This is a genomic window from Vibrio sp. V30_P3S12P165, from assembly GCF_009904905.1.
GTDB classification, from domain to species: Bacteria; Pseudomonadota; Gammaproteobacteria; order Enterobacterales; family Vibrionaceae; genus Vibrio; species Vibrio fujianensis.
In genome coordinates this window covers 1-57,671 of the sequence record NZ_WXWH01000004.1, presented here as the reverse complement: position 1 = coordinate 57,671, position 57,671 = coordinate 1, and the positions used below count along the sequence as shown (strand labels likewise).

49 protein-coding genes, 2 pseudogenes and 1 riboswitch (1 of these 52 running past the window's edge) are annotated in these 57,671 nt (G+C 43.1%); of the genes and pseudogenes, 20 read left to right on the top strand and 31 right to left on the bottom strand.

Translation table 11 applies throughout. The features are described from left to right. Positions 1-347 carry the 5' portion of a putative PEP-binding protein gene (locus CAG57_RS00650; protein WP_161433806.1) on the bottom strand. It extends 541 nt beyond the left edge of the window, so 347 of the gene's 888 nt are visible here — the first part of the coding sequence; its start codon is at positions 345-347; its stop codon lies beyond the left edge, outside the window. A gap of 207 nt (positions 348-554) precedes the next feature. On the opposite strand from CAG57_RS00650, the gene CAG57_RS00645 reads away from it, so the two are divergent. Beyond that, positions 555-1,619, top strand: a complete 1,065-nt coding sequence (locus CAG57_RS00645; protein ID WP_161427430.1) for a 3-deoxy-7-phosphoheptulonate synthase — start codon at positions 555-557, stop codon at positions 1,617-1,619. A gap of 11 nt (positions 1,620-1,630) precedes the next feature. Next, positions 1,631-2,113 (top strand): YajQ family cyclic di-GMP-binding protein, encoded by a 483-nt coding sequence (locus tag CAG57_RS00640; protein WP_099611210.1) that lies wholly within the window; start codon positions 1,631-1,633, stop codon positions 2,111-2,113. 63 nt (positions 2,114-2,176) lie between these two features. Here the strand turns inward: CAG57_RS00640 and CAG57_RS00635 are convergent, their stop codons facing one another. Together CAG57_RS00635 and CAG57_RS16005 are read right to left on the bottom strand one after the other, a co-directional pair. Then, the gene (locus CAG57_RS00635; RefSeq protein WP_099611209.1) at positions 2,177-2,905 is read right to left on the bottom strand and encodes a chromosome partitioning protein ParA; all 729 of its coding nucleotides are present in this window, start codon (positions 2,903-2,905) and stop codon (positions 2,177-2,179) included. A gap of 19 nt (positions 2,906-2,924) precedes the next feature. After that, positions 2,925-3,083, bottom strand: a complete 159-nt coding sequence (locus CAG57_RS16005) for a hypothetical protein (RefSeq protein ID WP_099611208.1) — start codon at positions 3,081-3,083, stop codon at positions 2,925-2,927. A 515-nt stretch (positions 3,084-3,598) separates the two neighbouring features. Continuing rightward, a riboswitch (glycine riboswitch) is annotated at positions 3,599-3,706 on the top strand. Positions 3,707-3,802: 96 nt separating this feature from the next. On the opposite strand from CAG57_RS16005, the gene CAG57_RS00630 reads away from it, so the two are divergent. Then, positions 3,803-5,176 carry an alanine/glycine:cation symporter family protein gene (locus CAG57_RS00630; RefSeq protein WP_161427431.1) on the top strand — a complete coding sequence of 458 codons (1,374 nt, stop codon included), beginning with the start codon at positions 3,803-3,805 and terminating at the stop codon, positions 5,174-5,176. Positions 5,177-5,215: 39 nt separating this feature from the next. On the opposite strand, the gene CAG57_RS00625 is transcribed toward CAG57_RS00630, so the two are convergent. The 3 genes and pseudogenes from CAG57_RS00625 to CAG57_RS16255 all read right to left on the bottom strand — a co-directional run. Beyond that, on the bottom strand, positions 5,216-5,851 hold the full coding sequence (locus CAG57_RS00625) for a LysE family translocator (protein WP_099611207.1): 636 nt from the start codon (positions 5,849-5,851) through the stop codon (positions 5,216-5,218). 205 nt (positions 5,852-6,056) lie between these two features. Continuing rightward, positions 6,057-6,410 (bottom strand): annotated as a pseudogene (locus CAG57_RS16260) (methyl-accepting chemotaxis protein); the annotation flags it as partial. A gap of 186 nt (positions 6,411-6,596) precedes the next feature. Beyond that, a pseudogene (locus CAG57_RS16255) lies at positions 6,597-7,280 on the bottom strand (PAS domain-containing protein); the annotation flags it as partial. A 663-nt stretch (positions 7,281-7,943) separates the two neighbouring features. Here CAG57_RS16255 and CAG57_RS00615 point away from each other — a divergent pair. Further along, entirely contained in the window at positions 7,944-8,633 is a 690-nt protein-coding gene (locus CAG57_RS00615) for a DedA family protein (RefSeq protein ID WP_161428029.1), read from the top strand. Positions 8,634-8,863: 230 nt separating this feature from the next. On the opposite strand, the gene CAG57_RS00610 is transcribed toward CAG57_RS00615, so the two are convergent. From CAG57_RS00610 to CAG57_RS00585, 6 genes are all read right to left on the bottom strand, one after another. Continuing rightward, the gene (locus CAG57_RS00610; protein WP_161428030.1) at positions 8,864-10,741 is read right to left on the bottom strand and encodes a propionyl-CoA synthetase; all 1,878 of its coding nucleotides are present in this window, start codon (positions 10,739-10,741) and stop codon (positions 8,864-8,866) included. An 11-nt stretch (positions 10,742-10,752) separates the two neighbouring features. Continuing rightward, entirely contained in the window at positions 10,753-11,949 is a 1,197-nt protein-coding gene (prpF, locus tag CAG57_RS00605; RefSeq protein ID WP_161428031.1) for a 2-methylaconitate cis-trans isomerase PrpF, read from the bottom strand. A gap of 11 nt (positions 11,950-11,960) precedes the next feature. Beyond that, the gene (gene acnD, locus CAG57_RS00600; RefSeq protein ID WP_161428037.1) at positions 11,961-14,543 is read right to left on the bottom strand and encodes a Fe/S-dependent 2-methylisocitrate dehydratase AcnD; all 2,583 of its coding nucleotides are present in this window, start codon (positions 14,541-14,543) and stop codon (positions 11,961-11,963) included. A 59-nt stretch (positions 14,544-14,602) separates the two neighbouring features. Beyond that, complete coding sequence (prpC, locus tag CAG57_RS00595) at positions 14,603-15,733, bottom strand: bifunctional 2-methylcitrate synthase/citrate synthase (RefSeq protein WP_161428032.1); 1,131 nt, start codon at positions 15,731-15,733, stop codon at positions 14,603-14,605. Positions 15,734-15,873: 140 nt separating this feature from the next. After that, positions 15,874-16,773: a methylisocitrate lyase gene (gene prpB / locus CAG57_RS00590; protein WP_161428033.1), complete on the bottom strand. Its 900-nt coding sequence runs from the start codon at positions 16,771-16,773 to the stop codon at positions 15,874-15,876. Positions 16,774-16,789: 16 nt separating this feature from the next. Then, positions 16,790-17,479 carry a GntR family transcriptional regulator gene (locus CAG57_RS00585; protein ID WP_161428034.1) on the bottom strand — a complete coding sequence of 230 codons (690 nt, stop codon included), beginning with the start codon at positions 17,477-17,479 and terminating at the stop codon, positions 16,790-16,792. Between the two features lie 396 nt (positions 17,480-17,875). On the opposite strand from CAG57_RS00585, the gene CAG57_RS00580 reads away from it, so the two are divergent. Next, a complete protein-coding gene (locus tag CAG57_RS00580) occupies positions 17,876-18,343 on the top strand; it encodes a NifB/NifX family molybdenum-iron cluster-binding protein (RefSeq protein WP_099611201.1) in 468 nt (155 codons plus the stop codon). Between the two features lie 14 nt (positions 18,344-18,357). Then, positions 18,358-18,570, top strand: coding sequence for a (Na+)-NQR maturation NqrM (nqrM, locus tag CAG57_RS00575; protein ID WP_099611200.1), 213 nt, complete (start codon positions 18,358-18,360; stop codon positions 18,568-18,570). A 51-nt stretch (positions 18,571-18,621) separates the two neighbouring features. Here nqrM and CAG57_RS00570 read toward each other — a convergent pair whose 3' ends face one another. The 3 genes from CAG57_RS00570 to CAG57_RS00560 are packed head-to-tail and all read right to left on the bottom strand — an operon-like array spanning position 18,622 to position 21,865. Further along, complete coding sequence (locus CAG57_RS00570; RefSeq protein WP_161428035.1) at positions 18,622-19,098, bottom strand: response regulator; 477 nt, start codon at positions 19,096-19,098, stop codon at positions 18,622-18,624. Continuing rightward, a complete protein-coding gene (locus CAG57_RS00565) occupies positions 19,085-20,419 on the bottom strand; it encodes an ATP-binding protein (protein ID WP_161428036.1) in 1,335 nt (444 codons plus the stop codon). Before CAG57_RS00565 ends, CAG57_RS00570 begins: the two co-directional genes overlap by 14 nt. Before the next feature lie 24 nt (positions 20,420-20,443). After that, positions 20,444-21,865: an SLC13 family permease gene (locus tag CAG57_RS00560; protein ID WP_099611199.1), complete on the bottom strand. Its 1,422-nt coding sequence runs from the start codon at positions 21,863-21,865 to the stop codon at positions 20,444-20,446. 452 nt (positions 21,866-22,317) lie between these two features. Between CAG57_RS00560 and CAG57_RS00555 the strand changes: the two genes are divergently transcribed. From CAG57_RS00555 to CAG57_RS00545, 3 genes are all read left to right on the top strand, one after another. Further along, the gene (locus CAG57_RS00555; protein WP_161427170.1) at positions 22,318-23,949 is read left to right on the top strand and encodes a methyl-accepting chemotaxis protein; all 1,632 of its coding nucleotides are present in this window, start codon (positions 22,318-22,320) and stop codon (positions 23,947-23,949) included. A gap of 167 nt (positions 23,950-24,116) precedes the next feature. Next, positions 24,117-25,340, top strand: a complete 1,224-nt coding sequence (gene alr, locus CAG57_RS00550) for an alanine racemase (protein ID WP_161427171.1) — start codon at positions 24,117-24,119, stop codon at positions 25,338-25,340. Between the two features lie 437 nt (positions 25,341-25,777). Further along, entirely contained in the window at positions 25,778-26,644 is an 867-nt protein-coding gene (locus CAG57_RS00545; protein ID WP_161427814.1) for an EamA family transporter, read from the top strand. A gap of 97 nt (positions 26,645-26,741) precedes the next feature. On the opposite strand, the gene CAG57_RS00540 is transcribed toward CAG57_RS00545, so the two are convergent. From CAG57_RS00540 to CAG57_RS00510, 7 genes are all read right to left on the bottom strand, one after another. Then, on the bottom strand, positions 26,742-27,215 hold the full coding sequence (locus CAG57_RS00540; protein WP_161427813.1) for a DUF2947 domain-containing protein: 474 nt from the start codon (positions 27,213-27,215) through the stop codon (positions 26,742-26,744). 54 nt (positions 27,216-27,269) lie between these two features. Then, entirely contained in the window at positions 27,270-27,851 is a 582-nt protein-coding gene (rimJ, locus tag CAG57_RS00535) for a ribosomal protein S5-alanine N-acetyltransferase (RefSeq protein WP_099611195.1), read from the bottom strand. Further along, on the bottom strand, positions 27,851-29,395 hold the full coding sequence (tyrR, locus tag CAG57_RS00530; protein WP_161427812.1) for a transcriptional regulator TyrR: 1,545 nt from the start codon (positions 29,393-29,395) through the stop codon (positions 27,851-27,853). Before tyrR ends, rimJ begins: the two co-directional genes overlap by 1 nt. A 307-nt stretch (positions 29,396-29,702) precedes the next feature. Then, positions 29,703-30,725, bottom strand: coding sequence for a YcjF family protein (locus CAG57_RS00525; protein WP_161427811.1), 1,023 nt, complete (start codon positions 30,723-30,725; stop codon positions 29,703-29,705). Further along, entirely contained in the window at positions 30,722-32,101 is a 1,380-nt protein-coding gene (locus CAG57_RS00520) for a YcjX family protein (RefSeq protein ID WP_161427810.1), read from the bottom strand. Before CAG57_RS00520 ends, CAG57_RS00525 begins: the two co-directional genes overlap by 4 nt. Positions 32,102-32,315: 214 nt before the next feature. Then, the gene (locus CAG57_RS00515; RefSeq protein WP_099611191.1) at positions 32,316-32,501 is read right to left on the bottom strand and encodes a hypothetical protein; all 186 of its coding nucleotides are present in this window, start codon (positions 32,499-32,501) and stop codon (positions 32,316-32,318) included. A gap of 135 nt (positions 32,502-32,636) precedes the next feature. Then, complete coding sequence (locus tag CAG57_RS00510; RefSeq protein WP_161427809.1) at positions 32,637-34,154, bottom strand: fumarate hydratase; 1,518 nt, start codon at positions 34,152-34,154, stop codon at positions 32,637-32,639. A 237-nt stretch (positions 34,155-34,391) separates the two neighbouring features. On the opposite strand from CAG57_RS00510, the gene pabB reads away from it, so the two are divergent. The 4 genes from pabB to CAG57_RS00490 all read left to right on the top strand — a co-directional run bounded on the left by pabB (position 34,392) and on the right by CAG57_RS00490 (position 39,545). Beyond that, the gene (pabB, locus tag CAG57_RS00505) at positions 34,392-35,783 is read left to right on the top strand and encodes an aminodeoxychorismate synthase component 1 (RefSeq protein ID WP_161427808.1); all 1,392 of its coding nucleotides are present in this window, start codon (positions 34,392-34,394) and stop codon (positions 35,781-35,783) included. 23 nt (positions 35,784-35,806) lie between these two features. Further along, positions 35,807-36,418, top strand: coding sequence for a CoA pyrophosphatase (locus tag CAG57_RS00500; protein ID WP_161427807.1), 612 nt, complete (start codon positions 35,807-35,809; stop codon positions 36,416-36,418). A gap of 295 nt (positions 36,419-36,713) precedes the next feature. After that, a complete protein-coding gene (locus CAG57_RS00495) occupies positions 36,714-37,967 on the top strand; it encodes an aromatic amino acid transport family protein (RefSeq protein WP_161428510.1) in 1,254 nt (417 codons plus the stop codon). Between the two features lie 216 nt (positions 37,968-38,183). After that, a complete protein-coding gene (locus tag CAG57_RS00490) occupies positions 38,184-39,545 on the top strand; it encodes an L-serine ammonia-lyase (protein WP_099611189.1) in 1,362 nt (453 codons plus the stop codon). Positions 39,546-39,608: 63 nt separating this feature from the next. On the opposite strand, the gene queD is transcribed toward CAG57_RS00490, so the two are convergent. Next, a complete protein-coding gene (queD, locus tag CAG57_RS00485; protein ID WP_099611188.1) occupies positions 39,609-39,968 on the bottom strand; it encodes a 6-carboxytetrahydropterin synthase QueD in 360 nt (119 codons plus the stop codon). Positions 39,969-40,175: 207 nt separating this feature from the next. Between queD and CAG57_RS00480 the strand changes: the two genes are divergently transcribed. The 5 genes from CAG57_RS00480 to CAG57_RS00460 all read left to right on the top strand — a co-directional run bounded on the left by CAG57_RS00480 (position 40,176) and on the right by CAG57_RS00460 (position 47,528). Beyond that, positions 40,176-41,783 carry a methyl-accepting chemotaxis protein gene (locus tag CAG57_RS00480; protein WP_099611187.1) on the top strand — a complete coding sequence of 536 codons (1,608 nt, stop codon included), beginning with the start codon at positions 40,176-40,178 and terminating at the stop codon, positions 41,781-41,783. Between the two features lie 163 nt (positions 41,784-41,946). Continuing rightward, positions 41,947-43,347, top strand: a complete 1,401-nt coding sequence (asnS, locus tag CAG57_RS00475; RefSeq protein WP_099611186.1) for an asparagine--tRNA ligase — start codon at positions 41,947-41,949, stop codon at positions 43,345-43,347. A gap of 140 nt (positions 43,348-43,487) precedes the next feature. Then, on the top strand, positions 43,488-44,678 hold the full coding sequence (locus CAG57_RS00470) for an amino acid aminotransferase (protein WP_202597847.1): 1,191 nt from the start codon (positions 43,488-43,490) through the stop codon (positions 44,676-44,678). A gap of 235 nt (positions 44,679-44,913) precedes the next feature. After that, positions 44,914-46,803 (top strand): DUF294 nucleotidyltransferase-like domain-containing protein, encoded by a 1,890-nt coding sequence (locus CAG57_RS00465; RefSeq protein ID WP_161427455.1) that lies wholly within the window; start codon positions 44,914-44,916, stop codon positions 46,801-46,803. An 8-nt stretch (positions 46,804-46,811) separates the two neighbouring features. Beyond that, entirely contained in the window at positions 46,812-47,528 is a 717-nt protein-coding gene (locus CAG57_RS00460) for a 3'-5' exonuclease (RefSeq protein WP_099611183.1), read from the top strand. A 42-nt stretch (positions 47,529-47,570) separates the two neighbouring features. Here the strand turns inward: CAG57_RS00460 and CAG57_RS00455 are convergent, their stop codons facing one another. Continuing rightward, positions 47,571-49,454, bottom strand: coding sequence for a methyl-accepting chemotaxis protein (locus CAG57_RS00455; protein WP_161427456.1), 1,884 nt, complete (start codon positions 49,452-49,454; stop codon positions 47,571-47,573). A gap of 252 nt (positions 49,455-49,706) precedes the next feature. Further along, complete coding sequence (locus tag CAG57_RS00450; RefSeq protein WP_099611182.1) at positions 49,707-51,281, bottom strand: BCCT family transporter; 1,575 nt, start codon at positions 51,279-51,281, stop codon at positions 49,707-49,709. Positions 51,282-51,669: 388 nt separating this feature from the next. Here CAG57_RS00450 and CAG57_RS00445 point away from each other — a divergent pair, with 388 nt between their 5' ends. Then, complete coding sequence (locus CAG57_RS00445) at positions 51,670-52,146, top strand: MarR family winged helix-turn-helix transcriptional regulator (protein WP_099611181.1); 477 nt, start codon at positions 51,670-51,672, stop codon at positions 52,144-52,146. A gap of 82 nt (positions 52,147-52,228) precedes the next feature. Here CAG57_RS00445 and CAG57_RS00440 read toward each other — a convergent pair whose 3' ends face one another. Continuing rightward, positions 52,229-52,618 carry a MarR family transcriptional regulator gene (locus CAG57_RS00440; protein ID WP_099611180.1) on the bottom strand — a complete coding sequence of 130 codons (390 nt, stop codon included), beginning with the start codon at positions 52,616-52,618 and terminating at the stop codon, positions 52,229-52,231. Positions 52,619-52,830: 212 nt separating this feature from the next. On the opposite strand from CAG57_RS00440, the gene CAG57_RS00435 reads away from it, so the two are divergent. Beyond that, complete coding sequence (locus tag CAG57_RS00435) at positions 52,831-53,496, top strand: DUF2982 domain-containing protein (RefSeq protein WP_099611179.1); 666 nt, start codon at positions 52,831-52,833, stop codon at positions 53,494-53,496. A 7-nt stretch (positions 53,497-53,503) separates the two neighbouring features. Here the strand turns inward: CAG57_RS00435 and CAG57_RS00430 are convergent, their stop codons facing one another. The 5 genes from CAG57_RS00430 to CAG57_RS00410 all read right to left on the bottom strand — a co-directional run bounded on the left by CAG57_RS00430 (position 53,504) and on the right by CAG57_RS00410 (position 57,615). Then, entirely contained in the window at positions 53,504-54,160 is a 657-nt protein-coding gene (locus CAG57_RS00430) for an MBL fold metallo-hydrolase (protein WP_099611178.1), read from the bottom strand. 68 nt (positions 54,161-54,228) lie between these two features. Further along, positions 54,229-54,780 (bottom strand): YcbK family protein, encoded by a 552-nt coding sequence (locus tag CAG57_RS00425; protein ID WP_161427569.1) that lies wholly within the window; start codon positions 54,778-54,780, stop codon positions 54,229-54,231. A gap of 158 nt (positions 54,781-54,938) precedes the next feature. Then, the gene (locus tag CAG57_RS00420; protein WP_161427568.1) at positions 54,939-56,486 is read right to left on the bottom strand and encodes a L,D-transpeptidase family protein; all 1,548 of its coding nucleotides are present in this window, start codon (positions 56,484-56,486) and stop codon (positions 54,939-54,941) included. 121 nt (positions 56,487-56,607) lie between these two features. Beyond that, positions 56,608-57,204, bottom strand: a complete 597-nt coding sequence (locus CAG57_RS00415) for a GTP cyclohydrolase II (protein ID WP_099611176.1) — start codon at positions 57,202-57,204, stop codon at positions 56,608-56,610. A 231-nt stretch (positions 57,205-57,435) separates the two neighbouring features. Beyond that, on the bottom strand, positions 57,436-57,615 hold the full coding sequence (locus tag CAG57_RS00410; RefSeq protein ID WP_099611175.1) for a hypothetical protein: 180 nt from the start codon (positions 57,613-57,615) through the stop codon (positions 57,436-57,438). Positions 57,616-57,671: the final 56 nt, after the last annotated feature.

The window sequence follows — 57,671 nt, the reverse complement described above, 5'->3', positions numbered from 1 at the left end:
CGTTCGCCACCAATTAATGTTTTAAATTGTGCACTGTCTACTCCACTAAAACAGATGCGGATCACTTTATGGAACGGACGAATTCCCTCTTCAATCCGGCTAACTAAGGTTGCCACAAAATGCGCTTCGATGGTTTTTCCATCTAATAATGCCGACAACGAGTTTTTTTCTAATTCAGTGACTGAAGCATCCTCAAAAGACACTGCCGGATGATAAAAAACACTATCAGCAATAAGCTCAGAAAGAGAAACAAACAAATCATCACTCGCGGTTTGGGGCGAGGTTTGAGGTAATGTATTTCCTTGTGCCAATTTTGGCACGATCGCTAGTGGTTGCTGTAAACTCATGGTAGCTCCGTTCATCCTTAAATTGATAGACTTGAAAATACCGATATACAGCAAGAAAAACAAGTAAATAAATTAAATAATTATGCATATTAAATGAATAATTAAACGAAAAGTAAATTGTATCACGCCCTTTTGTGTTAAGTGGTTTATTCTGACCGGTAAATTCGTTATCTTTAGCGCTTCGCAATAAAAAGAACAGGCAATCTTATGCCACTGAAAACTGATGAATTACGCACCCAAGCCTTGGGTCCTATGCCCACACCGGCTGAGCTCAGTCAGGCTCACCCTATCACCGATGATATCGCAGATCGTATCGCTCGCTCACGGCAACAAATAGAGCAAATTCTTACTGGCAAAGATGATCGATTACTGGTGATTATTGGCCCTTGTTCCGTTCATGATACTCAGGCCGCTCTCGACTACGCTTTTCGCTTAAGCCAAATTCAAAAAAAATATGATAATGAGCTATTCATTGTCATGCGTACCTATTTTGAAAAACCACGTACGGTCGTCGGCTGGAAAGGCTTGATCACTGACCCCAATCTCGATGGCTCTTATGCCTTGGAAGATGGTTTGAACAAAGCTCGACAATTACTGTTAGAGATCAATAAACTTGGTTTAGCTACAGCCACCGAGTTTCTCGATATGATTACTGGGCAATATATTGCCGATCTTATCAGTTGGGGAGCCATTGGAGCACGTACAACGGAGTCACAAATTCATCGAGAAATGGCATCCGCGCTATCTTGCCCAGTCGGGTTTAAAAATGGTACGAATGGCAACATAAAAATCGCTATTGATGCAATTCGAGCCTCTCAAGCCTCTCATTATTTCTATTCACCTGATAAAAATGGGCGAATGACCGTCTATCGTACGAGTGGTAATCCATTTGGTCACATCATTTTACGAGGTGGCGAAACCGGACCAAACTTTGATCAAGCATCAGTAGCGCATGCGTGTGCACAATTGGCTCAATTTGAGTTACCACAACGCCTAGTGGTCGATTTTAGCCATGCAAATTGCCAAAAGCAGCACCGTAAACAGTTGGAGGTTGCAGAAGTCATTTGCCAACAACTGGAATCAGGCAGTACCAAGATTGCTGGCATCATGGCCGAAAGCTTTATTGTCGAAGGCAATCAATCGATGAGTGACTTAAATAATCTCACTTATGGGCAATCGATTACCGACCCTTGTTTAAGTTGGGAAGACACGAACCTCATGATCGCCCGATTAGCAAAAGCGGTAAAAATAAAACGAACTTGTAACGAATAAGGAAACAAACCATGCCTTCTTTTGATATCGTTTCAGAAGTTGATAACGTCGAATTGCGTCATGCGGTCGATAACTCTAATCGAGAACTGGCCACTCGCTTTGATTTTCGTAATGTAGAAGCAAGCTTTGAACTTAAAGAGCAAACCGTAAAATTAGTCGCGGAAGGTGAATTTCAACTGAACCAAATGATGGATATTTTGCGCAATAATTTAGCCAAACGAGGCGTTGATGTTCGCTCGATGGAGTTGAAAGATTCAGTCCACTCCGGCAAAAAATGGTATAAAGAGGTGATATTAAAGCAAGGTATTGAAACATTACTGGCAAAAAAAGTGGTCAAAATGATCAAAGATGCCAAATTGAAAGTTCAAGCTGCTATTCAAGGCGATAAAATTCGAGTCACAGGCAAAAAACGAGATGATTTACAATCAGTGATCGCTTTGCTTCGAGACTCTGAACTAGAACAACCTTTTCAATACAATAACTTTCGTGACTAATTGCGTCAGGTCACCGATGTACAGATAAAGAATCCAGCCTTATTTATTCGGCTGGATTCTTTATTACAAGCCCAAATCTTCCGATAAAGACTTAATTTGCTCTAAATCCATTTGATGGACTCGAAGCATCTGCGCTATCTGGCTAAGTCTCGAGTTTGCATCATCTTGCTTATCGCAAGCATCCGATTTAGCATCCCAAGACTGTCCTTGTAGATAAATATCGCACTCTTTTTTAAGTTCCTTTGCAGTTTTAGCTAATTGCTCTTGTTCTTGCTGTAACTGCACGATCGCCTGTTTGACTTTCAATTCTTTTTGAAACAGTTCACGCGAACGTTCAAACAGAACGGCTTGCATATCCGCTTGCCGATTTAAACGAGAATTTTGCGCATCTGCACTCTGCAATGCATCTTTTTGCTTATCTAACTGCTGCTCTAATGAAAGGTTGATTTTTTCCAATTCCACCAGTTGTTTCTCAACCTGCTGAAGTTTGGTTTGATACTCTTTTTGCTGAGCCTCTAATTGTGATTGCAATTTCGCTTGCCATTGTTGTGCTAACTGCTCTGAATTTTGAGCTGTGACAACATTATGCTGCTGCATTTCATCTTTCCATTGCTGAAATTGCACTTGTAAGTTTGAGTAGTTCACTTCCCATTTCGTAGCAGTTAAGCTCGAGCCAATCAGTCCTCCCAAGGCAAGGCCTAAAATTGCGGCAATCGTAATGTATAAATAACTGCGCTTATCACGCTCTTCGATGATAACGACATCATGTTCATCTTGATTTTTTTGATTCACATAAACTCCCAACGATACATCAGCGGATCAATTCAGTGACAACCAGTGAGACGGTATAGAGAGCAAAAGCACTAAGTAAGACTATCACTATCCACTTTTGGAATTTGGCATTCGTTCCATAACGAATAAGTAAAAACGCTAACACAATCAATACTCCAATTGCGATTAGTCTACCCATAACTCACTCCCTCGTTTCTTGTTTACCTAACTTATTTAAGCTTAGGCATAAATACTCCGTTCGACTTAAAGCAGGTCGGTATTATTGGTTTTTATCACAACACCACGCTGCTTATGACTGCTTCATGCACACTCTCTGGCAGGCACTTTACGTTAATTCGTTTTACCCTTGCTATTTTATACCACTGATTACGTCTAAATAGTCAGAGAAAAGTTGATTATCTGTATTCAGGATCAAGAAGTTACCCTTCTCTGCCCGATAAATTGTTCAATTTACACACCAAACGTTTATCTGACCAATCAATTACCTGTTACTTTATATTTGTAGATGACATCACAATTTTTTTTCGTTAATATCGCGAAGCAAATTATCACCATATCAGATAATTGTTCCGTTGAAGACTGCAGGAGAGAGGTTGTTAACCTATATGTAACATATAGGCCAAGCAAACCCGCCGAAGAAGTAAATCTTTCAGGTGCTTTATTCTTCTTAGAAGAATTGCGAGGACTGTAGTTGGAGGAACCTCTGGAGAGAACCGTTGAATCGGTCGCCGAAGGAGCAAGTTCTGCTGGTTCACACCATTGCAGAGTGAAACTCTCAGGCAAAAGGACAGAGGAGTGAAAGGTCATTTTTCAAACAAGCCGCTATGGCTTGCTTTTTGAGCGTTATGCTTTATTCCTTTCCTCTTCTCCTTAGATATTACTTATTAAGGGGAATACATGAGTAACCTACAATCACTGCTACAAACCATTGATCACTTTATCTGGGGGCCACCCCTTCTCATTTTACTCGTTGGCACAGGCATCTATTTTACTTTTCGGCTAGGCCTTCTTCAGTTTCGTCGTTTGCCTTCAGCTATAAAAATGGTGTTCAGTAAAGAACCCGGTGATAAGCAGGGTGACGTCTCTAGTTTTGCGGCGTTATGTACGGCGCTTTCGGCAACCATAGGTACAGGTAATATTGTCGGTGTGGCTACCGCTATTAAACTCGGCGGGCCCGGGGCTTTATTTTGGATGTGGCTAGCTGCTTTATTTGGTATGGCAACCAAATATGCGGAATGCTTACTTGCGGTTAAATATCGTAAGGTCGATGACAAAGGCCAAATGGTTGGCGGGCCCATGTACTACTTGCGAGATGGTGTAGGTTCCAAAACACTCGCCGTTTTGTTTGCCGTATTTGCGCTCGGGGTTGCTTGCTTTGGCATTGGTACTTTTCCACAAGTCAACGCGATTCTCGATGCAAGCGAGATCTCTTTGGGAATTCCTCGTGAAATATCCGCCATTGTACTGACTATCCTAGTCACTTTTGTCACCATTGGCGGTATTCAATCGATCGCCAAAGTCGCTGGAAAAGTCGTTCCTGTGATGGCGCTTTTTTATATTGTGGCTTGTCTTAGTGTGATCATTAGTCATGCCGATCAACTCATTAGCGCTTTGCAATTAGTACTAGTGTCCGCCTTTACTCCAACCGCAGCAAGTGGTGGATTCTTAGGCGCAAGCATCATGCTTGCTATTCAATCTGGAATTGCTCGCGGGGTATTCTCTAACGAATCAGGGCTTGGTAGCGCTCCCATGGCCGCAGCTGCTGCCAAAACAGACTCTTGTGTTAGGCAGGGGCTCATTTCTATGACGGGAACCTTTTTCGATACCATCATTATTTGTACCATGACCGGCCTTGCTTTAATTTTAACCGGAGCATGGCAAAGCGACTTAGCCGGAGCTGCGATGACAACTAATGCGTTTGCTACTGGCCTTCAAGCACAAACCTTAGGGCCGCTATTAGTCTCTATTGGGTTAATCTTTTTTGCTTTTACCACTATTTTAGGTTGGAACTACTATGGCGAACGCTGTGTCGTATTTCTGTGGGGAACCAAAGCCATTTTGCCTTATAAGGTTATTTTTATTGCTTTGATCGCGTCAGGTGCTTTTTTACATTTAGACTTAATTTGGATTATCGCTGATATTGTCAATGGACTAATGGCGATTCCTAACCTAATTGGTTTGATCGCTCTACGCCAAGTTGTGCTCCAAGAAACCAAGCTTTATTTTGATGCTCAAATTCCGGCTATTAAACGAGTCAAGGCCAAAGCATAACGCTCAAAACCGCAGAGTAATCTGCGGTTTTTCAAATATCTATACGGATTCATCAGTGATTAGCTTAAGACCTAACCCCATTAACACCACTCCAGTGGTGCCTTCCATCCAGCGCATAAAAGTCCTATTTTTTAATAAATTTTTCGCTGAACTCAATGCCCCGGCCAACCCACATTGCCAACTCATTGCGATCATAAAGTGAATTCCAGCCATAAATAAAGATTGCAATAAAGGGGAGTGTTCTGGATTAATAAATTGTGGAAGAAAAGCAAGGTAAAATACGGCTGTTTTAGGGTTTAATACATTAGACAAAAAACCCTCCCGTAGTGAACGGTTAATATTTAATTGGGTATGAGATAAACGGCTCACTTTTATCCCTTGTCCTGCAGTAGATAACGAACGTAAACTCACAAAACCTAACCAGATCAAATAACCCGCGCCCACCATTTTCATGATATGAAACAGTTCAGAGGATTGGGTTAAAATGGCTGAAATGCCAATGGCTGAGAAAGTTGCATGAACAAATAACCCAACACAAATACCGAGGCTTGTTACACAACCATCAGCCATTCCTGCACGAGAAGTATTACGGATCACTAAAGCGGTATCTAGCCCTGGGGTTAATGTGAGGATAGTAATAGCAATAAGAAAAGCTTCAAAATTTTGAATATACATCATGGCTCACCAAATAGTTTGGATGGGGCGAGCAAGCTCCTCACTCTGAAAAGAGCAAACACATTGACGTCCCTATCAATCATCTTTTCTTCTGTTGCACATAACAAAATTCAGTCGTCTCAAAATCAGTTTGCGCGGCTGAATAGTTACAAGCACAGAAAGGTTATTTCAAGTTTATATAATCATAACTTGCTGTAACAAGCTATTAGAGTTTTTGACTAAATTGACTGATCGCACCCACAACTTTTTGTGCGCCATGTTGTACATCCTCCATCAATTGGCCTGCTTGAGTCGATAATGCCAAAGTATCACCCGCTTGTGCTTGACAAGCGACTATCAGTTCCACCGCTTTGGTTGTTTTCTGTAAGTTCTCTGCTACAACCGTCACGATTTCTTCCGTTGTACTGTTTGTTCTGGAGGCGAGTTGTCTGACTTCATCAGCCACCACCGCAAAACCACGCCCTTGTTCACCGGCTCTTGCGGCTTCAATCGCAGCATTAAGCGCCAACAAATTAGTTTGATCAGCAATCCCACTGATACTTTCAACCAGCTTACTTATTTCTTGAGAATGCTGATTAAGGGATTCAATATCGGCAGTCGCCTGCTTCATTTGCTTAACGAGATTATCCATTTTATCAATAATAGCGGTGACAACTTGTTGCCCCTCTAAGGTTTGTTGGCCGGTTTCTTCAGACACGGTATAGGCAATTTTTGCCGCTTCTGAAACCGCTAATTCTTGATTGACTTGATCCGTGATAACCGTGGCAAACTTCACGACTTTATATAGCTCACCGACATCGTTATGAATAGGATTGTAAGACGCTTCCAACCACACGACCTGACCGTAACTATCAACTCGTTTAAAACGCTCAGAAACATATTGCCCGCTGGCTAATTTTTTCCAAAAAGCGGAGTACGCTGAGGAGTTCGCTTCTTGTGCGTCACAAAAAATACGGTGATGTTTTCCCGCAATCTGCTCATTACTGCGGTATCCCATTGCACGGAGAAAGTTATCATTAGCACGAATGATATGTCCGTCCAAGGTAAATTCAATCACCGCCATTGAACGATTAAGTGCGTTCAACATATCTTCCTGTGCGCGAGATGTGGTAATGGTACGGGTAAGTTCTGTCGCCAAAACAATAAAATGTAACAACTGCCCTTGCGTATTAAGAATCGGCTGCAAAATAATGCGTAGCCAAGCTTCTTGTTCGTTTGGCTTTTCTATTTGAAATGCCCCATTCCAATGTTTTTTCTGTTCGAGGGCGACCTTCAAGTTGTTGAAGTGTGATGTATGTCTAGCCTTCCGAGGGACTAAATCAATAAGATTTATTCCTTCAATCGTCGAAAACACAATACCGAGTTCTTGTTCAAAATTTTCATTAACCGATATAATTTTACCTTGCGGGTTAAGCGTAATTCTCAGCATATCCCCATCAAGACTCTCTCGAACCTGTTCTAATGAATAGAGCTGATCCTTTAATTGCTGATTTTCTTTTTGGCATGATTTATTCAAAAACATACAGTCCCAACACATTCGATCCATTTAGAATGAATATTAGCATAAAATGATTGAATCACTATTGGTTATCAATGGTATCGATTAATTACTTTACAGCACAGGAAGGAGACCGCATACTTGCCGCGATATAACGTTCCTGATAATAACAAGTATGATTCAGCCACTTATTTTTACTGTATTGATATTGAGTACTTTATGTTCACTCGATATCACGATAACGCCGACGTCTATCGGTGCTGAGACGAAAATTCGTACCACTGTTTCACCCAAAACCGTTCATTCTTCCTATCACTCAATGGTGATAAACTCCAGGCTCGAGCCACCTCATGCCACATGGGCCCAGTCGATATTTGATGATGATGTTACGATATTAAATCCAATAGCATCTGACTCAACGACGCTTATTCATCTGCTCATTACATTGGCTTATTTTTCAATACTCATCATTGGAACGCCACTATTTATCCGTAAATCTCTTCAGTTTTTAAACCTTTACTCTCGTTTTGCTCACACATAACCACTCAATCAACACCCTGAAAAATTTAATATTTACTGATTGAGGAACACAATATGAGTGCGTTATTGTCGATATTTTCTGCCTTATGGCATCAGGATCTGTTGGCGTTACAACAGGCCGATCTTTCTTTGCTTTACCTGTGTTTAGGACTACTAATTTTTGTCGAAAGTGCGTTTATTCCCGCCGCCGCTCTACCTTGTGATAGCGTGATGATTCTTTGTGGCAGCCTCGCCGCGTTAGGAATATTAAATCTCTATATGGTTATTGGTGTTCTTGTGCTGGCAGGTTGGTTGGGAAGTATCGCTGCTTTTTATCAAGGCTATCATCTTAAAGAATCGCGCATAGTCTCTGTTTGGCTCGAGAAAGTATCTGATAAGCAATGGCAAACCACCGATCGTCTTATCCAAAAATATGGTTTATTGGCGATGTTCTTTGCACGCTTTATTCCGGTGGTTCGTTCTTTATTACCGATGGTTATGGGATTGAGAAATACGATTCTTCCTACGCGTTTTTTACTCACTTCTCCATCAAGCGCATTGATATGGATCCTATGTCTGATTTTCTCGGGCTATGGTATTTCACTATTACCTGAGCATCTATCTAAAATCGTCAATCAGCTGTTAATGCTAGCTCCGCTGGCAACGCTATTTATTGCGCTATCAAGTATCGCGCTTGGGGGTTGGATACGGCGGCGAGCCAATCATAAACATAAAATAGCCAAGATAAAACGGGTTAAAGAGTAGGCACTGTAAACGCGTTTTAATCGCAGCGAGAGGTTTGTAGCCTAGTGATTCTAAACAAAACACAGCTCAACAAAGAGTAAAACGCTGCTAGCCGCCCCCTTCGAGCAGCGTTTGTGGCTCTTTTCTACGGCGTTATCGGCTTCTCAAGTAGAGCCACTACATTTCAACCTTTGCCTTATATAAAGAAACCACAAACGGCTGCAAAAATCAGCTCGAAAGATCAACATCCCCTAATGATGAAGTATTTTTTCTAGTTCACTCAAACTGGTGGGATCATCAATGGTGGATGGAACGGTGTAACTTTCTCCATCAGCAATTTGCCGAATAATACGCCGTAAAATTTTACCGGAACGGGTTTTCGGTAAACGTTCCACCACTAAGGCATGTTTAAAGCAAGCCACTGCACCAATTTGACGACGAACCTGACGGATTAGCTCTTCCTCTAAGGTCGGCGCATCAATTTTAACACCATCTTTTAGCACAACGAAACCGAGTGGAAGCTGACCTTTTAATTCGTCATGCACTCCCACGACAGCACATTCCGCAATGGCGGGATGTGCGCCGAGAATTTCTTCCATTTCCCCGGTGGAAAGACGGTGCCCCGCTACATTAATCACGTCGTCAATGCGTCCCATAATAAACAGGTAACCGTCTTCATCCAGATATCCCCCATCACCTGAAACATAATAACCGGGAAATTGAGCTAAATAGCCGGATTCAAACCTATCATGATTTCGCCAAATCGTGGTTAAACAGCTTGGAGGCAGTGGACGCTTGAGGGCGACAAAACCTTGTTGATTAGCTGGCAATGACTCACCCAATTCATTCAGTATTTCTACCTGATATCCGGGAATCGCTTTCGTCGCAGATCCCGCTTTTACTGGTATGAATTCAAGCCCTAAGGTATTCCCCGCAATCGCCCAGCCCGTTTCCGTCTGCCACCAGTGATCAATCACAGGTTTATCGGTATGGCTTTCAACCCATTCAAGAGTAGGAGGATCTAATCGCTCGCCAGCCATAAAAATCGTACTTAGCTGTGATAAATCGTATTGCTTAAGCAGTTCGCCATTTGGATCTTCTTTTTTGATCGCCCGAAAAGCGGTTGGCGCAGAGAATAAGGTGTCAACTTTGTATTCTTGGCACACGCGCCAGAATGCGCCTGGGTCTGGTGTTCGTACCGGTTTCCCTTCATACAGAATCGTCGTGCACCCGTGAATAAGTGGTGCATAAATAATGTAAGAATGCCCAACCACCCATCCCACATCAGAGGCCGCCCAAAAGACCCCCTCTTGAGGTTGACGATAAATCGTATGCATCGAATATTTTAAAGCAACGGCATGTCCGCCATTATCCCGCACAACACCTTTCGGTTTTCCAGTCGTTCCCGAAGTATACAGAATGTAAAGCGGGTCGGTAGCCAACACCGGCACACACGCGCTAGGAATGGCATGTTGTAGCAAACTGCTCCAATCAACATCTCGCGCATGGTTAAGATCAGCAAGGCACTCTGGCCGTTGATAAACCACGACTTTTTCAGGTTTCCAGCGACTATCCATAATGGCTTTATCCACCATAGGCTTATAGGAAATCACTTTATTGACTTCGATGCCACAAGAAGCAGTGATGATCACTTTCGGTTCGGCATCTTCAATTCGAACGGCAAGCTCATTCGGCGCAAAACCGCCAAAAACGACAGAGTGGATAGCCCCTAGCCGAGCACAAGCCAACATAGCCATGGCGGCTTGAGGAATCATCGGCATATAGATGATCACTCGATCTCCTTTGGTTACTCCTTGATCGGCTAACATGCCAGCCACACGCGCGACACTGTCACGTAATGCATTATAGCTATAACGCTGCTTTTTCCCGGTAACGGGCGAGTCATAAATTAATGCCGTGTGATCACCACGCCCTTGCTGACAATGATAATCTAATGCAAGCCAACACGTATTCATCACCCCATCCGAAAACCAACGCTCAATCCCGTTGTCATCTATTGATAAGATTGTTTTCGGAAATTTGAACCAATCAATCTGCTGAGCTTGAGCTTTCCAGAACGTTTCCGGTTGCTCCTTTGCCGATAAATATTCCTTTAAATATGCCGACATCGTGCCTCTCCTTATTCGTTCTTTAGGCTTTCAGCTGGAACTCGAACCCACCCTTCCATCAAAATACGGGCACTGCGGCTCATGACCGCTTTTTCAACCCGCCATCCTTGTTCTGAATGGCAAGCCTTCGCTCCCACTTTTAATGTGCCCGATGGATGACCAAAAACCACTTGCGTTTTTTCTCCGCCGCCTGCAGCTTGATTGACAATGGTTCCCGGTACACAAGCAGCGGCAGCAATCGCAACCGCCGCCGTTCCCATCATGGCATGATGTAATTTCCCCATCGACAAGGCACGCACCAACACATCAACCTGCTGCGGAGTGACCGTTTTACCGCTAGCGGTGAGATAGTTTTTCGGTGGAGAAACAAAGGCAATTTTGGGCGTATGTTGCCGAACCTTTGCTTCCTCTAAGTCGGTGATTAATCCCATTTTTAGTGCACCGTAAGCTCGTAACGTTTCAAATCGAGCCAATGCGTGCGGATCGTTATTAATTTCATCTTGTAACTCACAACCGCGATAGCCGATAGCGCTCGCATCAACAAAGATGGTTGGAATACCGGCATTAATCAGCGTCACTTGCAAAGGCTCAAATCCCGGTATCACTAACGTATCGCGCAAGTTCCCTGTTGGAAACATCGATCCTTCACCTTCTGCGGGATCGAGAAAATCGACTTGGATCTCTGCCGCAGGAAACGTCACGCCATCAAGTTCAAACTCGCCGACTTCTTGTACTTCACCATTAATAATAGGAACGTGAACAACGATGCTCTTTTGAATATTAACTTGCCAAATGTTGACTTCAACAACCCCATGCTCAGGAATCCGTTGTGGATCAATCAATCCGGCGTGAATGGCAAAGGGGCCAACCGCAGCAGAAAGGTTGCCGCAGTTACCACTCCAATCAACAAAAGGTTTGTCTATCGATACCTGACCAAAGAGGTAATCTACATCGTGCCCTTTTTTTTCGCTTTTGGAGACAATCACCGCTTTACTGGTACTGGACGTCGCCCCGCCCATTCCATCAATCTGTTTGCCATAGGCATCTGGGCTGCCGATGACTCTTAATAACAACTTATCGCGTGCCTCTCCGGGCACTTGTGCCGCAAGTGGGAGATCAGACAACTTAAAAAACACTCCTTTACTGGTTCCCCCTCGTAAGTAAGTGGCGGGAATTCTGAGCTGTGGTGCGATATTGACATCACTCATAACGGCACTCCTTATTGGGCCAGAAAATCTTGCGCAAAACGCTGTAAAACTCCACCGGCGTTATACACATGCACTTCATCAGCCGTGTCAAGGCGGCAGATGACCGGAACCAAGAACTGCTCACCAGTTTGACGAGTCACACGCAGCGTGAGATCTACGCCGGGTTGAATATCCCCTTCCACATCAAAAAGTTCACTCCCCTCAATGCCCAAGGTTAAACGGTTGGTTCCCTGCTTGAATTGCAAAGGTAACACACCCATGCCCACTAAATTGGTTCGATGAATTCGCTCAAAACCTTCGGCGACAATAGCTTCAACCCCCGCCAGACGAACCCCTTTGGCCGCCCAATCACGAGATGAACCTTGCCCATAATCCGCTCCTGCAATGATGATCAAAGGCTGTTTACGCTGCATATAGGTTTCAATAGCTTCCCACATTCGCATCACTTGACCTTCTGGTTCAAGGCGAGTGAGCGAACCTTGTACCACTTGTCCATTTTCCTTCACCATTTCATTTAATAGTTTTGGATTGGCAAACGTCGCCCGCTGGGCGGTTAAGTGGTCGCCACGATGGGTCGCATAAGAGTTAAAATCGTCTTCAGGAATTCCCATTTGAGTGAGATATTCCCCCGCTGCACTGGTGGCGAGAATGGCATTAGAAGGGGAAAGATGATCGGTGGTAATGTTGTCACCTAAAACGGCCAGTGGCCGCATGGCGTTGAGTGTTCGTTCTCCCGCGAGAGCGCCTTGCCAATAAGGCGGTCGACGAATGTATGTACTCATTGGCCGCCAGTCATACAGTGGACTGGTGTGATGTTCCGTGTCATCCAATTTAAACATCTGGATATACACTTGGTGAAATTGCTCGGGCTTAACGCAACTTTCCACAACCGTATCGATTTCTTCATCACTTGGCCAAATATCCTGCAAATAGATGGGGTTACCCTTGTTATCGAGACCCAATGCATCACGCTCAATATCAAACCGAATCGATCCTGCCAATGCATAAGCAACCACCAGCGGCGGTGAAGCAAGAAACGCCTGTTTCGCATAAGGATGAATACGGCCATCAAAATTGCGATTGCCTGATAACACCGCAGTAGCATAAAGATCGCGCTCTATAATTTCTTGTTGAATGTTGAGATCAAGCGCGCCACTCATACCATTGCAAGTAGTACACGCATAAGCAACAATGCCAAACCCCAGCTTTTCTAGCTCCGATAATAAATTGGCTTCTTCTAAATAAAGTTTGGCTACTTTGGAACCCGGGGCAAACGAACTTTTTACCCAAGGCTTACGCACCAGCCCCAGTTGGTTGGCTTTTTTTGCCAGAAGACCAGCGGCAACCACATTGCGAGGGTTGCTGGTATTCGTACAAGAGGTGATCGCAGCAATAATGACGGCACCGTCTGGCAGCTGACCCTCCTCTTGCGGTAAACCATGCTCAGCAATACCACGTTCGACCAACTGCGAGGTTGGTAAACGGCGATGAGGGTTAGAAGGGCCTGCCATATTACGTTCAACCAATGAAAGGTTAAATTCCAGTACTCGCTCATACTGCGCGGTTTCTAATGCATCAGCCCATAACCCTGTTTGTTTGGCATACCGCTCAACCAATGCCACTTGTTCAGGCTCTCGACCCGTTAGTTTCAAGTATTGAATCGTCTGATCATCAATGTAGAACATGCCCGCACTAGCGCCATATTCTGGTGTCATATTGGAAATCGTGGCACGATCACCAATCGTTAACGCTTTCGCACCTTCCCCAAAAAATTCAAGATAGCTCGACACCACTCGCTCATGGCGCAAAAATTCGGTGAGTGCCAACACAATATCTGTCGCAGTGATCCCCGGTTGACGTTTACCGGTTAATTTCACACCGACAATATCGGGTAAGCGCATCATAGAAGGGCGTCCAAGCATGACGGTTTCAGCCTCTAGCCCCCCCAAGCCAATAGCAATCACGCCCAAAGCATCCACATGCGGTGTATGGCTATCGGTACCCACACAAGTATCAGGATAAGCAACCCCCTCTTTGAGTTGAATCACTGGCGACATTTTTTCCAGATTGATCTGGTGCATAATGCCATTACCTGCCGGAATGACGTTGACATTCTTAAAGGCATTTTTACACCATTCGATAAAGTGGAAACGGTCTTCATTACGACGCTCTTCAATCGCTCGATTTTTCTCAAAAGCGTCAACCTCAAATCCGGCATGTTCGACCGCAAGTGAGTGATCAACAATCAACTGCGTTTCTACTACAGGGTTCACATTGGCCGGATCGCCACCTTGATCTGCAATGGCGTCCCGTAGTCCGGCTAAATCCACCAAAGCGGTTTGCCCTAAAATGTCATGGCACACCACCCGAGCGGGATACCACGGAAAATCAAGATCACGCTTACGTTCGATCAACTGTTTGAGTGAATCAACCAAGATTTGTGGATCACAACGCCGCACCAAGTTTTCAGCAAGAACACGAGACGTATAAGGGAGCGTTTCATAGGCACCGGGAGTAATGGCATTAACGGCTTCACGGGCATCAAAATACTCAATTTGACTACCGGGTAATGTTTTTTTGTATTGATTATTCATCATCGTTATTTCCCAAAATCATCAAAGACGGGCTAGCAATAACCCGTCACTCCCGCACACTAACCACGCTGTTCAATGGGAATCCATTGCTGGTGATCTGGCCCGATATAATCGGCGCTCGGACGAATAATGCGGTTGTTAGCGCGCTGTTCATAGAGGTGTGCGGCCCATCCGGTTAAACGGCTCATAACAAAAATAGGCGTAAATAATTTGGTTGGGATTCCCATAAAATGGTAAGCCGAGGCATGAAAAAAATCGGCATTACAGAACAGCCCCTTCTCCCGCTTCATCACCGCTTCCACCCGCTCCGAAACAGCATAAAGATGCATATCTCCAACGTGTTCGGATAACGCTTTTGACCAGCGTTTAATCAACGCATTACGCGGGTCACTTTCTCGGTAAATCGCATGGCCAAAGCCCATGATCTTCTCTTTGTTTTCCAACATTTGTAGGAGCTCTTGCTCCGCTTCATCGGGTGTTGACCACGGCTCAATCATCGCCATGGCGGCTTCATTCGCCCCGCCATGGAGTGGCCCTCGCAAGGTGCCTATCGCCCCAGTAATACAAGAGTGCAAATCTGATAACGTTGAAGCGCAAACACGAGCTGAAAAAGTCGAAGCATTAAACTCATGCTCAGCGTATAAGATCAGTGAGCAGTGCATAACTTGTTTGAATAAGTCACAGGGGGCCTCATCGGTCAGCATCTTTAAGAAATAGCCACCGAGGGAATCTTCACTCGTCTCTTCCGTATCAATGCGCACCCCATCATGACTGAATCGATACCAATAACAGATCATGGCAGGGAACAGTGCCAATAGGCGCTCTGTCGCCGCCAACTGTTGGGAAAAATCTTGTTCTGTCTCTAAATTGCCTAACATAGAGCATCCGGTACGCATCACATCCATGGGATGTGCTTGGGGCGGAATTTTCTCCAAAACGTCTTTTAACGCTTGGGGTAAGCCACGTAGACGAATAAGGCGTGTTTTATATTGATCCAATTCGCTTTGCGTGGGTAAATGCCCCACCAACAGCAAATGGGCAACTTCTTCAAATTGCGCATAATTAGCAAGATCCGTGATGTCATAACCACGGTAGGTTAAACCTGTTCCAGTCTTTCCGACCGTACATAGTGCCGTGCTTCCAGCGCTTTGACCACGCAGGCCCGCGCCACCTAATGAAGTAGAAGGCATGTTGAACTCCTTTTCTTGCTACACTTCAGATTCTTTGATGAACCAACCTCTTTGGGCTTCGCGTTTTGCTTGATAGTGCAGCGGTTTCACGTTATTGGATTAAGGGATTGAATGGTGAATCTCTTTTTAGAGCTTCTCGGTTAATGATTGTTGTCAGAAAACAGCTGATCGAGTTTTTCTTCATAACCGTGATAATTAAGATACTTATACAACTCACTGCGAGTTTGCATTGTCTCCAATAAAGCTTCTTGATTACCTTGCTCTAACAAATGCCGGTAGACCATCTCGGCTGCTTTATTCATGGCGCGAAACGCACTGAGTGGGTAGAGCACCATGTCCACATTCACCTTGGCCAGTTGCTCTGTGTTGTAAAGTGGCGTCTGACCAAACTCGGTAATATTGGCTAATATAGGCACACGCTTACCTGTCGCGGCATGTAGTGCAACAGAAAACTGATCATACTGTTTTAACTCGGTCATCGCTTCAGGGAAAATCATGTCAGCTCCTGCTTGTACATAAGCGATCGCTCGTTCAATTGCACTGTCCATCCCTTCGACTGCCAGAGCGTCAGTGCGTGCCATAATGACAAACTCTGGGTTATCACGCGCATCAACGGCAGTTTTGATTCGATCCACCATTTCTTGGACACTGACAATGGCTTTATTAGGGCGATGACCACAACGTTTTTGGGCGACTTGATCTTCGATATGTATCGCCGCAGCGCCAGCTTTTTCTATTAGCTTAATGGTGCGAGCAAGGTTAAAAGCTCCGCCAAAACCAGTATCAATGTCGACTAACAAAGGTAAGTCACACGCATTGGTAATGCGTTCAACATCGACTAACACATCATTGAGTGTAGTGATTCCAAGATCGGGTAAACCATATGAGGCATTAGCAACACCGCCACCTGATAGATAAATCGCTTGATGCCCTAATTTTTTTGCCATCATGGCGCAATATGGATTAATCGTACCAACAATTTGTAAAGGATGATGGGACTGAATAGCGAGCCTGAATTTGGCTCCCGGACTTAAGCTCATAAGATTCTCCTTAATTTTAGGCTTCATGGTGGATTTGTTGTTCAATCAAACGACGACTGTAGGCAACGTGTCTACGCATCAGCATCTCGGCCAACTCTTCATCACGATTACGAATCGCCTGAAGAATAAATTTGTGTTCTTCTAATGCTTCCACTGGGCGAGAATGTGCTCGGGGCGATTGGTAACGATACATCCTTAACAGGTGATAAAGCTCATCACATAACAGTGCAATAAGCTGACTATTACGACTGGCTTGAATAATCCGATAATGGAAATCAAAATCCCCTTGCTGATGAAAATAAGAAGCGCCATCGACCTGATCAATATGTTTAGAATGTGTCGACAATAACGTTTCTAAACCTGCTAATTCCATATCGGTAATATGTCGCGCTGCTAAACGAGCTGCCATGCCCTCCAATGCTTCACGTACTGCATAAAGATCAAGCAGCTTCTCACGAGAAAATTGAATCACCCGAGCGCCGACATGAGGGATCCGTTCAATAAGCCCTAACCCTTCTACCCGCATCAAAGCTTCACGTAATGGGCCTCTGCTAACTTGAAAATGCTTTGCTAACTCAGGCTCAGAGATTTTACTGCCCGGCACCATCTCGCCCGCCACAATCGCTTCAATTAGAAATTCAGTAAGGCTTTCTGATTTGGTGTACTCTTTATCACTCGTTAGGGATCGGTTTAATTCACGATTCATCGTTGCTTTTCTTCTTTCTGACCAACAAGAACACACATACACTCCATTAACAACCACAACACTAACACAACATAAACGATCAAATTGTCGACAATCAAGCCAATTGTCGACAATTTAGACTAAGGTCGTATGATTGACAGCTCTCCGCGCGAGGGAAAAATCGCTCGAAGACATCATAGAACAGGGTAAATGATAAAAATAATACTTAAGATATGTGATATTGCTCATGATAAGAAAAATCTGAACACACTCAAGATTGTTAACAAAATCGGTTATTTTCGAGTGACTCGCAAGTAAAAGAGAACGCCGTTCAGTATCAAAAAACAGAAACTTATTGGCATATGCTAATAATTAACGCACAATATTACTTATCGTATTTGATGAAGGAAATAAATCATGATTTATGCAATTCCCTGTCGAGATAATCAACTGAGTAACCATTTTTCTAAAGCACCTGCATTTATGCTGATAGACACTGAAAATCAGCAACGACAACTCGTCGAGATGCCCACGTTATTAGATGGTGGAGAAAAAAATTGCGGAAAAAAATCGGCACGGCTGAACCTATTACAACAGCATAATGTTCAAGCTGTGGTTGTTAAAAATATCGGCCAAGCCATGTTGTCCACGCTATTTAGTAAAGGCTTTAAAGTTTTTGCTTATCCGCCTCGCTGCCCAATTGAAGCGTTAGATTTTAGCCAACTGCAAGAAATTACTGACATAAACTATGCACGTCCATCTCCCAATAAAGCATCGCATAGTTGCTGCCATGAAAAATCTACCTGTACCTCTTCCGCTTCAAGCACTAAACTAAACCCAAGAACGTTGGATAAATTACAACGTATTTTTAATATTCATCGATAGATGAGAGTGGCGTTATGATCTATTTAATCACTGTGGGATTTTTTTTACTGATGATAATCCTGATGAGCCTTGGTGTTATGGCTCGTCGTAAACCGATCCAAGGAAGTTGTGGTGGGCTGTCTAATGTTGGTGTGGATAAGGTCTGTAACTGCGAAACCACCTGTGCAGAACACCAAACAACCTTATATCAGATTCAAGAACCACAAGAAAAATCGCAACAAAAATAAACCAAACTATCAGCTCAGCGTGAGAGAGATATCCCACGCTGAAACCGCACCTTAAGAACGTAATCGATTTAAGACCACGGTTTGATCTAACTCTTGATGCCATTGGGTATAATCAAGCCCTTTGTCAAAAATAAACTCGGTCACTAATTGCTTCACACATGCGATCAACTCATCCCCATGCCAAGGTTTATCAAAATAACGCTGAATACCCGCCGTATTAATGGCATTGATGGTATCGCTATGTGTTGCTTGCCCGGTTAGCAATACTTTCTTAGTGTTAAGAAAGCGAGGATCTTGATGGATTTCCTTAAGTAACTCGACACCCGTTTTACCGGGCATCACATGGTCAGAAATCACCATTGCGATATATTCGCCTTCGGCATCTAGCTCATCCATCAACGCCAGCACTTCATCAGCCGATTCACAATCTTCAATCTGTAGCCAATGGGCTAATGGCTGTAAGTCTTGCAATACTGCGCTCAACACTTCTCTCTGGTCATCAACACAAATGATATTAAGCTTCTCCATATCCATCCTCGACTGGTAATTTGATCCTAAAAATCGTTTTCTCATGGTTGCTTTTAACAGCAATGCTTCCCCCATAGCTGGCGGTAATCCGCTTAACGATAGCTAAGCCTAAACCAAGGCCAAAGGATAACCCCTGCTTCTTGGTGGTAAAACTCGGTTGGAAAATTTTTCGCCGAGTGACTTCACTAATCTCTGGGCCATTATTCGCAATCGTAATGAGAATCCGTTGTTTGTTGTAACGTGTATGAATATCAATTTCAGGGTTTGGTGTCTCAGCCATTGCATCACAGGCATTTTTAATAATATTGACCCACACTTGTACCCATTCTGTCTGTGAACCTTTTAAAATAGGTAGTGTTCCTGGGCGCATCCGCACCGACACCCGGCGCAAATCACTTTGTAGTAAGGCCAACGCTCGATTGAGAGTTTCATTAAGATCCAAGGCTTCATCGAGATGGATCTCATTGCGTCCTAGCTGTTTGACTGATTTGACAATACCAACCACGTGTTTAGATGCGAGGCGTAAATCATGCAAATCACGCCCCATCTGCCAGTAACGTATCGCTAAATGCGGATTATTAAGCCAATGAGTTGATAGCGTTTCTTCTGGTACCGCTCGAGCAAGTTCTCTTGCTATATGAGGCGCGAGTTGATAACGACGCGCAAATTGAGCACCTCTTTTTCGAGCCTCAGCCGAAGATACTTTTTGCCCATAAAGCAAGCCAAAATCAAAAAACTGGCTGGCTTCAGGGTGCACTTCTTGCAATAACTCAATGAACAAAGATTCTAAACGTTCTGTTTTACTGCTCACCACCCCAATAGCATTATTGAGTTCATGAGAAATCCCTGCCGCTAATTGGCCTAATGTGGACATCTGCTCAGCGATATGCAACCGTTCCAGCGCTTTCTCCTTCGCAACCGCCTCTTGCATTGCCCGCCGCTGACGACGAGAAAGCTCAGCAACAATAACGGGCATAAACTGAGAGCTTAATGAGCCAAACAACGCTTCATCAACCACCGGTGTTTGCCTATCGATCCAGCCTAATTCGACCTCTGTTTGAGCGATCACCGTTGAAGACGCAATCCAATGTCCAGAGAAGAAACTATGTACACCAATAAAAGCCCCTGCAGAGGCCGAAAATACGGTGATGGGTTTCCCCTCTTTCTCACAAAACTGTCCGAGTAACTCGCCAGCTTTTACATAATAAAGTCGATCATTATAGCCATTTTGCTGCAGGACAATCGAACCACTTGGCAATATGACCCGACGCTGCTCACTGTCAAAATAGCGCTCGACCAAAATCTGTACTTGTGGATTCATACACCCTACCCGTGGCAAACGCCATTAACCAATATGACCTACCACATGCAATAACCAAATCATCACAAAGCTCATCAAAACCCCAACGACACCTAAAATAGCACCAGTACGAGCCATTTGGTGGCTTTGCACATTACCGGTAGCATGCGCCAAAGCATTCGGTGGCGTACTGATCGGTAGCGACATCCCCAGCGAAGCGGCAAAAGTCACAACCAGGATCAACGTTACTTCTCCCCCTAACGGTGCCAATGACGTCATTGATGCCCCTAATGCTGCCATAATTGGCATCAATAAGTTCGCGGTTGCCGTGTGTGACATAAAATTAGCCATCAGTAAACATAAGAATGCGGCCCCAAAGAGAACGATATAAGGTGAATATTGATCAAAGGGAATGCTATGTACCATTAAATGGGCTAATCCGGTTTTATCCAGTGCCAGACCTAAAGCAATACCACCAGATACCAACCACAAGACATCCCATGAAATCTTTTTCAGATCTTCTTTATTAATGATTCCGGTCACGGAAAAAATTGCGACTGGAATTAAAGCGACCGTATAGGAGTTCATGCCATGAACTGACCCCATCAACCACAGCAGTATCGTCGCAGTAAAGGTAATATAAACAATGATAGCTCTTGGCGTTTTCAGGAACTTCCCTTTGATACTGAGTTCAATCGTTTTTTGCTCCGCTCGGTATAAAAAGCCAATTAGTAGCCAAGCTAACGCCATCAAAATAATGACAAACGGAACCCCAAAAACCATCCACTCACCAAACGTGATCAAGTTATCACCGACTAGATACTTCAACGCAATCGCATTTGGAGGGGTGCCAATCGGCGTTCCTATTCCACCAATATTCGCCGCAACAGGGATACATAAAGCAAATGCAACTCGACCGGGGTCTTTAGGGCCAAACACCGCAATGACCGGAGTGAGTATGGATAACATCATTGCTGTGGTCGCGGTATTGGACATAAACATTGAAAACACACCTGTGATCAACATCAGTCCTAACATAACAAATTTAGGATCCTGTCCAAATGGCTTAAGCAACACGCGCGCTAAATTGACATCCAAACGATATTTTGTTGCCGCCATAGCCAAGAAGAACCCTCCCAAGAACAGCATAATTATGGGGCTAGCAAAGGTAGCCATAATCTCATTATGTCGAAGTAAGCCGCCAAATTCTGGCTGTTCTTGCTGAAGTCTAAATAACCACAACCCCTTATCCGACAACATGAGAAGCTCTAACACAATGATAACGACCGATGTGGCGTAAATAGGAATCGGTTCAAACACCCATAACAGAGCCGCTAGTAAGAAAATCGCAATCACCCGTTGTTGAATGATGGTTAACCCCTCAAAGGGAAAAGCGGACAAAGGTAACCATAATATGAGTAGTGGAATGGCTATCGGGATTATAAATTTCAGATAAGGACGTATCATCTTCACTCTTCCTGAGAACGTTGCAAAGTACCAGTCGTGGTCGCTAGAATTCTTTTTTTATCGCCTGAAGATGTTTAGCATGCCATAAACTTGCACACCGGTTATCTCTTTCAAGCATAAGGTGATTATGCCAATGTGAAGAAAAAATACTTAGGTATAGATCAACGTATATCTATAACTTTCAATAACTAGTAACAAATTATCCCTTTAGATCTCAATTTTCTCGCATTTGTATACATTTTTTACGCTTAAATTTCGGGAAAAAATGAATTTATTGGCTACTCTTATATTTATCATCACTAATAATAAAATTCATGATAGCATGCGCGGTTTTCTAGGTAAGAATCAACACAAAGGATGCCCGATTGGTGTTTTACACCAAAATGGAAACGGTTCACGAAGGAGTTGTGTTTGGTATTAATCGAATCAACCCAAACTAAGGTAACTTATTCATGTTTCTAAAAAATCTATCCATCAGTAAAAAGCTAGCCAGTGGATTTGGCCTTATTGCACTGATTAACATTATTTTCGCTTGGTTCTTACATGTAGAACACAAAGAAATTCAAAATCAACTTGTTAATTTTACTGAAGATACCTTTCCTGCCTATGAATCCGTCGATGAAATAGAAGCAAACCTTTCTTATTGGCGTCGCACTCAATTTGCCTCGTTATTGACCGATGATAGCGCTGAAGTCACTCGACGCCTTAATCAAAGCCGCCAGCTACAACAAAAAATAGACATCGCCCTTAAAAAATATGGCGAAGATGTTTGGCCGGGTGAAGAAGAACGCCTTTTCAACCAGTTAATGACTCGATGGAACAACTATAGTCAAACCATGGTTAAGTTTAATCAGGCGTTAGCAGAAAAAAATTCATCGCAAGCACATCAATTACTCGATCAGTCTTTGGCTGAATTTCAAACCATAGAGTCACAGATCAAACAGTTATCTACCATACTGAAGCAGGCGATGGACGGAAATAAAGATTATATTATTTCCGCAGTAGCACGAATCAATACCAGCTCGAGTGTCATCAATGGGTTAATTATTGCTTTTATGGTGATAATTACTTACTTCCTCACGCGTATTATTTGCCAACCATTGAAACTCGTTGTCGATCAATCCAATGCCATTGCTAAGGGCGATCTATCAAAAGCATTAAACCGCTCAGCGATCGGTAATGATGAGCTGGGAGAGCTGGCTGATGCGTCAATCGCTATGCAAAATAATTTACGTCAATTGATCGAAGAAACCATTTCAGCAGTGACACAATTAGGCAGTTCAGTCGAAGAAATGACCCAAATTTCGTCATTATCGGCTCAAGGTATGCAAGAGCAACAAGATCAAATTACCCAAGTTGCCACCGCAATGAGTGAAATGAAAGCCGCTGTGGCTGATGTTGCCGACAATACGGAAAATACCGCTCAAGAAATTGATATGACCAATCGAAGTGTCCAAGACGGGGCCAAAGATAATAAGCAGATGGTCAGCGCAATAGCTCAGGTGGCTGAGGTGATCACTCAAACCGGCCAAACTGTCGCAGAATTAGAACAGCAATCGAATCAAATTAATATGATCGTCGATGTGATTCGCGGCATTGCGGATCAAACCAATTTACTTGCCCTAAATGCCGCCATCGAAGCCGCCCGAGCTGGGGAATCTGGTCGCGGATTTGCCGTCGTGGCAGACGAAGTGCGCACATTAGCGGCCCGCACGCAAGATTCAACCGGTGAAATCACCTCTATCATTGAAAAACTACAAGCAATGGCTAAAGAAGCAAAAGAAGGAACGGATCGATCGTGTAACAGTATTGAACACTGTGTCGAACAGGGTAACCATTCACAGCAATTGATGCACTCTATTGAACAATCTATCGCTCAAGTCGCCGATATGGGGGCTCAAATTGCCAGCGCTTGTAGTCAACAAGATTCCGTTGCTGATGAACTCACCCGTAATATTGAAAATATTCACTTAGCGTCACAAGAAGTCGCTGAAGGGGCGAATCAGACCGCTCAAGCTTGTAACGAACTCGCTCAACTTTCTATTTCATTACAAAATGCAATGACTCGCTTCAAGCTGCAATAGCCTATCCGCTTAAAATGCTGAAATCGCCTAAATAAAAACCATATTTAGGCGATTATATTTAAAAACAGATAAAAACAGCATTAAATTTGCGTGAGCATAAAAAAACAAGCTATCATTTACGACACCCCGAAGTCATCTATCACCATTAATCATCGCTAGGAGACTCTATGCGTTTTAAAGCCACATTGCTTTCACTTGCTATCGCTACTTCTTTTACTCCAGTTATCGGGCATTCAGCACCACTCGCGTTAGCCGAATCTTTACCTTCTAAAGCTGAAATTGCTCAATCCAATGCTTGGTTGGAAATTAACCTCAGTCAATTTAAAGCAAATATTGAGCAATTTAAGTCGCATATTAAGCCCAGCAGTAAAATTTGCGCCGTAATGAAAGCGGATGCATATGGCAACGGGATTCGCGGTTTAATACCTACCATTATCGAACAAGAGATCCCTTGTGTCGCAATCACCAGTAATGCCGAAGCTCGTGCTGTGCGTGAAAGTGGTTTTAGTGGGCAATTAATGCGCGTTCGCTCGGCGACTTTAGATGAAATCAAAGCCGTCGCAGACCTCAATGTTGAAGAGCTAATTGGAACAAAATCTCAAGCCGATGCCATCGCAACGTTAGGTCAACAATTATCTTCTCCAATCAAGGTTCACCTTGCTTTAAATGATGGAGGAATGGGGCGTAATGGGATCGACATGAGCAATGATATAGGCCGGAAAGAAGCTCGGGATATTGTCAATGCAAAAGGACTAACAATTGTTGGTATAATGACGCACTTTCCTAACTATCACGCTGATGAAATTAAACAAAAATTGACGCGCTTTAATCAACATGCGAATTGGTTAGTTGAACAAAGCCCATTAACTCGTGAGCAGGTTGCATTTCATGTGGCCAATTCATACACCGCACTCAATGTTCCTGAAGCACAACTCGATATGGTTCGTCCCGGTGGCGTACTCTATGGGGATTTACCGACCAATCCAGAATATCCATCAATTATCTCATTTAAAACACGCATCGCCTCTCTTCACCATGTCCCTGCCGGTACAACCGTCGGTTATGATAGTACTCATACCACTCAAAGTGAGCGGATATTAGCAAACCTTCCTGTCGGTTATTCCGACGGTTATCCTCGAAAAATGGGTAACCAATCGCAAGTATTAGTCAATGGGCAGTGGGCAAATGTTGTTGGCGTGACTTCAATGAATACAACGATGATTGATGTGTCAGAGATCAAAGGTGTTCTACCCGGGCAAGAAGTTGTTTTATTCGGCGCACAAGGGAAAAAACGGATCACAGCAGATCAAATGGAAAAGAATAGTGATGTGATTTTTCCTGAACTATACACACTTTGGGGCACGTCGAATCCAAGACTTTATGTCAAGTAAGTCGATACTTGCTATACCCTCCCTTCCTACTTGAAGCTGCAGGGGGGGTGACTATGTTCGTTCACCCCAATCACATGACCCCTGTCTATGCCATGGGGATGATGAGAGCCATCCGTGGCTCTCATCAAAGGTTAGCCAGTCCAGTCGGTTAAGGCAGGTAACCGTATCGTGCTTAATCGAACCTAGCTAAATAAACAACTTGTTTTTAGCTAGGTTTTTTATTTTTAACTTAAAAACAACCGGGTCATTACATTGCGATTTATTTAAATTCATGCAGAATAGATCATCGTCTTATTTTTTCCCTAATTGTAGAAGTGATTCGATAAAATAAGATAAAAATTAAGATCATCCATTCGAACCGTTGTCAATTAAAGGAATAATATCTCGATACGGTTATCCCTTGTTTATGACACAATAATTTCAAATCAAAGAGACTTATGACTCAAAAATATCCAATACTCATCGCGGTGGGTTATCTCCTTATCGCTATGATGGCTATTCAATCTGGCTCATCGCTCGCGAAACAACTTTTTCCAATTGTTGGTCCGGGAGGCACAGTTGCTCTTAGAATTAGCCTTGCTGCACTGATCCTGCTTATTGTTTTTCGTCCTTGGCGAGTTTCACTGAGCCTCTCACAATGGCGATCCATGATCATTTATGGTGCGAGCTTAGGAGGAATGCAGATTTTATTCTATTTTGCGATTGAGCGTATTCCTCTCGGCATTGGGGTGGCACTGGAATTTTCTGGCCCCTTACTGCTCGCGCTCTTTTCTTCAAAACGTAAACTGGATATCGTTTGGGTTGCATTTGCGATTTGTGGCATGTTACTACTTTTACCAGACATGACCAGTTCAGACGCATTAGATCCTATTGGTGTTTTACTCGCACTTAGTGCGGGCTGCTGTTGGGCTGGGTACATTTGGTTTGGTCAACGGGCGGGGCGAGTTGGATCAGGCGGTATGACCGTCGCCATTGGCATGACCGTCGCAGCGGTGATTATCTTCCCGATTGGGGTCATGACGGCAGAATCGAGTATTTTTACGTGGTCCATTTTACCCATGGCATTAACCATTGCCCTACTCTCTAGTGCACTCCCATACAGCCTAGAGATGCTAGCGTTAAAACGACTTTCTACCCAACATTTTAGTGTCATGATGAGTTTAGAGCCAGCCATTGCAGCTATGGCTGGGTTCCTTATTCTTCATGAACAGCTAGCTCTATCACAATGGTTAGCCATTAGCTTGATCATTAGCGCCTCTATGGGAAGTACATTAAGCGCTCAGCGGAAAAAGTACAGCACTTAAGGCGCAGACTTGCGCCTTAAATCATGCAATAAATACCCGTGATGAGTCTTGCCGTAATGAGAATTGACAATGCAGCCATTTTATTGGCCCGAGTTATTTACGCTCGCTGGCCAAGTTTTGCGGTACCATCGGTGTGAAACCAAAGTGCTTCCGTACGACGACGCCCCAGTAATATTGGCCCATCATCGTAAAAAAGAAAGTTTTTCCAATGCCGTTTAAACAATGACCACTTCGTTTCAATGACATTATATTTCTCATAACAAAAGTAGACGGTGACATCATCTTGCCAATTTATATACGTTAAAATTGCTTGTGGTAGTGAGTCTTCATCACTTTCCCATTCACTGATCCAATCGACTTGCTCTATCCAATGGCCCGGTTTACTTGGCCAATCTTGAGAGCTAAACCGATCAGCATCAGGGCTTTGCGCACTGATATTTTCTTGCCAAAACTGGGCCGAACGCGTGGCAGTCATTGGCTTGATCTGAGCTAAGTCTTCCGCAGGTATCGGCATTGACTGATGAGTAAAAATCCATTTTCTTGGGTATTGTTCCAAAGGCAAATACGACATGAAATGTCCTTAGACGTTGGTCCAATCAACATTGATCGGAGAGTAAATAAAGAGTTATTTTGCTAAATTGGATGTCCAATGCGTATTGACTAATGAAGTGAGTACATGATCTTGCCATTGTCCATCAATCAACAGGTAATCTTTCGCCACGCCTTCACGAACAAACCCGAGTCGCTCCAAAACAGCGGCACTACGAACATTATGTGGCATATAGGCCGCCATAATTCGGTGCATATGTTGTTCTTCAAACAAATATTGGCATGCCATCGCCAATGCTCGAGTCATGATGTAACGCCCCTGAACATCTTCAGCTAATGAGTACCCAACATGACAGGCATAAAAAGGGAAACGGGTTAAATTACTAAATGAAATGGTCCCCAGCATGGTTTGATTTTTGGCATCCATAATCAGTAAATAATAACCCAACGCAAGCTTATGTAACTCATCCAACTTCATCAGCTTTTTCTGCCATCCACTGACCTGAAAAAACGCATCGTCTCGTTTGGGCTCCCATGGTTTGAGGTACTCACGGTTGACGGTAAAATATTGCACGATCATCAATGCATCTTCTCGTCTTGCGGTTCTTACAACAATTTCACCATCCGTTTGATAAACAGAATAAAATGGCACATTCATCAACGTTTCCTTATCCCATAATCACGTAATTTATTAGCAATTGAGGTATGAGAGACATTTAGCCGTTTAGCTAATTTCCGGCTAGAAGGAAAAGATTGGTATAGCTTGTCCAGTATTTGTGCTTCATACTCTTTCATGATTTCATCAAGTGAACCGTCTAGGTTGACACTAGCTAGGCCAGTTGCATTCGCTTCCCATGGGGGGAGATGAAAATAGTCAACCCGTAAAAGGTTATCGGGCATTTCGGTCAAAGCACGTAACACCATATTATCCAATTGACGCATATTCCCCGGCCAAGGATAATGGATCAGTTGCTCTAAGAGATCTTCAGCCAATTTAGGTTTAGCCATTGCTAATTTTTGCGTATGTTTGGCAATAAACAGCTCTAATAATGGCTGGATGTCACTCGGCCGCTCACGCAACGGAGGAATCCGCACGCTCAGCACGTTTAAGCGATAAAATAGGTCTTCTCGGAATTGTCCCGATTCGGCAAGCGTCGCAAGATGGTGACGAGTCGACGCAATAACGCGAACATCAACATGCATTTCATGCTCTTCACCAACCCGACGAAACGTGCCATCTTGTAAAAAACGCAGTAGTTTAATCTGCAGATGTGGGCTCATTTCACCAATTTCATCAAGAAATACAGTTCCACCGTTGGCTTGTTCAAAAATACCTTTGTGCCCCTGTTGATGGTTGAATGAACCGGGGGCATGCCCAAAAAGTTCTGTTTCAGCAGCATCATCTGGCATAGAAGCACAACTCAACACTAAGAAAGGCAAATTAGAACGATGTGAACGGTGATGACAAGCCCGGGCTAGCATCTCTTTCCCAGTTCCTGTTTCCCCTTCGATGAGAAGCGGCTGATCCAACATGGCTAATTTTTTCGCATGATTTATCAGTGATTTATGACGATTCGACACCCCTACAAAGTGTTCAAAACCTAAGTTATTATGCTCAGAAATGCTCATATCTTGTTGCAATGAAGCGAGCTGAGCACGTAAGATCATCATGCCGCTAGCCAATGTCGATTGCGCGGATTCATCACGAATATAAACTGGCATTAACTCCATCCGGTAGTCTAGACCGTCAATGACTAGCTCTTCTCGTATGCGAGCTTTGCTACCTTCGACCCAGCGCGAAAAGTTGAAGGCAGGCAGTAATTGGGTGATTGGTCGGCCAATCATTTCATGACGTTTTTTATTAAATAGAGTTAAAGCGCTTTGATTCGCCATATCAATAGCGCCTTTTAAATCGATAGCTAATACCGCATCAGGGAGGTTATTAAGCAATGATATCAATTCCGTATTATGTCTCTCCATCGGCATAAACTGGATTTTACGGACATCTTTTACCCCTGCAATACGGCGAATTTCGGCCATAAGCTCACTAAAAGTATCAAAATCAATATCGGGGCAGTTCAGGTAAATAATGCCAACCACATCGATTTCGATCCCTCGAAGATCGATGTTTTTAGAGGCGAGAATATCAAGCAGCTCTCGGGTTAACCCAAGTCTGTCTTCACAAATGACTTCAAGGCGCACTGAATTGTATCCTAGTCAGAAAGTGTCACGAAAAGTTGACACTAGTGTCTATCAAGGCATAAAAAGGGTCAAGTAATTCTCAGTAAAATTATTAGAGAAGCCGATCTGAAAAATCGACGATACCCAAATAACTTGGCGTTGCTGGTAGGCGGCAAGTGAGTGACAAATTTATCTGGAACAAATTTGAACAGCCGTAGGCTGGCCTTTGATGAGAGCCACAGATGGCTCTCATCATCTCCATGAGCATAGTTAGGCTATGTGAACGAACGTAGCCCCCCTGTAGCTTCAAGTAGCAAGGGGATACTGGCTATTTAGTTACTAACTTCGTTATCTTTGCCATAATTTGTTGGCGAATTTCACGCAATTTTACCGCCCGCTCTGGTTGCCAAGGCAAAGGACGAAGCAAAGCCATGGCTTTTAACCCTAATCGAGCCGTCAATAACCCAACCCCAATCCCTTGTCCAATTCGCGCCGATATTTTTTTAGTTAAATCCATGGATAACATATCCATGCTGCTATCAATTGCCATTTCACTGGCTCCGGCTAACGCCATATTAATCAATACGGTTTTAAATAGCTGTAAGCGCGACCAGTAACCAAGCTCAATGCCATACACACTCGCGAGTTGCTCTATCATGGTCAAGTTACGCCAAGCAACAAACAACATATCAATTAACGCCAATGGACTGACGGCAACAAATACAGCCGCCTCGCTTGCATGGCGTGAAACAATCTGAGTAGCTTTTTTATCTTGCTCACTGATCACCATTGCATCGTAAAGCTGAATAATATCCGCATCACTATGGCTGCTATTGACGCTAGTTTGCCAGCGCTGATAAGCCACACTCTGCTGATTGATCTGTGCATGCTGAGCTAACATTTCACAAAATGGGCCCCCTTGACCAACAGCATCTTGCAAAATAAGATTTTCAGCCTGTTCTTGCACAGAAAAATGCTGACGAAGTTTACGTAGTTTCCAAAGTTCTTTCGCAATACTAGTTATGCCGAATCCTGCTAAGCCAGTTAAAAAACCACTCCATGCTAAATTAAGCCAGTTAGCGGCTTGAAACGATGACCAGATAGAATCGATGGCTTGCCAGCCAATTAAGCCCGAAAATAAAATAAACAAGCTAACGATCACCCTTTTTCTTCTGTGAGAAGGGCGAATGAGCTGTTCAAGTTTAACTTCTACCTCCCCTTCTTCTTCAGCCATCACTTCAGGTATAAACCGCTCTTGCTCGGCAAAAGCAATTTTACGGGTTAGTGTTTCTGTCATTTCATCCTGTTTAAGGGACTGTTGAAAGACCTGCTTACTTTTTAAATCACTCATTTCAGCTTGTCTCCTAACAAAATTTCTAATGCTTTATCCATCCGGATATGCTGGCAAGGTTGATCGGCATCTGTCGACATGGGACGAAAATCAACAAAATCAAACTGATGTTGATGCCAATAATTCGGTTGAGGTAATTTTTTAGGCACTTCACCGGGGAAAAGTGTGATACTTTCTCCCGCCAAATTGGTACCTTGAATCGCCGCTGATTTTATCTGATTTGTTTCAATATAGCCGGAACAAGTCGCTCTAATTGAAGCCAGACTGATACAGCTCATAGTGATATTTTCATACGCAGCATACTGCCATGCCGGATGAATCATTTGTTGCAATAGTGAAACCATGTTGGGATGTTGATCTGGCGTAACATGATCTGCCTTAGTAGCCGCAAACAGAATTTTATCAATTTTAGGCGCAAATAAACGATGAAGAAGTCCGTTTCGACCATAACGAAAGCTGTGCATTATTTGCTCGATCGCTCCACGCATATCCATAAAAGATTCATACCCAGCATTCAACGGTGATAAGCAATCTACCAACACAATTTGTCGGTCAAAAGTAGAGAAATGATGCTTATAAAATGCCTTAACAACTTTATTTTTATACTCTTGGTAGCGGATATTAAGCAATTCTAACATGGAATTTTTAACCGGTATCTCTTCCTCTTCAGTGATCTGACAGGGAAAAAATTGCAAAACAGGAGCTCCAGCTAACTCTCCCGGTAAGACAAAACGCCCCGGCTGAACCCAATGTAACCCTTGCAGCTTACATTGATGGAGGTAATCGGTATATAACGAAGCAATATGCGCTAGCGTTTTTTCATCCGCTTCCTGATTCAGATCCAATGCCTCAAGTTCACGCAACCATGGTTTGGCTAATTCAGCTCGAATGCCGTGCAGCGCATTCATTTGCAGCTTAGACCATGTTATAAAATCCATATCTAATAGCGGCAAGTCCAGTAACCATTCCCCCGGATAATCCACAATATCAAGATAGAGGGTACTAGTACCGCTTAATAATCGCTTGCTGCGTTTTTCTGAACGATATTTAATCGCTAAGCGTATTTCACTGACATCACGCGTCGGAACCGGCCACCTCGCAGGGGATTGCTGAAGTTGTTCCATCGCCTCATCATAACTAAAACGAGGAACCATTAAGTTACTTTGTGGTACACGCTTAGCACCAATAATACGTTTGTCTCTCACCGCTGAAAATAGAGGCAGTTGCTCATGGGTAGAAATGTGCAGTAATTGGTTAACTAACGAACTAATAAATGCCGTTTTACCCGCTCGAGACAGCCCCGTTACGGCCAAGCGCACATGGGAATCCAATCCTCGATGGATCAGATCACTGACTTCTTGAGCAATGTGCTTCATGAATAACTCCCACCTTGTTCCGATATTTGCTTGTTAGAAACGATCATTAGAGACGATAAAAAGATAACTAAACAAAGATAAGTAAACTTAGTAAAAAAACTACCGCACCTTAAGTCCAACGAGAGCGATATTGCGGGTAACAATCGCTCGAAAACGTTGAATACTCGAAAACGGTTACTACGAGATAAAAACGATGAAACTGTCACCAACAAAATTAATCGTCTTCAATTAATTTATAAATCACAAACAAGCTCACCTGTAATAAAACAAATAGCACACTAGAAATAATGACGTATTTATTATCAAACAGACCAACTCCGTGAAGAATGAGGTCATACATTAGAAAAACACCAATGATAATCGCTATCAACATTTGCAAAAAACGGATAAATCGCGGCATGTTCTTCTCCTGAAAATTCAATGAGTTGTTTTAGGGTTAACAGCCCCTAGTATATACTCAACAGGCCTTAGTACACAAAAGGTGCAGCTATTGCTACACCTTTTGTTGTTCTTACGCTTTAAAAGTAACTAAACATTACTGAGCCGTTTGCGCAATTTTGACTCGCCAAGTATCTGGGCCAATCTGATGTGCATTTGCTCCTGTTGAGTCGACGGCCACAGTGACAGGCATGTCTTCAACTTCAAATTCATAGATTGCTTCCATACCCAAATCTTCAAACGCAACGACACGGGCCTTCTTAATGGCTTTCGCTACTAAGTAAGCAGCCCCACCTACCGCCATCAGATACACGGCTTTATTTTTCTTAATAGACTCAACCGTTGCAGGCCCACGCTCTGCTTTACCAATCATGCCCATCACACCGACATCTTCTAACATCATGTCAGTAAACTTATCCATTCGAGTCGAGGTTGTCGGGCCTGCAGGCCCAACAACTTCATCACCGACGGCATCAACCGGGCCTACGTAGTAGATAAATTTCCCTTTTAGATCGACCCCTTCTGGTAAGCTCTCGCCATTTTGCAACATGGTTTGAATGCGCTTATGAGCCGCATCCCGGCCAGTAAGAATTTTACCTGACAGCAGCACGGTTTCTCCCGTTCTCCATGTTTCGATCTCTTGTTGTGTGACAGTATCCAAGTTCACTCGACGGGTATTTTCCCCCGCTTCCCAAGTAATTTCTGGCCAATCTTCTAACTTAGGAGGGGTTAATTCTGCCGGGCCTGAGCCATCTAGCGTAAAGTGTACATGGCGAGTCGCCGCACAGTTAGGGATCAAGCAAACGGGTTTTGAAGCCGCATGAGTTGGCGCGGTTTTAATTTTTACATCAACAACGGTTGTTAAACCACCTAGCCCTTGTGCACCAATGCCCAGATTATTTACTCGGTTAAAGATGTCTAACCGAAGCTCTTCTTCAGCATTTTGTGGGCCACGCTTAATTAACTCTTGGATATCAATGTGTTCCATCAAAGATTCTTTGGCTAAAACGGCTGCTTTTTCTGCCGTTCCTCCAATACCAATTCCTAACATTCCGGGAGGGCACCAACCCGCCCCCATGGCAGGTAATGTTTTTTCTACCCATTCAGCAATATCATCCGACGGGTTTAGCATTGCCATTTTCGTTTTATTTTCACTACCGCCACCTTTCGCGGCGATTTGAATATCAACCTTGTTACCCGGCACCATATTAATGTGCACAACGGCTGGTGTATTATCTTTGGTATTGATTCGCTTACCCGCAGGATCCATCAATACCGATGCTCGTAGTGGATTTTCTGGATTAGTATAAGCCTGACGAACGCCTTCATCGATCATTTGTTGCACTGTCATATCGGTCGCGTCCCACTGAACGTCCATGCCAATATTGACAAAACAAGTAACAATGCCAGTATCCTGACAGATAGGGCGGTGTCCTTCTGCTGACATGCGTGAGTTAATCAAAATTTGGGCAATCGCATCTTTTGCCGCTTGGCTCTCTTCGCGATGGTAGGCTTGTTCTAATGCTTGAATAAAATCAAGGGGATGGTAATAAGAAATGTATTGAAGAGCATCAGCAACACTGCTGATCACATCTTGCTTGCGTATAACCGTCATTGCATGCCTCGTTATCATTATGCTTCCATGGGCCGACGCTTTGAGAATGTGTCTGAACGTCAGTAATGCCAAAGGCGAAAAACGACTGAATTAAACACATTGATCAAATAGCAGCTTTTAGCGTTTTATATTGATGCCTAACCTCAAGAGAAAAAACCTATGCGGTCAACTGCTTGAGGTTACGCTTTTATATGATACTCTTGCTTTCCTCAACACGCTATGCAGCGAAGCCTCCCTTTGTCACAAATTACACAAATGAACGCAGAAGAAAAAAAATCAATACAGATTCAATCCATCAACTATCAAAAAAACCTCGCCCATCAGCTTTTTTCTCAGATTGAGCATCTTCCGTGGGCCATGCTGTTACGCTCACCATCAAAACAGCATACAGATAGCCGGTTTGATATTGTGGTGGCTAACCCGATTGTGACTTTAACAACCTTTGACGATAAGACCGAAATCTGTGAACCACAAAGAGTGACAACGTCACTCAAAGACCCTTTTGAGCTTATAGCACAACTACAAGCCACCTATTTGCCTCATGTTGACAACCAGCTTGATCTGCCCTTTATCGGGGGAGCGCTAGGCTACTTTAGCTATGATCTAGGGCGACAAATTGAACCATTACCCTCCCGTGCAATCCATGACTTATCGATGCCAGACATGGCGATTGGCCTGTATGAGTGGGCAATCGTCATCGATCATCAGCAAAAAATGGCTTACTGGGTGGGTCTTAACCTGACCAAAGCACAAACTTGGCTACAATCACAATCACAATCACAATCACAATCACGACCATTTCAACTGACTACGGCTTGGCATTCAAACATGTCCGCAGAACACTACCAGCAAAAATTCGCCCAAGTACAACACTATTTACGATCGGGTGATTGTTATCAAATCAACCTTGCTCAACGTTTTAAAGCTGGTTACCAAGGTAGTGAATGGCTCGCTTACCAAAAATTAGAACAGAGCAATCAGGCTCCTTTTTCTGCCTTCATACGGCTAGAACAAGGCGCGATTCTCAGCGTTTCACCGGAACGCTTTATACTCATTGATCAAGGTGAGATTGAAACCAAACCGATTAAGGGAACTCGCCCACGGAGTGATAACCCACAGCAAGATAGGATGAATGCGATGGAACTGGCTGAAGCAGAGAAAGATCAAGCCGAAAATTTAATGATCGTTGACCTACTACGTAATGATATTGGCCGTGTGGCCAAACCTGGTAGCGTTCATGTCCCTAAGCTCTTTGCCATCGAAAGTTTTCCGGCCGTTCACCATTTAGTCAGTACCATTCGCGCTCAGTTGGATACACATTATCAACAAACCGATTTGTTACGCGCCAGTTTTCCCGGCGGCTCAATTACAGGAGCCCCCAAGGTTCGAGCGATGCAGATTATTGAGGAGTTAGAACCACATCGCCGTAGTGCTTATTGCGGCTCCATTGGCTATATCAGCCGTCATGGACGCATGGATACCAGCATTAGTATTCGTACCTTGCTCGCGCATCAACAACAATTGTATGCGTGGGCTGGGGGCGGAATTGTCGCAGACAGTGACTGTGGCGCTGAATATCAGGAAACGTTAGATAAACTCTGTTGTATCCTGCCTATTCTTGCACAGTAAAATAGGATAAAAATCGAGAACCGATGGACACCGCTAACTTGACTAGAGATCAACTGTTACAACGTTTTCTTTTAACCATGCCCAGTGACTATCATGCGCAATCACTCCATCGTGCCGCTCATTTATCGCCTGATTCATTACAAAAAGCGTCCGTCTTGGTTGGATTTGTTGAACGTAAGCACGGATTAAATGTTATTTTCACAAAACGAGCGGCTCACCTTAAACATCATCCGGGGCAGGTTAGCTTTCCTGGCGGAAAATATGAAGAAAGTGATGGATCGCTTTATCAAACCGCTAAGCGTGAAACTCAAGAAGAAATTGGTGTCTCAATGTGTGACATAGAAATCTTAGGTAAACTACCCGATTTAGTCACCGTCAGCCGTTTTGTGGTCACGCCTATTGTGGGATTGATTGATGCCAGTTATAACGCTCGCATCGATCCTAATGAAGTTGATGAAATTTTTGAAATTCCAGCCTGTTACTTACTTGATCAACGTAAACTCTATAGTGGTACTTTTCAAATACAAAATACCTGGCATAGAGTATTTGCGCTGCCATATAAACATCATTTTATATGGGGTATGACCGCTCAAATCATTCAAGCGCTACAAAAACACATTAATCTTCCCCATTAATCGCGATTTATCGGCTTTTATTGTATGGCTTTTTTATCTACTTTTATCTTGTCATCGCCACAAATAAACGCTCGTCATAAGATAAACTTAGTCAAATGCGACTTCGAATAAATCTATCTAATCAATTCATTAACATTTTTTACATGTAGCACAGTTTTTTCGTGATCGTGAGTTAGTTTTTGACATCTCATTCAATAACACAGGTAATACATGATTTAGATCTATTTTTTATTGTAAAAAAAAACGCAAAATTGCATCCGATTTATTTCCTGTTCCCAAAATGAGTAAATTACCCATGAACACAACCACAAAGGTTTTATCGACCACACAATCTTCTGGTAAATGGACCTATAAAGATTTTGTATGGTCACTGTCACTTTTTGGCACTGCCGTCGGCGCGGGTGTCCTTTTTTTACCAATTAAAGCTGGTGCGGGTGGATTTTGGCCATTAGTTATTTTAGCCCTACTCGCTGCTCCTATGACTTGGTTTGCCCATAAAGGATTAGCTCGTTTCGTCCTTTCTGCCAGCAAACCTGACTCTGATATTACAGATACCGTTGAAGAACACTTTGGTAAAACTGGCGCTAACCTTATCACTTTTGCTTACTTTTTTGCCATTTACCCTATTGTTCTCATCTATGGTGTCGGCATTACCAATACCGTAGACTCTTTCTTAGTCCATCAAATCGGTATGGCTTCAATTCCGCGTTGGCTACTCTCTGGTGCACTCATTGCAACCATGACTGCAGGAGTGGTATTTGGTAAAGAGCTGATGCTAAAAGCAACATCGGCCATGGTTTATCCGCTGGTTTTTATTTTACTCGCACTTTCCTTCTTTCTGATTCCAGACTGGAATACCTCTATGATGGAAACCTCACCAGATTGGTCGGCAATGCCGGTCATTGTGTGGCTTGCTATTCCTATCATCGTTTTTTCTTTTAACCATAGTCCGATCATTAGCCAATTCACTAAGGTACAACGTCTTGAGCATGGTGATAATGCTGTCGCAAAAACAGATATGATTACCGCCGGATCAGCTATGATGTTAATGGGCTTCGTGATGTTTTTTGTTTTCTCGGTAGTACTGTCTCTGACGCCCGAGCAACTTCATATGGCGCAAGAACAAAACATCAGTGTATTGTCTTATCTTGCTAATGTGCATGAATCACCATTGATTTCTTATCTAGGTCCAATTGTCGCCTTCGCTGCAATTACGTCGAGTTACTTTGGCCACTTCTTAGGCGCTCATGAAGGTTTAGTCGGATTAGTCAAATCACGTAGCCAACTCTCCATTAGCAAAATTGAAAAGATCTCATTAGTCTTTATCGTTCTCACAACTTGGATCATTGCTATTATTAACCCAAGTATTTTAGGCATGATCGAAACGATGGGCGCTCCAATGATCGCCGCAATTTTGTTTATACTGCCGGTTTTTGCCATGAAAAATGTTCCTGCAATGGCAAAATATAAGACATCGGCACCGGTACAAATTTTTACAGTTATTTGTGGTTTTGCTGCTATTAGTTCTGTAATCTACGGCGCTCTTTAATCTATGCATCAATGTATTCTTCTAGGTGACTTGGCGTTGCAGGTAGGCAGCAAGTGAGAAAAGCCCCATGAATAGCGTTCAACGATATGGCTGGGATAAGCAAACGTCATCGGCATAGCGACTTCAAGTAAGAAGGATATATGAGCTTAAAACATAAAATATAATTGATAAATAGGCCTCCCTTTATAAGGGGGGCCTGATTTTGAGGCAATCAATATGATTAGTGTATTTGATATCTATAAAATTGGTGTCGGTCCGTCAAGCTCACACACGGTCGGCCCAATGAAAGCGGGAAAACAATTTATTGATGACCTGCGCGCGATGGGAAAATTGCGCGACATCACTAAAATTACCGTTGATGTTTATGGATCATTATCACTGACAGGGAAAGGTCACCACACAGATATTGCTATTATTATGGGCTTGGCAGGAAACACTCCTGAAAAAGTCGATATTGATGCAATTCCCAGCTTCATTGCTCGTGTTGAAGAAACCGAACGCCTTCCAGTCGGCATGCACTGTCATACCGTCGCCTTCCCCCGTGACGGCGGAATGAATTTTCATAAAACCAATTTATCACTCCACGAAAATGGCATGCAAATCCATGCTTGGATCGACGAACAAGTCGTTTATACCAAAACTTACTATTCGATCGGTGGCGGCTTTATTGTCGATGAAGAAAACTTTGGTAAAACCATTGACTCGCCGATCCAAGTTCCCTACCCATTTAGCAGTGCCGAACAGTTGGTCAATCAATGTAGAGAGCATGGATTATCTATTAGCACGTTGGTGATGGCCAATGAGAAAGCTATTCATTCGGATGAAGAAGTTCGCCGCTATTTTGCCAATATCTGGCGCACAATGCGTGAATGTATGGAGCGAGGTATGAGTACCGAAGGTATTTTACCGGGTCCTTTACGTGTACCACGCCGTGCCGCAGCATTACGCCAACAATTATTAACCTCAGAAAAAACCACTAACGACCCGATGGCCGTAGTCGACTGGGTAAATATGTATGCCTTTGCCGTCAATGAAGAAAATGCCGCGGGTGGTCGTGTCGTAACAGCACCGACTAACGGAGCTTGTGGTATTATTCCGGCAGTACTCGCCTATTACGATAAGTTCATTCAAACCGTCACAGAAAAAGATTATATCCGCTATTTTGCTACCTCGGGTGCTATTGGTGGGCTCTATAAACAAAATGCCTCAATTTCTGGAGCAGAAGTAGGCTGTCAGGGCGAAGTCGGTGTCGCCTGTTCCATGGCGGCTGCGGGATTAGCCGAACTATTAGGTGGCAGTCCAGAACAGGTGTGTATGGCTGCAGAAATCGCAATGGAACACAACCTAGGCTTAACCTGTGATCCTGTAGCAGGTCAGGTACAAGTGCCTTGTATTGAACGAAACGGAATCGCGGCAGTTAAAGCCATTAACTCAACCCGTATGGCTATGCGTCGCTCTTCCGCACCGCGAGTTTCTTTAGATAAAGTGATCGAAACCATGTTTGAAACCGGAAAAGACATGAATGCGAAATATCGTGAAACCTCTCAAGGTGGGTTAGCCGTGAAAGTCATCTGCTAATTTCGACACAAAACTCTGAGTATACTAAGCCTGATGCTCTGACATCAGGCTTTTTATTTTGCCCTACCCGGTATACACACACCCAGCGGTGCAAGTCTCTTTAATTTCGACTTTACTGAGCAAAGGCAGGCTAGGTTTCAATTGTTGCCAAATCCACTTTGCTAACACTTCACTGGTTGGATTCTCTAACCCGTCAATATCATTTAAATAATAGTGATCTAGACGCTGGTAAATCGGTTTGAATGCCGCTTTGATTTCTGCAAAGTCAATTAACCACCCAGTGTGAGGATCAACCTCTCCCGCCACATAAAGTCGAACTAAGAAGGAGTGCCCATGCAAACGGCCACATTTATGCCCTTCTGGTACATACGGTAAACGGTGGGCCGCCTCAAACATAAACTCTTTATAAATTTCGGTTTTCATCTCACTACTCGGGATTTTTAAAAAGAGCCGCAATACTACGTAATCAACGGGAGTGAGACAAGAGCATATAGAATACGTTTACTACATCACATATCCAATCATCAGATTTCGCCTAGAGTCACAGTCCATCGAACCTCGCATTGGCGATACTTACCATTAACGATATAGTCACAATGTCAGTATCATTTTAATAACAACACTATTCTTATGACAATAACAACAAAATTACTCCTGACCTTACTATCAGTTTTTGCACTGGTACTAACCGGCTCAACGCTCTACCAATACTTACAGCAACGCGATCTGATCCATTCAGTTCTTAGCGAACAACTGCACGATAAAGCCAGTAACTATTTTGATAGTCTCAACATGATGATGCTTACTGGCACAATGGCTCAGAAAGAAACACTACGACAAAAAGCATTAGCTCAAGAAGGTATTGAACAGGTGCGAATCCTACGCTCAGCATCAGTGGATCAATTCTATGGTCCAGGAGGTGAAGAGCAACAACCTGTCGATGATATTGATCAACGTGCTCTTAAGGGTGAAACCGTTATTGAACCCTTTCAAGCTGACTGGGGAACTGGACTGGTGGTGGCGTTGCCGATGAAATCGAGCGCTGATTATCGGGGAACAAACTGTATCGCCTGCCATATTGCACCAGAAGGCGAAGTCTTGGGTGTCATTCGTCTTGAATATAATCTTAACCATTTAAATAATATGGTTAGGCACCGGACTTGGATTGGGGTCGCTATCATGGCGAGTATCGCGTTACTCGGATTTCTCCTCACCTTGACGTTAATTCGAAACATCATCATCAGCCCGATTCAACAAACTTCACGCTTTATGCGCTTAGTCAGCGAAAGTAAAAACCTCTCTCAAAGACTCACCAATCAACGCAATGATGAACTAGGGTGGCTTGCAAACTCAATTAATTCGTTGCTGGAAACCGTATCAAACAGTTTGCAGCAAGTTCAACAAACCTCTCACTCTCTGGCTCATAGTGCCAAACAACTGACTCGCGTTGCCAAAACGACCGATCAAGCCGCAAACGATCAGCAGCAAGAAACCGCTGACGTACAGCTTAATATTGAACAAATGCAAACCAAGCAAACGGAAGTCGAAACAGCAACCTTAGATGCCTCTTCTCTGGTCACTCATACAACCGATGTTGCTCAACAAAGTGCCCAACAAGCTCATACCGCCAGTGAACAGCTCAAGCAATTAGTAGGCAACATCGAGTCAGTCAAAGAAAAAATATCACATCTAAATCAACAAACCCTACAAGTGTCAACCATATTAGATACGATACAAGCTATTGCCGATCAAACTAACTTACTCGCGCTGAATGCCGCCATCGAAGCAGCCCGAGCCGGTGAACAAGGACGAGGCTTTGCCGTTGTGGCCGATGAGGTTCGCCATCTTGCCTCACGAACCACTGAAGCAACGAGTAATATTGAAAACATTATTGATGAATTCAAACACGAAAGTCTCTCATCTTTACAATCCGTCGATTTAGTTTGTAGCGACGCGCATCAGCGTTCTAATGATGTGGAAACCCTTTCAATAGCAATGGGTCAAGTCGTAACAGAAATGCAGCAAGTATTAACTCACGCTAATCGTATTCAAGAACAAACACAGCAAACCACTGCGGTCAGTCATGAAGTACAAGGAAAAGTAGATACGATTACATCACATGCCAATGATACCTCTCAATCAGCAAGCCAAACGCGAGAAATAAGCGTTGATCTTGCTCAATTATCGCAGCAGTTAGAATTATTGCTCAACCAATTCACGCTTTCGAACAAGAATTGAGCAATGAAATGATATTAATGGTTGATGCAGAAAAATTGACAGGTAATATGTGCCATTGAATCTGTAAAATTTAATCCAACCCAATGTTTAGCCTATTTTTTAGTAAAAAGACTGTGAATGAACATTGGGTTGAATTTTTACCTCAATGGAGACTATATCAAACATGACTTACGCGCCTGTAAAAGACGTATTAAGCGGTAAGCTTGCAGTAGACAGTGAAGTCACTGTTCGCGGCTGGATCCGTACACGTCGCGATTCCAAAGCTGGAATCTCTTTTCTTGCCATATATGACGGCTCTTGTTTCAACCCGATTCAGGCCGTGGTTCCGAATAATCTCGATAATTATCAAGATGAAGTTTTAAAACTGACTACTGGATGTTCTGTTGAAATTACCGGTACAGTGGTTGAATCTCCAGCCAGCGGCCAAGACTTTGAATTAGCCGCTACACAGGTTAATGTCGTAGGTTGGGTTGAAGATGCTGAAACCTATCCAATGGCCAAAACGCGTCATTCTATTGAATACTTACGAGAAGTCGCCCACTTACGTCCTCGTACCAACGTCATCGGGGCGGTAGCCCGAGTTCGTAACTGTTTGGCTCAAGCGATTCATCGCTTCTACCATGAACAAGGTTATTACTGGGTTTCCGCACCGTTAATTACCGCATCTGATGCTGAAGGTGCGGGCGAGATGTTCCGCGTATCTACTCTCGACCTAGCCAACTTGCCCCGTAAAGACAACGGCGATATTGACTTTAACGAAGACTTCTTCGGCAAAGAGACCTTTCTCACCGTTTCGGGTCAGTTAAACGCTGAAGCTTACGCTTGCGCATTGAGCAAAGTATACACCTTTGGCCCGACTTTCCGCGCGGAAAACTCAAACACTAGCCGTCACTTAGCAGAATTTTGGATGGTCGAGCCGGAAATTGCTTTTGCTGACCTAAACGATGTCGCTAAGCTAGCTGAAGACATGCTTAAGTATGTGTTCAACGCTGTATTAACCGAACGTCGTGACGATCTTGAATTTTTTGCTTCACGTATTGATAAAGAAGCCATCACACGTTTAGAGCAATTTGTACAATCAGACTTTGCACAAGTTGACTATACCGATGCTATTTCGATTCTGCTTGATTCTGGTCGCAAATTTGAATTTGACGTTGAATGGGGTATTGACCTTTCTTCTGAGCATGAGCGCTATCTGGCCGAAGAACACTTTAAAGCACCTGTCATTGTGAAAAACTATCCCAAAGACATTAAAGCTTTCTATATGCGCATGAATGAAGATGGTAAAACTGTGGCCGCAATGGATGTATTAGCACCAGGAATTGGTGAAATTATCGGTGGTTCGCAACGTGAAGAGCGCTTAGATGTACTTGATGCACGTATGATTGAGATGGGTATCGACCCCGAACATATGGGTTGGTATCGTGATTTACGCCGTTATGGCACTGTACCTCATGCCGGGTTTGGCCTTGGTTTTGAGCGTCTTGTCTCTTATGTGACAGGCATGGGTAACGTGAGAGATGTGATTCCATTCCCTCGTACACCACGCAGTGCCAACTTCTAAACCGCTTTCACAATCAAAAAACCTTCGCTAAGCGAAGGTTTTTTTCAGTTTCCATTGGACTATGGTTGTCAGTATGCAGCCAGAAAGGTATAAAGAACTGAAAACAATCTTCTCACTTTAACTTTACATGGATGAATATTATGTTTGAAAAAGTTGTGGCGGCCCCGGCGGACCCTATTCTTGGTTTAACTGAAGAGTTTAAAAGCGATGCTCGAAAAGAAAAAATCAACTTAGGTGTGGGCATCTACAAAAACGAAGCGGGACAAACGCCTGTTCTTGCAACCGTAAAAAAAGCAGAAGCGGCGCTCCTTGAATCAGAAAAGACCAAGTCTTATTTGACCATTGAGGGAACCGCTGAATATGCCCTTGCGGTGCAAAAGCTATTGTTTGGCGATACCTCTACTATCGTAAACAATCAGTTAGCAAAAACAGCGCAAGCACCGGGGGGGACTGGAGCACTACGCGTTGCCGGTGAGTTTATTAAACGCCAATTAGGTGATGTAAAAATTTGGATCAGCAACCCAACATGGGCTAACCATCATGGGGTGTTTAATGCCGCTGGACTCGAGACCGTTCAATATGCTTATTATAACGCCGCATCGAAAGATAAAGACTTTGCTGCGATGGTATCAGATCTTGAGCAAGCAAATACGGGTGACGTGGTGCTACTTCATGGATGTTGCCATAACCCAACCGGTATTGACCCAACATTAGAAGAATGGGAAAGATTAGCAAAGCTAGTTGCCGATAAAGGTTTATTACCACTATTTGACTTTGCCTATCAAGGCTTTGCCAAAGGTGTAGAAGAAGATGCAGCTGGGCTACGTATTTTTTCTCAATATAACCAAGAGATTTTAGTCGCCAGTTCTTTCTCGAAAAACTTTGGCTTATACAACGAACGAGTGGGTGCATTCACCTTAGTGGCAAACTCAACCGCTGTGGCAGAAACGGCATTTTCTCAAGTGAAGGCTATTATCCGTTCAATTTACTCCAACCCGCCAGCACATGGTGCAGCGGTCGTTACTTATATTCTCAACCATCCAGAACTTCGTGCAGAATGGGAAGCAGAAGTTGCCGAAATGCGCGTACGTATCCAAGAGATGCGCGAGTTATTTGTGACGACATTGAAAAATATCGGGGTAGCCGCTGATTTTAGTTTCATCGAACGTCAAAATGGCATGTTCTCATTTTCTGGATTGAGCAAAGAACAAGTTCAACGTTTAAAAGAAGAGTTTGCTATCTATATCGTGGGTTCAGGCCGTATCAGCGTTGCCGGAATGACGAAATCGAACATGTCACCACTGTGTAACGGTATTAAAGCGGTATTATAAGCATTAATAACCTCTTACTTAAGAGTTGGGTACACCCAACTCTTTTTCTTCGCTCTTCATTGCTCACATTTGGTACAATACCTCATCACCAATATTGAGAATATTCAGCGAGATAAACTAAAATCCTTTGGTAGGATTTTACATGAAAAAACACTCGCCTTCTTCTGATTCAACTTTAGCTAAGGTTGATTAAACCCTACTCACATTTTCTCTGAGAAACCACAGGAGTTACTTCATGGAAGCCGAATTACTAGAAATAAAAAACTTCCTCACCCAATACCCTCCTTTTAATGAGCTTCCAGAACATATCTTGCAAGATATTGCTCATCATGTAGAAATTGCTTACTTTCGCCAAGACACGCCAATCATTCATGCAGGTGATCATATTCAAGATCTATACATGATAAGAAGTGGTGTTGTTGAAATTTATCGACGCAAAGGCGAACTGTATAACCGAATCACCGAAGGTGGCTTGTTTGGCCAGATGGGGCTATTAACCAACAACAAAGTCAGCTTTCCGGTGACGGCAATTGAAGATACATTGATCTATTGTATTCCTGAAGCTATATTTCAGAAACTTTATGATGAATATGATACCTTTGCCGATTATGTTGAAGTCCAAGATAGTGCACGCCTACGTCAAGCCATTTCCAACACAGCCGAACAAAATGATTTAACCACCGCCAAGGTTAAGCGATTACTCACCCGTGAAGCACCTTTTGTGTATAACGATGCGTCGATTCAAGATGCAGCAGTCAAAATGTCAGAAGAAAACGTCTCATCGCTACTGATCATTGACCCCAATATTATGCAAGATAATGAAGATGACAGTAGCCCAGTCGTTGGCATCATCACAGACCGTGACTTATGCCGACGTGTGATTGCGACCGATCTCGATCATAGTCAGCCCGTCACTGAAGTCATGACCAGCGAGGTTATTTCACTCGATCACAACGCCTATGTCTATGAAGCCATGCTCACTATGCTACGCTATAACGTGCATCACCTTCCGGTTCTAAAAGAAAATAACCCTATCGGCATCATAGAAATTACCGATATTGTCCGCTATGAATCGCAAAATTCCTTATTACTCGTGAGTAGTATTTTCCAACAAAATAGCGCCGATGATTTAGCTCAGCTCTCTAAACAAGTGAAAGACGCTTTTGTTCGTTTAGTCAATGAAGATGCAAATTCCCATATGGTCGGCACCGCAATGTCAACCATTGGACGGAGTTTCAAGCAACGTATCATTGAGTTAGCAGAAGAAGAGCTTGGCCCCGCACCGATCCCCTACTGCTTTTTAGCATTAGGCTCCATGGGACGTGATGAGCAGTTGATCGTCACCGATCAAGACAATGCGATTATTCTTGATGACAGCTATGATGAAACGATACACGGCGACTATTTTGCCAAACTCGCTACCTTGGTTTGTGATACCTTGGATAAATGTGGCTATAGCTATTGTACTGGCGATATTATGGCGACCAACCCAATGTGGCGAATGACACGCCAGCAGTGGGAAACATGTTTTGCCGATTGGATTGATAACCCAAACCCGAAAGCGCTATTGAATGCATCCATCTTTTTTGATTTAGATGGTGTTTATGGGCGATTAAAATGGGCAGAACAACTCAATGGATTTATTGTTCGTCGAGCAAGACGCAATAACCGCTTTCTCGCCTGTTTAGCTCGCAATGCGCTGAATCGCACGCCTCCACTTGGTTTTTTTAAGAATTTTGTAATGGAAAAAGATGGTCAACATAACAATTCAATCAACTTAAAACGCCGCGGAACCGCACCACTAGCAGATTTAATTCGTGTTCACGCGCTTGCGGTTGGTTCTCGCTCAAAGAACTCTTTTGAGCGGTTAGATGATGTAATTGATGCAGGGATCTTGCCTAAAGGTCGAGGGCTAGATTTGCGAGATGCACTGGAATTTATTTCGATGGTTCGCATTCGCCACCAAGCCCTAGATGTGGAAAATGATATTCAGCCAGATAACAATATTGAACCTGAAAATCTTTCTGAATTTGAACGTCGAAATTTAAAAGATGCTTTTCAAATCTTAAGCAATGCCCAAAATTTCCTCAAATATCGCTATCAGGCCAGTAGTAACTTTAAGTAAGGGTGATCATGAAACGACTTTTTCAAACGCCGAGCATTGATTGGCCTTATAAATATCGAGCCAAACAAGCGGTTGTTCATTCGCCATTGTTAAAACACTTCTATCAAGCAGAAATTACCAGTGGTAATACTGAGCTTGGCGAGATGGAATTTGTTGCGATGGACTTTGAAACCACGGGCCTCAATGCCGATAAAGATGAAATTATTACGATTGGTTTAGTGCCTTTTACTCTGCAGCGAATTTATCTCAATAGAGCAAAACATTGGACCGTTCGACCTCGCCAGAAATTAGATGAAGAGTCTGTCATTATTCACGGTATCACCCATAGCGATATTATGGGTGCGCCCGACTTAAGTGAGATCATTGATGACTTACTTGAGCAATTAACAGGCAAAGTGATCGTGGTTCATTTCCATAAAATTGAACGTGAGTTTTTAGATCAGGCCTTTAAACGCCGAATCAATGAAGGTATCGAGTTTCCTATTATTGATACGATGGAAATTGAGGCTCAAATCCAGAAAAAAATAACCGCAGGCCTTTGGAACCGATTAAAAGGGAAAAAAAAGGCATCGCTACGATTAGGGCAAACCCGGGAGCGCTATGGGCTACCGAGTTATCACCCACATCATGCCTTAACCGATGCTATTGCAACGGCTGAATTAATGCAGGCACAAATCGCCCATCACTATTCTCTTCAGCACCCGGTGCGATTGTTCTGGTTATAATCAGAGGAGCCTTGGCTCCTCCGATTTAGTTAACACTGCTATTTATAATTTAAAACGGCGAATTTCTTCATCCAATTGATAAGAAAGTTGGGACAACTCTGCCGCTTGCGAAGCCGCTTCATGAGCTTCTTGCGCTAAATCATTAGAAGCATCACGAATTCCCACCGTATTACGCGTGATTTCAGACGTAACAGAGGCTTGCTCTTCTGCTGCAGAAGCTATTTGAGTCGCCATATCACTAATATTTTCAACTGCTTGATGGATCTGCATCAAGCTGGCTGCGGCCGAGTTCGCATCATCAACACTGGTATCCGCCAAGCGACGGCTATCATTCATAATGCTCACCGCTTTACCGGTTGTACTTTGCAACATTTCAATCATATTTTGAATTTCTTGCGTTGATGCATGCGTTCGCTGACTTAACACCCGAACTTCATCCGCTACAACGGCAAAACCTCGCCCTTGCTCCCCTGCTCGCGCAGCTTCAATCGCCGCATTCAGTGCCAACAAGTTAGTCTGTTCTGCAATGCCTTGAATCGTTGAAAGTATGGTGCTGATCTGGTTACCGTGCTCTTCTAATTCTTGAATAACATCGGTTGCAACCTGAACTTCTTGTGCTAGAGAATGAATCGAATTCTGAGTTTGTGATACTTGCGTTGCACCATGCGAGCAAGCATCAACCGCTTCCGATGAGTTTTGGGCGGTATTTTCAGAATTATTAGCAATTTCTTGCGTTGCTGCGGCCATTTCATTGATCGCGGTGGCCACCATATTGACTTCATCTTGCTGCATTCGAATACGGGCGCTTCGTTCTTCCGCATGGGCAGCGGTCATTTGAGACTGAGCAGACAATGACTGAGAAATCTGGCTTAACTGACTGACCATATGGTGCATATTGCCGACAAAAATATTAAAGTTTTTCGCTAAGCGTCCAACTTCATCATCACTGCGTGGTTCTAACCGTTGTGTTAGATCCCCTTCTCCAATCGCGATTTCTTCCAACGCTTTTGAAACACGAAGTAAATCACGGAATAAAAAGCTAACCAACCAAGACACGATCAACACAACAATGATCGTAATAATCAAGGCAGTCGCGAATAAACCGGTGAGTAATTGACGATGAGCAGCAAACTCGGTGGCTTTATCCATCTGCACCGCAAACATCCAAGGAGTATTAGGCACCGGAGTAAAGTAAAACAGAGTTTCTTGACCATTGATCGTCAATTCAAGCAACTGATGACGAACTGCCGCTTGTTCTAGGGCCGTCATATTGAGGGTTTTATTTAACGAAGCAACCGGTTTGAGCAGTAATGCCTTGTTAGGATGAGCCAGAAAATTACCATCTTGCGTATCGATCAACATGGTATAAGCTTTATCGCCTGCATCCATACTCAAAACGTCGGTAATGAGTTGATCAATTAAAACGTCAGCGCCCACAACACCAACAAATTGTCCGTTATCACGAACCGGTTCAGCAATGGTGACCAGTAAAGCTTTAGTGATCGCATCTTGATAAGCAGTGGTGATAATCTGCCTGCCTGCAGAAACGGCATCTTTATACCACGGTCGGGCTCTTGGATCATAGTCAGCACGATTTCGCTCAGGATGAGAACGATACATCTGACCATCCGACGTGCCTAAAAAAATATCATCAAACCCACCAGCGTTACGAGCTTGTTGTAAAAATGGAACAACATCCGGCTCAGAGCTATATTGATTAAAAGCTGTCGAAATGTTTTTTCGAATAGAAATCCAATCAGAAATTCCTTTCGCGGCGGTCGATGAAAGGGCTTCGGCACGAGCCACAATACCACGGTGAGTCTGTTGTTTCAGTTGATCGGCAGATAGCCAGGTTAACGCCGTAGCCATCACAAGCACTGCTGAAAGGCTTGAACCTATAAGTTTTTGTTTTAGAGTTAGTTTCATTGTCATTAATCATCGATAGAAGAAAATTTCAGGCAAAATAGTAACCATATTTATCATGCGTTGCACGAATTATGTCACTATGATTCACACTATCGATTATTTAGTTTTTGCATATACTCATGCCAGATTATCGGAAAAAATAAAGGCACTAAATATTGCGACTTAGTGCCTTTATTCATCATCTTAGCAAGTTCAGTGGGAAATTAGGTATAAAAGTACCCATCCATCACTTTATGATTCACTCAACCAATGTTACTTTTTCTGCTCAGTACGCATTCCCATAATCAAACTCACGCACATCAGCAAGAGAATAAAGGTAAATGGCAAGGCAGTAGAAATAGCCCCAGCTTGTAACGCCTGTACCGCTTCGGTACCACCAATCCACAATAAGGCAATCGCAATCGCTCCTTCCATGATCGCCCAGAATATGCGCTGTAGAACAGGTGCATCCATTTTTCCGCCAGCGGTAATACTATCAATCACTAACGATCCTGAGTCAGATGAAGTAATAAAGAAGACCAATACTAACACTACCGCAATAATCGATAATAATGTCCCCATAGGTAACCCATCAAACATTTGGAACATAGCCAGTGATACATCAGTTAACCCTTTATGGCCAAGCTCTCCAACATTATTAATCACCTCATCGATAGCTAAACCACCAAAGACCGACATCCAAATTACCGTCACTGCTGTCGGTACCAGTAATACTGCGGTGATAAATTCCCGGACAGTACGACCCTTAGAGACACGAGCAATAAACATTCCAACAAATGGAGACCAAGAGATCCACCAAGCCCAGTAAAAGACCGTCCAACCTTGGAACCATGCTTCATCAGCTCGCCCATGAGGGTTACTGAGTGGAATGATATTTTCAATATAAGCCATGAATGTGGTAGGAATGGAAGCGAAGGTTACCGCATAACCAATGATGGCCACTAACACTAGCAACGCAAAGGCAATTACCATGTTAATGTTGGATATCACTTTGACACCACCATCAATGCCTCTAACCACGGATACCGTCGCTAAAAGCGTGACCCCAATGATCACCACAATTTGTAAACCAATGCCCGCATCGAGACCAAAGACATGATGAATCCCACTAGCCGCTTGCTGTGCACCGAGACCCAATGAGGTTGCTAACCCAAACAAGGTTGCTAAAACGGCTAAAATGTCAACAACATGTCCAGCCCATCCCCAAGCTCTGTCACCAAGAATTGGATAGAAAATAGATCGGACAGAAAGTGGCAATCCTTTGTTATAACAGAAAAAAGCTAAAGAAAGCCCCACCACAGCATAAATCGCCCACGGGTGAAGTCCCCAATGGTACATGGTTGCGCCTAGCGCTAACTTTGCTGCTTCCGGAGTATTCGCTTCAACACCAAGTGGTGTTTCATACCAACCTGTAAAGTAGGCCACAGGCTCAGCAACACTCCAGAACATGAGGCCAATCCCCATCCCTGCTGCAAACAGCATAGCTAACCAAGAAATAAAGGTGTGATCAGCAACCGCTCCTTCACCACCTAAACGAATTTTTCCAAAAGGGGAGAAGATTAATCCTAAGCAAAATAGAACAAATAGATTACCTGACCAAATAAATAGCCAATCAAACGTCCCTATAATTTGCCACTTTACCCCATCAAGGACATTTTTGGCGGTATCAGCATCGCTAAATAGCGTTGCGACTAAAAAGAGTACAATCAGACCAGCACTAATACCAAACACCGGATTGTGGACGTCAAACCCCCACTTCTGAACATTGTCTTGTCCAACGGTGTAATCGGTACTATCGATGCTGTATTTATCGATTCCTCGTGTCATTTTTCCTCTCTTTTATTGATTCTAAATAGAACTCAATAACCATGACAACGAAATAGATTTCCGCAAGACTTCGACATAGGCAAGGAAAATATATTTCGTGCTCATAACTATAGAGCATAACAACGGGTCAATATGGTACACAAAATCAGATATATATCTAGTAAAACAGCAAAAAATCATGGTAAAAAGGCCGAAAAGCCCAGATTCAGCCGAAAAAATAACCAAAAAGTCAATAAAATTCATTTGACAACAAAAGATTAATACTCTTCACATTATTGCTATACATGCTCAAGAACGAGGATAAAAAAGAACGTATTCTATACTTTCAAATTAATGATAACTAAGGTATGTTCCGAGCTAATTTCTCCAGATGTTGTAGGTAAGTATTGTGGAAAAGCATGAAGAAGTCTTAGTGGCCATTCGCCAAATTATCCGAGCCATCGATTTACACTCGAAAAAGTTAAGTAAACATGCTGGATTAACCGGCCCGCAGTTGATTTTAATGCGCTCGATTGAGGCATTAGGAGAAGTAACCATCCGCCAGCTTTCAAAGCACACCAATATGAGCCAAGCAACGGCAACCACGATATTAGATCGCCTTGAACGAAATCATTATGTGCAACGGGTCAGAAGTAATACAGATAAGCGTAAAGTCCATGCCTATTTAACTGATGAAGGGAAAGCGTTATTAGCCAAAGCACCACAGCCGCTACAAGACAGCTTTGTTGCTCAATTTAGGCAGTTAGATGACTGGGAGCAGAGCTTATTGCTTTCCTCTGTGCAGCGCTTATCCTCGATGATGAATGCTGAAAACATGGATGTTGCTCCCATGCTAGAAATTGGTAGTATCACTAAAACAGAATAATCACTTTTAAACACCTGACACCGTTTAGGCATGATAAATAACAAAGCCCCGAACAATTCGGGGCTTTGTTATTGGTGACCGATTAAATCGCTTTATAGATAACTTTATTACCGGCTAGCTGCTCTTTGGTGACCAAGTTCTCTTCTAGTAACTTTTTCAAAGCGCCCGTTGCCCAAGAAGCAGCTTTGGTTTCTTCTTGTCCCGCCGCCAAACCAATGGCTTTAGGATTAATACCTGCTGCATTCGCTGCAACAATGTCTAATACTTGCTGCTGCTTTGGAGTTAATGCTCTTTCTACTGGAGACTGAGCTGAAACCTTATCAACCTTTGATTGTGGTTGTGCTTTTTTTTCAACAGCAGGTTTCGCTGCTACAGGCTTGGCCGTTTTGGGTACATCAGCAATATTTGCCACCATCGCTTTGATACGTTTTTGCAGTTTCGCCTGTACGTTACGCTTATGAGCAAGTCTCATCGAGTATCTCTCCATTTCACTGTTGGACACAGTGGTGAAAATTTAAAGCGCGTTTTATAGCAAAATTTACGAGTTATTTGTAGGGCATTGGTCAACTTCATACTGAAAAGCCGACATTTTGCTGACAAGCGACTAAAATATCAGCAGATAAAAAGCAAATTGAATAAAAGAAATTGACAACCAATTCATTAATATTTGCCGATGAGGATTGTATGCCGACTCTACACTTATCAAATTATCCTTTTTATTCTGCAACGGCAATGAAACGTATATTCGCACTGCCGCTCGTGATTCTCCTTTTCTTACTGATCTTGTTCGTTGACTGGCCGTTAAGCGGTCTATTATCTTGTGGATTATTACTCTTTACTGGCGTCGGATATGGATTGCTGTGTAAAAGCTGGGTTGGATTTACCCTAACGGCAACGCATTTCCAGCAACACTTTTATCATGGCGGTTGGGTTGTTCAGTGGAATAATATCCAACATATTGGCATTTGTAGCTATCAGCAAGAAGGATGGCATCAACCTTTGCCTTGGATTGGCCTGCACTTAAAAAACTATTCTCCTTTTTTAGAGGCAATTTGCCCTCGAATAGCAAGAGAAATGCTGTTAAGTCAACGCGCCCTACTCTATTTAGGGGCTAAACAGCAAAGTCAAACAATCCTTTTTGAAGACATCGTATTAGATTCAACCCCATATCAAGATGAAAAGGGGCACATCTATACTGGATTAATGGCGATGCTTGCCAATCGTATGCGTTATCAGCGGGAATATTATGGTTTTGATGTGTATATCGCAGAAGCGGATCTTGATCGTAGTGCTAGCGAATTTGTCGGTTTGACCCGGCGCTATCTCGCCGCTGCCGAGTCAAATGAGTAGCTAAAAATCAATAGAGCGGCATTTCATCAGCCACAAATGGGTTATTGACTCGCTCATGACCAAATGTTGAGATAGAACCATGACCTGGAATGAAAGTCACATCATTGCCAAGTGGCCATAATTTATGCTTGATAGAATCAATCAATGTATTGAAATCGCCTTTGGGAAAGTCGGTTCGCCCCACACTACCATTAAAGAGCACATCACCGACAAAGGCTAACCGTGCTTGTTCACTAAATAATACGATATGACCGGGCGTATGCCCAGGGGTATGTAATACGGTTAAAATTTGTTGACCAAAACTAATAGTATCCCCTTCTTCTAGCCATTGAGTGGGTTCAAATGCTTCAGTCAATGGAAAACCAAACATCTGGCTTTGCCCCTCTAACCCTTGCAACCAAAAGTTATCCGCTTTATGCGGGCCAAGAACCTCAATCCCACCTAATAGCTTCGCTAATGGCTGAGTTCCTCCGACGTGATCCAAATGGCCATGTGTTAATACTAAGTTGACCACACGAACACCGAGTTCATCAATCAACATATTAAGTTGTTTAACATCACCACCAGGGTCAATCACAATGCCTTGCATCGTTTCATCGCACCAAACAATAGAGCAATTTTGCGCAAAAGCTGTTACAGGAACAATTTGATATTTAAGAGACATGAGGCAAACCTGTTCAATAACCATAAAATATGGCAGAAACTATGACATTGTCACTGTCATTTGACAAGTCACGCTCCTCGCCATTGGCGAACCAATCCAGTATCAATATGAATAAAATGACTTTTTGGATAATAGCCTACACCACCCGCTTGCAATTTTAGCGCGGCAGTATGTACCAAAGATAATTCGACACCTTCTAATCGAAAATCGATCGCTTGTCCCAGCATGTGTAAACTTTTTTTGGCAACCCCTCCACGACTATGATTTAGGAGCATTTTATTCGTCGCCGGAGAGCGATAACCAGAAATAATCTCAACCTTTGCTGCGGTTCCAAGCAGAGCCTGGATGCGAGAGAGTTGATCAAACAGTTGCTTATCCATTGGATAGACTTCATTACGACGGAAATCTCGACAAAGGTGATTTAGCCGCTGCAATTCAGAGCGAACATATCGATGACCGTTAAAATAACAAGATTCAAGACTCTCGCCAGTGTGCGGATTATTCAGCATCAGCACTCTGGGCTCTTGAGGTAAAGAGGCATGAACAAATGAAGGAAATACCGCAGCAGAAGCGGCCCCCAACCCCGTTAATTGCAGGAAACGACGACGAGACAAATGCAAAATAAGACCTTCATTATTGATAAAGCGAGGGCGAAAATTAACTAACTCTGCCGCTAAAATCAAACCTTTCATGGCTAAAGCTAACATAAATCAGGTCAATAACTGCTCTTACTTATTGACAATAAAGATATTATTTTTATGTCATTTTTTAGTCAGTATTATTGAGTTAAGACGCGATCTAAATGATAAATATCATCACGAAAGTGCAGTTGTCCGGCATCATACCACGTAGTTTGGTAAATAATTTGAACGGGAATACGCTGTTTTAAAGCGATGGCATAGTTAGGCTCACGACTTTGGGTCATATCTGTTTGGTCATCGAGCCCTTGCGTTTTAAGTAATGTGTTAGCAAACAGATCGGCATTTTCAACACGGATACATCCAGAACTAAACGCTCGAGAACTATAATCAAATAAATGCTTGCTTGGTGTATCATGCAAAAAGATCGCGCGCCGATTTGGTGTATTAAACTTATAACGCCCCAACGCATTTCGATATCCCGCTTGCTGACGCAATCGATAAGGAAACGATTCTGGTTGTATATTTTCCCAATCAATTAAAGCAGGATCCATCGTTTGCTGCGATCCCCAACGCGGTAATATTTCCATATGCTGCCGGGTTAAATATTGGCTATCTCTCTTAGCCATCGGTAGAATATCTTCTACCATAATTTTATACGGCACATTCCAAGTTGGGTTGACTATTAATGAATCTAACCCTACCGTCATGATTGGGGTTGGGCGAGTGACACGACCAACCACCACTTTAGACTGAAATACCGTTTCTCCAGAATACCAATATTTAAGTTCAAAATTAGGCAGATTAACCACAATAGCCGTGGTGGAACTCGGCCATAAACGCATGCGTTCAGCGTTTAAAGCAATTAATCCTAAACGAGCATCCACAGATAAATTCAGCCATTTTAGTGTATTGGGGCCTATAATCCCGTCTGATACTAAGCCATGCAGTTTCTGAAACTGTTTAATCGGTTTCACTAAAGAGTTATCGTACCAAGAGACATCATCACGTATAGTGGTTATATCAATGTTCACTAATGCTAAACGTTGAATTAAAGTTTGCCGATCTTCAAGTTTATCCCCCACTCTTTTTAACCCGCGTTGTTGGTAATCGCTCAGTAATACTTCAGTTAGTGGTCGTAAAAAACGATAAGCATAAATCAACTGCTGATAAGTGGGATCTTGCGGAGTATAACGAAAAATCAGGTGACCCAATGTTTTTGAACCAACAGCAATATGTAAAGCTAAGAGAGCCGCCTCACTTGGAAGTGGTAAAGCACGCTCGAGCTTATTACCATTCAAAAACCAATCCATTCCTTGTTTTTCTGCTCGCTCTGCGTAACTTAGATACATAAGTAGCGTATCCGTAGCTAACAAATCATATTCAAGCCAAGCCTCGTGCTGCCTCTTATCAATCAACAGCGCTAAGCGGTGAGAAAAAAGTGGACTAATTTTAGCTCTATGGATCAACTCCAACTGTTCTTCAAATTGGGTACGAAGCAGCATATCGGTCCATATTCGTTGATCATTATGATGATGATATAGCTGCGCTAGCGTTTGAGGATAATAAAAGGAAAGTGTGCGGTTTTCATCAGCGGTTAGCCACCCCAGTTGCGTAAAATAAGGCGTTGCAGCGAGGGGAAAGCTAAAAAGAAGTAATAGTCCAACCGTCAGGAAACGATGTTTCATCACAACCCACCCTACAGAATTAGCATTGAACTAAGTATGGCAAAAGAACCACATTTAACCAAACTGTCCGGAGGACTATATTAAAGATAAAAACCTCATATAAATGAGGTTGTAAGCATGATTAGAGCTTTAAGCTGTGTTTACCATGAGCAACCTTCGCTTGTAAGTATTTTTCATTTCCATGCTTAATGTGAGCTGCAGTATTCACAACCTCAACAATTTCAATCCCATGTTCTTTTAGCTCACGAACTTTTTTCGGATTATTGGTCACTAAGCGGATCCTCGTTACCCCCAATGCTTTGAGCATTTGTGCGGCCTCGGTAAAATCACGAAGATCATCACTAAAACCAAGGTGATTATTAGCTTGGTAAGTATCCATGCCTTGGCTTTGTAATCGATAAGCATCAATTTTGTTATATAGTCCAATACCGCGCCCTTCTTGGCGCAAATAAAGAATAATACCTCCGTGCTCACCCATTTTATTGATGGTTTCTTCTAATTGTTCGCCACAGTCACATCGCGACGAATGAAACACATCACCAGTTAGGCATTCGGAATGCATTCGCACTAAAGGAATTGGTTGGGTTTTATCCGCGGATTGGAAGATGACCGCGACATGTTCTTTCTCTGTTTTTAGCCCTTGGAATGAAAGTATTTCTGCATCAATGTTACTTTTCAAACCGACTTTTAAATCAACTCTGGCTCTTACTTGTGCCATATCTGCACTCACTTGAATTTTTCTGGCTGCATGCTGGAATGGTATGCATCTTTCTACGTTATTGTGACTTTACTATGGGGATGACTCTCCTCTTTTTCAACGAAAAGATCACAATTTCAACATTTGTTATAATATAACATTTTCAAAAAACGGCAACAAAAAACCCAGCTTTCTTTACCGTTCAGCTGGGTTTTTTATCGATCAATCTAGCATAAAAAGCGCATACGTATATTAATGGCTTTGTGATTTTTTCCATACCGTTAGTTCAACCCAAATCTCTTCTAATTGCTTTAATTCTTCCGGCGTTAACAGAGATAAAGTCGTTTTTTCTTGAGGCAAAGAATGAGACTGGAATGCACCAATCTGCGCATAAAAATCTTTTTTTAATTGCGTAATGACGGCGTAATCCACAAAGAGCCCCTATGCTAATCGTTTAAAAGTTATTCAATTAATACAAATACTATCAC

Coding starts and splice junctions, on each gene's coding strand:
- CAG57_RS00645 (WP_161427430.1), top strand. CDS start 555: ATGCCACTGAAAACTGATGAATTACGCACCCAAGCCTTGGGTCCTATG.
- CAG57_RS00640 (WP_099611210.1), top strand. CDS start 1,631: ATGCCTTCTTTTGATATCGTTTCAGAAGTTGATAACGTCGAATTGCGT.
- CAG57_RS16005 (WP_099611208.1), bottom strand. CDS start 3,083: ATGGGTAGACTAATCGCAATTGGAGTATTGATTGTGTTAGCGTTTTTA.
- CAG57_RS00630 (WP_161427431.1), top strand. CDS start 3,803: ATGAGTAACCTACAATCACTGCTACAAACCATTGATCACTTTATCTGG.
- CAG57_RS00625 (WP_099611207.1), bottom strand. CDS start 5,851: ATGTATATTCAAAATTTTGAAGCTTTTCTTATTGCTATTACTATCCTC.
- CAG57_RS00615 (WP_161428029.1), top strand. CDS start 7,944: ATGAGTGCGTTATTGTCGATATTTTCTGCCTTATGGCATCAGGATCTG.
- CAG57_RS00610 (WP_161428030.1), bottom strand. CDS start 10,741: ATGTCGGCATATTTAAAGGAATATTTATCGGCAAAGGAGCAACCGGAA.
- prpF (WP_161428031.1), bottom strand. CDS start 11,949: ATGAGTGATGTCAATATCGCACCACAGCTCAGAATTCCCGCCACTTAC.
- acnD (WP_161428037.1), bottom strand. CDS start 14,543: ATGAATAATCAATACAAAAAAACATTACCCGGTAGTCAAATTGAGTAT.
- prpC (WP_161428032.1), bottom strand. CDS start 15,733: ATGCCTTCTACTTCATTAGGTGGCGCGGGCCTGCGTGGTCAAAGCGCT.
- prpB (WP_161428033.1), bottom strand. CDS start 16,773: ATGAGCTTAAGTCCGGGAGCCAAATTCAGGCTCGCTATTCAGTCCCAT.
- CAG57_RS00585 (WP_161428034.1), bottom strand. CDS start 17,479: ATGAATCGTGAATTAAACCGATCCCTAACGAGTGATAAAGAGTACACC.
- CAG57_RS00580 (WP_099611201.1), top strand. CDS start 17,876: ATGATTTATGCAATTCCCTGTCGAGATAATCAACTGAGTAACCATTTT.
- nqrM (WP_099611200.1), top strand. CDS start 18,358: ATGATCTATTTAATCACTGTGGGATTTTTTTTACTGATGATAATCCTG.
- CAG57_RS00570 (WP_161428035.1), bottom strand. CDS start 19,098: ATGGAGAAGCTTAATATCATTTGTGTTGATGACCAGAGAGAAGTGTTG.
- CAG57_RS00565 (WP_161428036.1), bottom strand. CDS start 20,419: ATGAATCCACAAGTACAGATTTTGGTCGAGCGCTATTTTGACAGTGAG.
- CAG57_RS00560 (WP_099611199.1), bottom strand. CDS start 21,865: ATGATACGTCCTTATCTGAAATTTATAATCCCGATAGCCATTCCACTA.
- CAG57_RS00555 (WP_161427170.1), top strand. CDS start 22,318: ATGTTTCTAAAAAATCTATCCATCAGTAAAAAGCTAGCCAGTGGATTT.
- alr (WP_161427171.1), top strand. CDS start 24,117: ATGCGTTTTAAAGCCACATTGCTTTCACTTGCTATCGCTACTTCTTTT.
- CAG57_RS00545 (WP_161427814.1), top strand. CDS start 25,778: ATGACTCAAAAATATCCAATACTCATCGCGGTGGGTTATCTCCTTATC.
- CAG57_RS00540 (WP_161427813.1), bottom strand. CDS start 27,215: ATGTCGTATTTGCCTTTGGAACAATACCCAAGAAAATGGATTTTTACT.
- rimJ (WP_099611195.1), bottom strand. CDS start 27,851: ATGAATGTGCCATTTTATTCTGTTTATCAAACGGATGGTGAAATTGTT.
- CAG57_RS00525 (WP_161427811.1), bottom strand. CDS start 30,725: ATGAGTGATTTAAAAAGTAAGCAGGTCTTTCAACAGTCCCTTAAACAG.
- CAG57_RS00520 (WP_161427810.1), bottom strand. CDS start 32,101: ATGAAGCACATTGCTCAAGAAGTCAGTGATCTGATCCATCGAGGATTG.
- CAG57_RS00515 (WP_099611191.1), bottom strand. CDS start 32,501: ATGCCGCGATTTATCCGTTTTTTGCAAATGTTGATAGCGATTATCATT.
- CAG57_RS00510 (WP_161427809.1), bottom strand. CDS start 34,154: ATGACGGTTATACGCAAGCAAGATGTGATCAGCAGTGTTGCTGATGCT.
- CAG57_RS00500 (WP_161427807.1), top strand. CDS start 35,807: ATGGACACCGCTAACTTGACTAGAGATCAACTGTTACAACGTTTTCTT.
- CAG57_RS00495 (WP_161428510.1), top strand. CDS start 36,714: ATGAACACAACCACAAAGGTTTTATCGACCACACAATCTTCTGGTAAA.
- CAG57_RS00490 (WP_099611189.1), top strand. CDS start 38,184: ATGATTAGTGTATTTGATATCTATAAAATTGGTGTCGGTCCGTCAAGC.
- queD (WP_099611188.1), bottom strand. CDS start 39,968: ATGAAAACCGAAATTTATAAAGAGTTTATGTTTGAGGCGGCCCACCGT.
- CAG57_RS00480 (WP_099611187.1), top strand. CDS start 40,176: ATGACAATAACAACAAAATTACTCCTGACCTTACTATCAGTTTTTGCA.
- asnS (WP_099611186.1), top strand. CDS start 41,947: ATGACTTACGCGCCTGTAAAAGACGTATTAAGCGGTAAGCTTGCAGTA.
- CAG57_RS00470 (WP_202597847.1), top strand. CDS start 43,488: ATGTTTGAAAAAGTTGTGGCGGCCCCGGCGGACCCTATTCTTGGTTTA.
- CAG57_RS00465 (WP_161427455.1), top strand. CDS start 44,914: ATGGAAGCCGAATTACTAGAAATAAAAAACTTCCTCACCCAATACCCT.
- CAG57_RS00460 (WP_099611183.1), top strand. CDS start 46,812: ATGAAACGACTTTTTCAAACGCCGAGCATTGATTGGCCTTATAAATAT.
- CAG57_RS00455 (WP_161427456.1), bottom strand. CDS start 49,454: ATGAAACTAACTCTAAAACAAAAACTTATAGGTTCAAGCCTTTCAGCA.
- CAG57_RS00450 (WP_099611182.1), bottom strand. CDS start 51,281: ATGACACGAGGAATCGATAAATACAGCATCGATAGTACCGATTACACC.
- CAG57_RS00440 (WP_099611180.1), bottom strand. CDS start 52,618: ATGAGACTTGCTCATAAGCGTAACGTACAGGCGAAACTGCAAAAACGT.
- CAG57_RS00435 (WP_099611179.1), top strand. CDS start 52,831: ATGCCGACTCTACACTTATCAAATTATCCTTTTTATTCTGCAACGGCA.
- CAG57_RS00430 (WP_099611178.1), bottom strand. CDS start 54,160: ATGTCTCTTAAATATCAAATTGTTCCTGTAACAGCTTTTGCGCAAAAT.
- CAG57_RS00420 (WP_161427568.1), bottom strand. CDS start 56,486: ATGAAACATCGTTTCCTGACGGTTGGACTATTACTTCTTTTTAGCTTT.
- CAG57_RS00415 (WP_099611176.1), bottom strand. CDS start 57,204: ATGGCACAAGTAAGAGCCAGAGTTGATTTAAAAGTCGGTTTGAAAAGT.